At 48.2% G+C, this 57,671-nt stretch carries 57 protein-coding genes (2 of these 57 cut by a window edge); 41 read left to right on the top strand and 16 right to left on the bottom strand.

Annotated elements, in window-relative coordinates:
* The 8 genes from infB to dut all read left to right on the top strand — a co-directional run.
* Positions 1-2,993 carry the 3' portion of a translation initiation factor IF-2 gene (infB, locus tag OSQ85_RS04275; RefSeq protein ID WP_265821541.1) on the top strand. It extends 376 nt beyond the left edge of the window, so the window shows 2,993 of its 3,369 coding nt (coding positions 377-3,369); the start codon falls outside the window, past its left edge; the stop codon is at positions 2,991-2,993.
* A 229-nt stretch (positions 2,994-3,222) separates the two neighbouring features.
* Positions 3,223-3,516, top strand: a complete 294-nt coding sequence (locus OSQ85_RS04270) for a DUF503 domain-containing protein (protein WP_265821539.1) — start codon at positions 3,223-3,225, stop codon at positions 3,514-3,516.
* A gap of 32 nt (positions 3,517-3,548) precedes the next feature.
* Positions 3,549-3,905 carry a 30S ribosome-binding factor RbfA gene (rbfA, locus tag OSQ85_RS04265; protein WP_265821538.1) on the top strand — a complete coding sequence of 119 codons (357 nt, stop codon included), beginning with the start codon at positions 3,549-3,551 and terminating at the stop codon, positions 3,903-3,905.
* Positions 3,889-4,791, top strand: coding sequence for a tRNA pseudouridine(55) synthase TruB (gene truB / locus OSQ85_RS04260; protein ID WP_265821536.1), 903 nt, complete (start codon positions 3,889-3,891; stop codon positions 4,789-4,791). Before rbfA ends, truB begins: the two co-directional genes overlap by 17 nt.
* 131 nt (positions 4,792-4,922) lie before the next feature.
* Positions 4,923-5,192: a 30S ribosomal protein S15 gene (gene rpsO / locus OSQ85_RS04255; RefSeq protein WP_265821535.1), complete on the top strand. Its 270-nt coding sequence runs from the start codon at positions 4,923-4,925 to the stop codon at positions 5,190-5,192.
* Between the two features lie 3 nt (positions 5,193-5,195).
* Positions 5,196-7,295 carry a polyribonucleotide nucleotidyltransferase gene (pnp, locus tag OSQ85_RS04250; protein WP_265821534.1) on the top strand — a complete coding sequence of 700 codons (2,100 nt, stop codon included), beginning with the start codon at positions 5,196-5,198 and terminating at the stop codon, positions 7,293-7,295.
* 83 nt (positions 7,296-7,378) lie between these two features.
* Entirely contained in the window at positions 7,379-8,605 is a 1,227-nt protein-coding gene (locus OSQ85_RS04245) for a M16 family metallopeptidase (RefSeq protein ID WP_265821533.1), read from the top strand.
* A complete protein-coding gene (gene dut, locus OSQ85_RS04240; RefSeq protein WP_265821532.1) occupies positions 8,578-9,018 on the top strand; it encodes a dUTP diphosphatase in 441 nt (146 codons plus the stop codon). The genes OSQ85_RS04245 and dut overlap by 28 nt, the downstream gene beginning before the upstream one ends.
* Positions 9,019-9,022: 4 nt before the next feature.
* Here dut and OSQ85_RS04235 read toward each other — a convergent pair whose 3' ends face one another.
* Positions 9,023-9,964 carry a helix-turn-helix transcriptional regulator gene (locus tag OSQ85_RS04235; protein WP_265821531.1) on the bottom strand — a complete coding sequence of 314 codons (942 nt, stop codon included), beginning with the start codon at positions 9,962-9,964 and terminating at the stop codon, positions 9,023-9,025.
* 176 nt (positions 9,965-10,140) lie between these two features.
* Here OSQ85_RS04235 and OSQ85_RS04230 point away from each other — a divergent pair, with 176 nt between their 5' ends.
* The 26 genes from OSQ85_RS04230 to OSQ85_RS04105 all read left to right on the top strand — a co-directional run bounded on the left by OSQ85_RS04230 (position 10,141) and on the right by OSQ85_RS04105 (position 35,970).
* On the top strand, positions 10,141-10,926 hold the full coding sequence (locus OSQ85_RS04230) for a sulfite exporter TauE/SafE family protein (protein ID WP_265821530.1): 786 nt from the start codon (positions 10,141-10,143) through the stop codon (positions 10,924-10,926).
* A 16-nt stretch (positions 10,927-10,942) separates the two neighbouring features.
* Positions 10,943-11,170 (top strand): Txe/YoeB family addiction module toxin, encoded by a 228-nt coding sequence (locus OSQ85_RS04225; RefSeq protein WP_265821529.1) that lies wholly within the window; start codon positions 10,943-10,945, stop codon positions 11,168-11,170.
* Between the two features lie 108 nt (positions 11,171-11,278).
* Positions 11,279-13,828: an alpha-glucan family phosphorylase gene (gene glgP, locus OSQ85_RS04220; protein ID WP_265821528.1), complete on the top strand. Its 2,550-nt coding sequence runs from the start codon at positions 11,279-11,281 to the stop codon at positions 13,826-13,828.
* A complete protein-coding gene (locus tag OSQ85_RS04215) occupies positions 13,819-14,352 on the top strand; it encodes a PaaI family thioesterase (protein WP_265821527.1) in 534 nt (177 codons plus the stop codon). The genes glgP and OSQ85_RS04215 overlap by 10 nt, the downstream gene beginning before the upstream one ends.
* A gap of 2 nt (positions 14,353-14,354) precedes the next feature.
* Positions 14,355-14,888, top strand: a complete 534-nt coding sequence (locus OSQ85_RS04210; protein WP_265821526.1) for a macro domain-containing protein — start codon at positions 14,355-14,357, stop codon at positions 14,886-14,888.
* Between the two features lie 111 nt (positions 14,889-14,999).
* Positions 15,000-16,127: an MFS transporter gene (locus tag OSQ85_RS04205; RefSeq protein WP_265821525.1), complete on the top strand. Its 1,128-nt coding sequence runs from the start codon at positions 15,000-15,002 to the stop codon at positions 16,125-16,127.
* A gap of 220 nt (positions 16,128-16,347) precedes the next feature.
* Positions 16,348-17,169: a Bax inhibitor-1/YccA family protein gene (locus OSQ85_RS04200; RefSeq protein WP_265821524.1), complete on the top strand. Its 822-nt coding sequence runs from the start codon at positions 16,348-16,350 to the stop codon at positions 17,167-17,169.
* A 2-nt stretch (positions 17,170-17,171) separates the two neighbouring features.
* Complete coding sequence (locus tag OSQ85_RS04195) at positions 17,172-17,912, top strand: polyphenol oxidase family protein (RefSeq protein WP_265821523.1); 741 nt, start codon at positions 17,172-17,174, stop codon at positions 17,910-17,912.
* A gap of 1 nt (position 17,913) precedes the next feature.
* The gene (locus tag OSQ85_RS04190; protein ID WP_265821521.1) at positions 17,914-18,603 is read left to right on the top strand and encodes a YggS family pyridoxal phosphate-dependent enzyme; all 690 of its coding nucleotides are present in this window, start codon (positions 17,914-17,916) and stop codon (positions 18,601-18,603) included.
* 18 nt (positions 18,604-18,621) lie between these two features.
* Positions 18,622-19,437 carry a YggT family protein gene (locus OSQ85_RS04185; protein WP_265821520.1) on the top strand — a complete coding sequence of 272 codons (816 nt, stop codon included), beginning with the start codon at positions 18,622-18,624 and terminating at the stop codon, positions 19,435-19,437.
* A 98-nt stretch (positions 19,438-19,535) separates the two neighbouring features.
* Positions 19,536-20,510 carry a PIN/TRAM domain-containing protein gene (locus tag OSQ85_RS04180; protein ID WP_265821519.1) on the top strand — a complete coding sequence of 325 codons (975 nt, stop codon included), beginning with the start codon at positions 19,536-19,538 and terminating at the stop codon, positions 20,508-20,510.
* The gene (ispD, locus tag OSQ85_RS04175; RefSeq protein ID WP_265821518.1) at positions 20,507-21,187 is read left to right on the top strand and encodes a 2-C-methyl-D-erythritol 4-phosphate cytidylyltransferase; all 681 of its coding nucleotides are present in this window, start codon (positions 20,507-20,509) and stop codon (positions 21,185-21,187) included. The genes OSQ85_RS04180 and ispD overlap by 4 nt, the downstream gene beginning before the upstream one ends.
* Positions 21,184-22,785, top strand: a complete 1,602-nt coding sequence (locus OSQ85_RS04170; RefSeq protein ID WP_265821517.1) for a carcinine hydrolase/isopenicillin-N N-acyltransferase family protein — start codon at positions 21,184-21,186, stop codon at positions 22,783-22,785. The genes ispD and OSQ85_RS04170 overlap by 4 nt, the downstream gene beginning before the upstream one ends.
* Before the next feature lie 49 nt (positions 22,786-22,834).
* Positions 22,835-23,473, top strand: coding sequence for a site-2 protease family protein (locus tag OSQ85_RS04165; RefSeq protein ID WP_265821516.1), 639 nt, complete (start codon positions 22,835-22,837; stop codon positions 23,471-23,473).
* Between the two features lie 24 nt (positions 23,474-23,497).
* Positions 23,498-24,478 carry a tryptophan--tRNA ligase gene (gene trpS / locus OSQ85_RS04160; protein ID WP_265821515.1) on the top strand — a complete coding sequence of 327 codons (981 nt, stop codon included), beginning with the start codon at positions 23,498-23,500 and terminating at the stop codon, positions 24,476-24,478.
* Positions 24,475-25,194 (top strand): segregation and condensation protein A, encoded by a 720-nt coding sequence (locus OSQ85_RS04155; protein ID WP_265821514.1) that lies wholly within the window; start codon positions 24,475-24,477, stop codon positions 25,192-25,194. Before trpS ends, OSQ85_RS04155 begins: the two co-directional genes overlap by 4 nt.
* A complete protein-coding gene (gene scpB / locus OSQ85_RS04150) occupies positions 25,187-25,714 on the top strand; it encodes an SMC-Scp complex subunit ScpB (RefSeq protein ID WP_265821513.1) in 528 nt (175 codons plus the stop codon). The genes OSQ85_RS04155 and scpB overlap by 8 nt, the downstream gene beginning before the upstream one ends.
* Before the next feature lie 2 nt (positions 25,715-25,716).
* Entirely contained in the window at positions 25,717-26,412 is a 696-nt protein-coding gene (locus OSQ85_RS04145) for a pseudouridine synthase (RefSeq protein WP_265821512.1), read from the top strand.
* Positions 26,400-26,759 carry a 6-carboxytetrahydropterin synthase QueD gene (gene queD, locus OSQ85_RS04140; RefSeq protein ID WP_265821511.1) on the top strand — a complete coding sequence of 120 codons (360 nt, stop codon included), beginning with the start codon at positions 26,400-26,402 and terminating at the stop codon, positions 26,757-26,759. Before OSQ85_RS04145 ends, queD begins: the two co-directional genes overlap by 13 nt.
* Positions 26,734-27,450 carry a 7-carboxy-7-deazaguanine synthase QueE gene (locus tag OSQ85_RS04135; RefSeq protein ID WP_265821510.1) on the top strand — a complete coding sequence of 239 codons (717 nt, stop codon included), beginning with the start codon at positions 26,734-26,736 and terminating at the stop codon, positions 27,448-27,450. The genes queD and OSQ85_RS04135 overlap by 26 nt, the downstream gene beginning before the upstream one ends.
* The gene (locus tag OSQ85_RS04130; protein ID WP_265821509.1) at positions 27,447-29,258 is read left to right on the top strand and encodes a hypothetical protein; all 1,812 of its coding nucleotides are present in this window, start codon (positions 27,447-27,449) and stop codon (positions 29,256-29,258) included. The genes OSQ85_RS04135 and OSQ85_RS04130 overlap by 4 nt, the downstream gene beginning before the upstream one ends.
* A gap of 6 nt (positions 29,259-29,264) precedes the next feature.
* On the top strand, positions 29,265-31,445 hold the full coding sequence (locus OSQ85_RS04125; RefSeq protein WP_265821508.1) for a sensor histidine kinase: 2,181 nt from the start codon (positions 29,265-29,267) through the stop codon (positions 31,443-31,445).
* A gap of 1 nt (position 31,446) precedes the next feature.
* Positions 31,447-32,811, top strand: coding sequence for a sigma-54-dependent transcriptional regulator (locus OSQ85_RS04120; RefSeq protein WP_265821507.1), 1,365 nt, complete (start codon positions 31,447-31,449; stop codon positions 32,809-32,811).
* Complete coding sequence (locus OSQ85_RS04115; protein ID WP_265821506.1) at positions 32,812-34,032, top strand: ABC transporter permease; 1,221 nt, start codon at positions 32,812-32,814, stop codon at positions 34,030-34,032.
* Position 34,033: 1 nt separating this feature from the next.
* Entirely contained in the window at positions 34,034-35,248 is a 1,215-nt protein-coding gene (locus tag OSQ85_RS04110; protein WP_265821505.1) for an ABC transporter permease, read from the top strand.
* A 254-nt stretch (positions 35,249-35,502) separates the two neighbouring features.
* The gene (locus tag OSQ85_RS04105; RefSeq protein ID WP_265821504.1) at positions 35,503-35,970 is read left to right on the top strand and encodes a hypothetical protein; all 468 of its coding nucleotides are present in this window, start codon (positions 35,503-35,505) and stop codon (positions 35,968-35,970) included.
* Here OSQ85_RS04105 and OSQ85_RS04100 read toward each other — a convergent pair.
* Genes OSQ85_RS04100 through OSQ85_RS04080 form a run of 5 tightly spaced genes read right to left on the bottom strand, consistent with a single transcriptional unit; the run spans position 35,964 to position 41,671 of the window.
* Positions 35,964-36,713, bottom strand: coding sequence for an ABC transporter ATP-binding protein (locus tag OSQ85_RS04100; RefSeq protein ID WP_265821503.1), 750 nt, complete (start codon positions 36,711-36,713; stop codon positions 35,964-35,966). The genes OSQ85_RS04105 and OSQ85_RS04100 overlap by 7 nt on opposite strands.
* The gene (locus OSQ85_RS04095; protein WP_265821502.1) at positions 36,700-37,737 is read right to left on the bottom strand and encodes a FecCD family ABC transporter permease; all 1,038 of its coding nucleotides are present in this window, start codon (positions 37,735-37,737) and stop codon (positions 36,700-36,702) included. Before OSQ85_RS04095 ends, OSQ85_RS04100 begins: the two co-directional genes overlap by 14 nt.
* Positions 37,734-38,810, bottom strand: coding sequence for an ABC transporter substrate-binding protein (locus OSQ85_RS04090; protein WP_265821501.1), 1,077 nt, complete (start codon positions 38,808-38,810; stop codon positions 37,734-37,736). Before OSQ85_RS04090 ends, OSQ85_RS04095 begins: the two co-directional genes overlap by 4 nt.
* Complete coding sequence (locus tag OSQ85_RS04085) at positions 38,798-39,568, bottom strand: class I SAM-dependent methyltransferase (protein WP_265821500.1); 771 nt, start codon at positions 39,566-39,568, stop codon at positions 38,798-38,800. Before OSQ85_RS04085 ends, OSQ85_RS04090 begins: the two co-directional genes overlap by 13 nt.
* Before the next feature lie 24 nt (positions 39,569-39,592).
* Positions 39,593-41,671: a TonB-dependent receptor gene (locus tag OSQ85_RS04080; protein ID WP_265821498.1), complete on the bottom strand. Its 2,079-nt coding sequence runs from the start codon at positions 41,669-41,671 to the stop codon at positions 39,593-39,595.
* 710 nt (positions 41,672-42,381) lie between these two features.
* Here OSQ85_RS04080 and lexA point away from each other — a divergent pair.
* The 4 genes from lexA (at position 42,382) to OSQ85_RS04060 (ending at position 45,603) form a co-directional block, all read left to right on the top strand.
* Positions 42,382-42,993 (top strand): transcriptional repressor LexA, encoded by a 612-nt coding sequence (gene lexA / locus OSQ85_RS04075; protein ID WP_265821496.1) that lies wholly within the window; start codon positions 42,382-42,384, stop codon positions 42,991-42,993.
* Positions 42,974-43,222, top strand: coding sequence for a hypothetical protein (locus tag OSQ85_RS04070; protein WP_265821494.1), 249 nt, complete (start codon positions 42,974-42,976; stop codon positions 43,220-43,222). The genes lexA and OSQ85_RS04070 overlap by 20 nt, the downstream gene beginning before the upstream one ends.
* Entirely contained in the window at positions 43,219-44,433 is a 1,215-nt protein-coding gene (gene dinB, locus OSQ85_RS04065; RefSeq protein WP_265821492.1) for a DNA polymerase IV, read from the top strand. The genes OSQ85_RS04070 and dinB overlap by 4 nt, the downstream gene beginning before the upstream one ends.
* Before the next feature lie 189 nt (positions 44,434-44,622).
* Positions 44,623-45,603, top strand: a complete 981-nt coding sequence (locus OSQ85_RS04060; RefSeq protein ID WP_265821490.1) for a TerC family protein — start codon at positions 44,623-44,625, stop codon at positions 45,601-45,603.
* On the opposite strand, the gene OSQ85_RS04055 is transcribed toward OSQ85_RS04060, so the two are convergent.
* Genes OSQ85_RS04055 through phoU form a run of 3 tightly spaced genes read right to left on the bottom strand, consistent with a single transcriptional unit; the run spans position 45,600 to position 48,401 of the window.
* Positions 45,600-47,033, bottom strand: coding sequence for a sensor histidine kinase (locus OSQ85_RS04055; RefSeq protein WP_265821488.1), 1,434 nt, complete (start codon positions 47,031-47,033; stop codon positions 45,600-45,602). The two genes, OSQ85_RS04060 and OSQ85_RS04055, sit on opposite strands and share 4 nt — an antisense overlap.
* Positions 47,030-47,701 (bottom strand): response regulator transcription factor, encoded by a 672-nt coding sequence (locus OSQ85_RS04050; RefSeq protein WP_265821486.1) that lies wholly within the window; start codon positions 47,699-47,701, stop codon positions 47,030-47,032. The genes OSQ85_RS04055 and OSQ85_RS04050 overlap by 4 nt, the downstream gene beginning before the upstream one ends.
* A 40-nt stretch (positions 47,702-47,741) precedes the next feature.
* A complete protein-coding gene (gene phoU, locus OSQ85_RS04045) occupies positions 47,742-48,401 on the bottom strand; it encodes a phosphate signaling complex protein PhoU (RefSeq protein ID WP_265821484.1) in 660 nt (219 codons plus the stop codon).
* A gap of 321 nt (positions 48,402-48,722) precedes the next feature.
* Here phoU and OSQ85_RS04040 point away from each other — a divergent pair, with 321 nt between their 5' ends.
* Positions 48,723-49,151, top strand: a complete 429-nt coding sequence (locus OSQ85_RS04040) for a metal-dependent transcriptional regulator (RefSeq protein WP_265821482.1) — start codon at positions 48,723-48,725, stop codon at positions 49,149-49,151.
* Between the two features lie 30 nt (positions 49,152-49,181).
* Here the strand turns inward: OSQ85_RS04040 and OSQ85_RS04035 are convergent, their stop codons facing one another.
* On the bottom strand, positions 49,182-49,910 hold the full coding sequence (locus tag OSQ85_RS04035) for an RNA methyltransferase (protein ID WP_265821480.1): 729 nt from the start codon (positions 49,908-49,910) through the stop codon (positions 49,182-49,184).
* Positions 49,911-50,603: a lytic transglycosylase domain-containing protein gene (locus OSQ85_RS04030; RefSeq protein WP_265821479.1), complete on the bottom strand. Its 693-nt coding sequence runs from the start codon at positions 50,601-50,603 to the stop codon at positions 49,911-49,913. It lies immediately after the preceding gene.
* A gap of 204 nt (positions 50,604-50,807) precedes the next feature.
* Here OSQ85_RS04030 and sfsA point away from each other — a divergent pair, with 204 nt between their 5' ends.
* On the top strand, positions 50,808-51,488 hold the full coding sequence (sfsA, locus tag OSQ85_RS04025) for a DNA/RNA nuclease SfsA (protein WP_265821477.1): 681 nt from the start codon (positions 50,808-50,810) through the stop codon (positions 51,486-51,488).
* Here the strand turns inward: sfsA and OSQ85_RS04020 are convergent.
* The 5 genes from OSQ85_RS04020 to leuS all read right to left on the bottom strand — a co-directional run bounded on the left by OSQ85_RS04020 (position 51,485) and on the right by leuS (position 56,130).
* Positions 51,485-51,874, bottom strand: a complete 390-nt coding sequence (locus tag OSQ85_RS04020; protein WP_265821475.1) for a type II toxin-antitoxin system death-on-curing family toxin — start codon at positions 51,872-51,874, stop codon at positions 51,485-51,487. The two genes, sfsA and OSQ85_RS04020, sit on opposite strands and share 4 nt — an antisense overlap.
* Before the next feature lie 15 nt (positions 51,875-51,889).
* Positions 51,890-52,117 (bottom strand): AbrB/MazE/SpoVT family DNA-binding domain-containing protein, encoded by a 228-nt coding sequence (locus OSQ85_RS04015; RefSeq protein WP_265821473.1) that lies wholly within the window; start codon positions 52,115-52,117, stop codon positions 51,890-51,892.
* Positions 52,118-52,202: 85 nt separating this feature from the next.
* A complete protein-coding gene (holA, locus tag OSQ85_RS04010) occupies positions 52,203-53,090 on the bottom strand; it encodes a DNA polymerase III subunit delta (RefSeq protein ID WP_265821472.1) in 888 nt (295 codons plus the stop codon).
* Entirely contained in the window at positions 53,074-53,571 is a 498-nt protein-coding gene (locus tag OSQ85_RS04005; RefSeq protein ID WP_265821471.1) for a hypothetical protein, read from the bottom strand. Before OSQ85_RS04005 ends, holA begins: the two co-directional genes overlap by 17 nt.
* A complete protein-coding gene (gene leuS / locus OSQ85_RS04000; protein ID WP_265821469.1) occupies positions 53,572-56,130 on the bottom strand; it encodes a leucine--tRNA ligase in 2,559 nt (852 codons plus the stop codon).
* Between the two features lie 232 nt (positions 56,131-56,362).
* Here leuS and OSQ85_RS03995 point away from each other — a divergent pair, with 232 nt between their 5' ends.
* A protein-coding gene (locus OSQ85_RS03995) for a GAF and HD-GYP domain-containing protein (protein WP_265821467.1) crosses the window boundary here: on the top strand, positions 56,363-57,671 show its 5' portion. It continues 137 nt past the right edge of the window; 1,309 of the gene's 1,446 nt are visible here — the first part of the coding sequence; its start codon is at positions 56,363-56,365; its stop codon lies beyond the right edge, outside the window.

Raw genomic sequence — 57,671 nt, 5'->3', positions numbered from 1 at the left:
AGGAACAGACTGTTTCGGCTGCAAAAGCGGAAGCCCCGGTTAATTTTGAAAAAACTTCCGCTCCGACCGAAAAATCTCAGGACAACATATCTGCCGGCCCGGCTCAGGCTGCTAAACCTGCTACTGAAGGCCGTCAACAAGGTGAGAGAGAAAAAATGCTTCAGCAGGAAAAGGAATTGCCGTCGCGGGATGAAGAGAGAGAAAAACCCGCAGCAAAACCCGATTCAAATGACAGACCTCAGTACGGCGACAGAAGACCCCAGGGTGACAGACCTCAGGGTGAGCGTCAGTATAACAATGACAGGGGCGACAGGCCTCAGTACGGCGATAGAAGGCCTCAGGGCGACAGACCGCAGTACGGCGACCGCCGTCCTCAGGGTGACAGACCTCAGGGTGAGCGCCAGTACAACAATGACAGAGGCGACAGACCGCAGTACGGCGACAGAAGACCTCAGGGTGACAGACCTCAGTACGGCGACCGCCGTCCTCAGGGTGACAGACCGCAGGGCGAGCGCCAGTACAACAACGACAGGGGCGACAGACCTCAGTACGGTGACAGAAGGCCTCAGGGCGACAGACCTCAGTATAACAATGACAGAGGCGACAGACCGCAGTACGGCGACAGAAGACCCCAAGGTGACAGACCTCAGGGTGACAGACCCCAGTATGGCGACCGCCGTCCTCAGGGTGACAGACCGCAGTATGGCGACAGAAGACCTCAGGGCGACAGACCCCAGTACGGTGACCGCCGTCCGCAGGGCGACAGACCTCAGTACGGGGACAGAAGACCCATGGATAAAGACAGGGGCGACAGGCCGCAGTACGGTGACCGCCGTCCGCAGAGACCCTCTCAGAACACCGGGACAACCCCGAAAGATGAAATTAAGCTTGAGATAAAGAAAAAGATAAAAGATAAACCGGAGCCTCAGAAGACTGAGGTTAAGAAAAAGCCGGTTAAAAAGTCCGACAAACCGAAAAGCTTCCACAAAACAGTTGCGGAAGGGTTTGACGAGCTTACCATTGAGCATGAAATAATAGATACGAGTGTGGTTCAGGCTGCTCCCGTTGCGGTTAAGGAAGAGGAAGAAGAGGCCGAGACTGTAAAAAGAAAGCCTCAGGTTTCAAGACCCAGACCCGATAAACGCAGAAGACGTCAGGAACCGGAAGCCAAGGTTATCGTGCGTCCTTCAAGCGTGGAAATAGGCGAAAACATCATAGTTTCTGACCTTGCCAAACTTATGGCGGTGAAGGCGACAGAGCTTGTTAAAAAGCTTCTCAGCCTCGGCGTTATGGCTTCCGTGAATCAGGCGGTGGATGCCGATACAGCATCTCTTCTTGCTGCTGAATACGGCATAGATGTCAAAACCAAAGTGGTTACGGAGGAGGATCTTCTCCCCACTGTGGAAGACAAGCCTGAAGATCTGATTCCCCGTCCCCCCATCGTTACTGTTATGGGACACGTTGACCACGGTAAAACATCGCTTCTTGACGCAATCAGGAGAACATCCGTTGCGGAAAAAGAGGCGGGCGGGATTACGCAGCACATCGGTGCGTATGAAGTTGAGCTTGACCACGGCAAAATAGTTTTCCTCGATACACCCGGTCACGAGGCGTTCACCACTCTCCGTGCAAGAGGCGCGCAGGTTACGGATATAGTAATCCTTGTTGTTGCTGCGGATGACGGCGTTATGCCCCAGACCAAGGAAGCAATTGACCACTCCAAAGCGGCAGGCGTTAAGATTGTCGTTGCGGTAAACAAGATAGATAAAGAAAACGCTAACCCTGATATGGTAAAGCGTCAGCTTGCTGATCTCGGTATAATCTCCGAAGAATGGGGCGGCGATCACCAGTTTCAGGAAATATCAGCTAAAAAGAACCTGAACATAGATACCCTGCTTGAAAGAGTGCTGCTTGAGGCTGAAATGCTGGATCTCAGAGGCAATCCCAACAGACCGGCAGAAGGTATTATCATCGAGTCCAAGCTTGATAAGCAGAAAGGTCCGGTTGCGACTGTACTTATCAGAAACGGAAGCCTGAAAAAGAGCGACAACTTTGTATGCGGTACTGAGTACGGCAAAGTAAGGGCTATGTTCAACTATAAAGGAATGTCTGTTAAGGAAGCGGGTGTGTCTATACCTGTTGAGATAATGGGCTTTTCCGATGTTCCCCAGTCCGGCGACAGGTTCATTGTTACGCCTGATGAAAAGGTGGCAAAACAGCTTGCAGAACTCAGGGCTGATAACAAACGTGAAAAAGCGCTCATGGAGAAAACAAAAGTTTCTCTTACCGACCTTTTCGCAAAAATTAAGGAAGGCGAGCTGAAAGAGCTTAACATAGTTCTTAAGGCTGATGTTCAGGGTTCACTGGCGGCTCTTGAAAACTCGCTTAATAAGCTTACGAACACTGAAATCAAAGTTAATATCATCCACTCAGGAGTGGGCGGTATCAACGAAAACGATATTATCCTCACTGCCGCTTCAAACGGTATCATATTCGGCTTCAACGTAAGACCGGATGCGAAAGCCAGAGAAAAGGCGGAAAAGGAAGGCGTGGACATCAACCTTTACTCCGTAATCTACCAGATTGTGGATGACGTTAAACAGGCGCTTGAAGGTATGATCGATCCGAACCTCAGAGAGCAGATTATCGGTCAGGCGGAAGTCAGACAGGTATTCTCTGTTCCGAAAATAGGAAAAATCGCCGGTTCATACGTTACCGACGGTAAACTCCTCAGAACAGCCGGTGTCCGTGTTGTCAGAAACTCCATTGTTCTGTATCAGGGCAAAATATCTTCTCTCAAACGTTTTCAGGACGATGCGAAGGAAGTTGTTGCCGGATATGAATGCGGTATCGGCATAGAGAAATTCAACGATCTTAAGGAAGGCGACGTAATCGAAGCCTTCATAACTGTAGAAGAAAAGAGAACGCTGGACGATGTTAAGAAAAGTGATCTCGAAAAACAGAAGGCTCAGGAAGCTGCCAGCGCTGAATAACACTTACAGGATGTAAGTGCGCCGTGCGGAGCGAAGCCGCTTCTTAAGCGGGATTGCTTCACCCTTTCAGTGTTCGCAATGACAGTAAATTATGTCACTGCGAGGATCGAAGCGACGCGGCAGTCTCAGCTTTGTGTGCTTTTGTCAAGAAACGCACACTTGCAGGACGCGGGTTAGTTCTCTCTATTTCCCCCTTTGTAAAGGGGGATTAAGGGGGATTTAAATTGGTTTGCATAAGCTTATGGTCATAGCTTCTGTGGTTTTTGAGCTTGGGGTTGAACAGGCCTTTTCATTGAAAGATAAAAGGCGGGTGATCTTCGGGCTCAAGGCAAGGCTGAAAAATAAATTCAATATTGCGGTAAGCGAAACCGGTTCCCATGATATATGGAACAGGGCTGAAATAGCCGTTGTTACGGTTTCTGCCGAAAGACAGCATGCGGAAAGCATGCTCTCTGCAGTTATGGATTTTGTAGAATCATACGGAGAGGTTGAGGTTATTTCCATTAACGAGGAAATATTCTGAATGCCTTTTTCCGGTTTATAAAGGTTAGGAAATTGCACAGAATAGAAAGAGTATCGGAACTCCTGAAAGAGGAGATTTCAAGGATAATACAGTTTGACGTGAAAGACCCCAAGGTTAAGGATGTTGTAATCACCTCCATAGAGGTGACCAGAGATCTCTCACAGGCGAAGGTGTACTTCACCAGCTACAATAAGGAAAATCTCAAATACATCCACCGCGGGCTCATGAGCTCCGCCGGGTTCATAAGGCATCAGCTTCAGAAGGCTGTGCATCTTAAAAAAGCGCCTTCCAAAATCATATTCTTCATCGATGATTCCGCAAATTACGGAAGCCGTATTGATGAAGTTCTCCGTGAAATAATCAAAGAAGACGATGAACGGGATAGTTAATCTTTACAAAGAAAAAGGGATGACCTCCTTCAAAGCCGTGGACAGGGTGCGGAGGATTCTCGGCGTAAAGAAATGCGGACACCTTGGCACTCTCGATCCTCTGGCTGAGGGTGTGCTGCCTGTTTGCGTGGGGAATGCCACTAAGTTTGTGGACTACCTTATGGATGTGGATAAGGAATATATCGCCGAATTTACACTCGGTATGAGAACCGATTCCTTTGACACCGAAGGCACAGTGCTTGAGGAAAACAGCAGCATTCAGCCCGATATAACCGAAGTCGAAGCGGTTTTCAAATCATATACGGGAGAGCAGGAACTCATAGTTCCCGCTTACTCATCTAAGAAAATTAACGGCGAAAGAGCATACAAACTTGCCCGAAAAGGGGAGATCGAGGATGCCGGAAAGCGCATGATGCGCATATACTCCGTTGAGCTTGTTGAATACGCATATCCAAAAGGTGTGATAAAAGTTCAGTGCGGCAAGGGAACATATATCCGCAGCATAATACATGAGGCAGGGCTGAAAATCGGTTCATTCGCTGTGATGAGCGGGCTTATACGCTCTGCTAACGGCATGTTCCGTGTGGCATATTCCGTTACTCTCGGAGCACTGGAGGAGATGGCCGCAAAGGGCACTCTCACTGCCGCGGTTCACCCTGTTTCCTCTATGCTGAACTGGAAACACGCCATAGTCAAGGATGAGGCTGTGAAGCTTGTTTCCAACGGAGTATCAGTAAAAGAATGGAACTACGCCTGTCTGCCCTTTGAAGGGAGCAGTGACGGCGAAATGTTTTTTATATCGGAAAAGAACGGGCGTGTGCTTGCTATTGCTGAGAAAACGCGCAGCGGAGGCTGCCCGCTTAAGATAATAAAAGTGCTTGTGTAGGATAAAACGCGAAAAATAGGGTAAAATACAGCATCGGCATGTAAAAATATGCTGTAACCATCAATATTGCCTTGTTTTTTGGCAGCGGATTTGTTATAAATTCAGGCTTAGCTTGTGGAGGTATTTTAATAATGGTCATGACTAAAGAACAGAAAACAACATTGATCGACAAGTTCAAAACACACGAAAAAGACACAGGATCACCCGAAGTGCAGGTAGCTCTTCTCACTGAAAGAATCACTTACCTTACCGATCACTTCAAATCAAACCCCAAAGATCACCACTCCAGAAGAGGTCTTCTCCTTCTCGTTGGGCAGAGACGCCAGCTTCTTGACTATGTGAAAAAGAAAGATTTCAAAAGATACCGCACGATCATCGAGACTCTCGGAATCAGGAAATAACGCATGGATAAAAAACTCGATACCGTATCGGTAAGCTTGCGTGAAGATGCCGAACCCATAATATTTGAAACGGGCTGGAAAGCAAAGCAGGCCAACGGAAGTATCTGGATTCGTCAGGGCGGAACGGTTATACTTGTCACCGCTACCGGAAGAAAAGACGCCTCAGACGGCGTAGACTTCTTCCCCCTTACTGTAAACTACGTTGAAAAATTCTACGCAGTGGGCAAAGTGCCCGGCGGCTTCCTTAAGAGAGAGAACAAACCCTCCGATAAGGAAACCCTTATAGCAAGGCTTATAGACAGACCCCTTCGTCCTATGTTCCCCGATGGCTTCAGGAACGAAACTCAGGTTATTGCCACTGTTGTTTCATACGACGGCAAACATTCGCCTGATGTTCTTTCCATCAACGCGGCCAGTGCTGCGCTGCTCATTTCTGATATTCCCTTCAGCATACCTGTTGCGGGTGTAAGGGTAGGCAAACACAACGGACAGCTTATAATCAACCCCTCATACGAGATATTCAGCGAACTCACGATGAATATAGTTGTTGCAGGTTCGGATGATGCCATTAACATGGTGGAAGCCGGAATGGAAATGGTTACCGAGGAAGAGGTTGTCGAGGCGCTCCAGTTTGCCCATGATCAGATAAAAATTCTTTGCAGCATTCAGAAGGAATTTGCTGAAAAATGCGGAAAACAGAAATTCGAATATAAGGATTTCTCTGTACCCGCTGCGGTTCTGGAAGAGGCTGAGAAAGAGCTTAAAGAAAAAATCAACGCAGCCCTTGTTATCCCCGGCAAGCTTGAGAAATACGCCGCCCTTGACAAAGTCAGGGACGAGTACTTCGAAACTGTTGAGGAAAGACTCGGCGAAGAATACGCTGATAAAAAAGGCTTTTATAAAGAAGTATGGCACCATGTCGAGAAAAAAGTCTTCCGTGACTTCTCTCTGGACAGCGGAAAAAGGATCGACGGACGTACGGCGGAAGATGTACGCCCCATCGACATCGAAACTCACCTTCTCCCCATGCCCCACGGTTCCGCTCTCTTCACCAGAGGCGAAACTCAGGCGCTTGCTGTAGCCACTCTGGGTACAAAAACTGATACTCAGATGCTGGACAACATTGAAGGCGAATCGAAAAAACGCTTCATGCTTCACTACAACTTCCCCCCCTTCTGCGTGGGTGAGGTCGGTTTCCTCAGAGGTCCCGGAAGAAGAGAGATAGGCCACGGCGCTCTTGCAGAAAGAGCTCTTCTGTCCATCCTTCCCGCTGAGGCTGATTTCCCTTATTCACTCAGGATTGTTTCCGAAGTTCTTGAGTCCAACGGCTCGTCCTCAATGGCGACTGTATGCGGCGGATGCCTCAGCCTTATGGATGCGGGTGTTCCCGTTAAGGATGTGGTTGCAGGCGTTGCTATGGGTCTCATAAAGGAAGGGGACAGGTACATCATCCTCAGTGACATCATGGGAACCGAAGACCACCTCGGCGATATGGACTTTAAAGTAGCCGGAACAGAAAACGGCATAACCGCTCTTCAGATGGATATTAAGATTGAAGGTCTTTCAAGGAAGCTTCTTGAGGAAGCCCTTGCACAAGCTAAGAGATCAAGGCTGCATATCCTCGGTAAAATGAAAGAGGCTCTCCCCACTTACAGAGAAGAGCTCGCCGAGACAGCGCCCAGATACCAGACCCTCAGAATTAACCCTGAGAAGATCGGTCTGCTCATCGGACCCGGCGGAAAGAACATAAAAGCGATAGTTGAAGACACCGGCGCCCAGATCGACATTGACGATTCAGGACAGGTAAACGTATTTGCCGTGAGCAAAGAAGCCATAGAAGCAGCCATAGCCAGAATCAACGGTACGGTTCAGGAAGTGGAGCTTGATAAGGTTTATCAGGGCAAAGTTAAGAAGATAATGGACTACGGCGCTTTCGTGGAGATAATCCCCGGCGTTGAAGCCCTGCTTCACGTTTCCCAGTACAGCAATGAGCGTATCAACAGCATTGCGGATGTTCTTAAACTAGGCGAAATTGTTGAAGTGAAATACCTCGGCAAAGACCAGAACGGCAGACACAAAATCTCCAGAAAGGTGCTGCTGTAAGCTCTGTTCTTTACGAACTTTTTCAAATAATTACTAAAAATAATAAAAGGCACACTTTATGTGTGCCTTTTTTGTAGATTTCTATGAAACCCATACTTACTTATCACGGTGAAATACCTATTTTGACAGACAGTTCGGGATTTGCCAACGGGCTTGTCTCCCTGTCTGTGACCTTTAAAAACGGCAGCATGTCTGAAACACCCGCAGCCAACGGCGTTTCTCATTTTATTGAGCACCTCGTTTTCCGCGGCAGCCGCAAATACACGCTGGAAGAGATCAGCAAGGAATCTGAGCGTCTCGGCGGCTACATGAATGCCTATACCACCAAGGAGCAGACAACTTTCTATATCAACGGCTTCTCCGGCAACTTCGACAAGTTCATGGATATACTGCTGGATATAGCGTTTTTTCCTAACCTCTCCGAAGCGGATTTCAAACACGAACAGAAGGTTATCCTCACGGAAATAGCCTCGCTCAAGGACAGCCCGGAAGAATATCTGGATGAGGAAGCCGAGGGATATTTTTTTGAAGGCCACCCCATGGCTATGCCTATTTCAGGTACGGAAAAATCGGTAAAAGGCTTCGGGATCTCCGAACTCAGAAAATTTTACAAAGAGAAATACACCGCAGGAAACTGCATTATCTCCATCGCCGGAAGCGCAACGGCGGAGGATGTCATAAACGCTCTGGACAAGAGCGGCGCGAATATCAGCTCAAAGGCTTCTGCTCCTTTAACGGCAGCATGCAGAGGCAGAAAGTTTGACAAAACCCTCAGTCTCGGTGTGGAGCAGGTGTACGCAGAGTATATGATGCCGGGGTGCACTGCTGCGGATGATGAGCGGTTCGAGCTTTCCGCTCTCAACATGATTCTGGGCGGGCTGATGAGCTCACGCCTCTTTCAGGAGGTCAGGGAAAAACGCGGGCTTTGCTACAACATCGAAACGGATATGAGCCTGTATTCCCTGTGCGGGGCGCTCTCTGTCTTTTTCAGCTGCGATCGTGCCAACCTGAACGCAGTTGAGGAGATAACAAGGAAAGAGATAAGAAAAATGGCAAAGCACGGCATAACCGAAAGCGAATTTGAACTTGCGGTAAACCAGATGCTATACGGCTTCTGCTCAGGGCTTGAGACCTCTTCCGGCAGAATGTTTTCCAATCTCAGACAGTTTTTTTACCACGGAAAAACAGTTGACAGCGACAGTATAACACAGAGAATTAAGAGCATGACACTTAGCGGCGTTAACGCCATTGCGGAAAAATATTACTCAGCGGAGGAGTCCAGATGCCTGATATTACCGTCAGAATCATAAGCGAGCACGGAGAGGAATTTGTTCCCGCATACCAGACGGAAGGCGCAGCGGGCATGGATATAAGGGCAGGGGAATCAGGCGAGATTGAGGCGGGAGCCTTTAAGCTGGTCAAAACCGGACTCAGGATGGCAATCCCCGCCGGGTACGAGGCGCAGATCCGTCCCAGAAGCGGCCTTGCTCTGAAACAGGGTGTAACTGTGCTCAACTCACCCGGCACAATAGACAGCGACTACAGGGGCGAGGTGGGTATCATACTCATAAACCACTCAAGAAATACATTCAGATACGAAAAGGGCGACCGCATAGCCCAGGCTGTTTTCGCTAAAGTGACAAGAGTCAGCATTCAGTCGGCAGACACCCTTGATGACACTGAACGCTCCTCCGGAGGCTTCGGGCATTCGGGAGTGAGGTAAACCCTCAGATTTCGGCTACGATCGTGCCCATATTTGCCGCATCGTAGCCAGCTATGCCTTCAAACTCCTGCCGGAACTGAGAAGATTTTAAAATACGCATCATCTGTCTGACCCGCTCTGTTTCAAAATCTTCTTTTTTTATGACCAGTTCAAAGCTTTCCTTCTGCAACGGTATAAAGTCCACTGATTCCACCTGCCGGGCGACAAATTCACTCCCCACAGCTATATCGGCGTCTCCCCTGCCTACTGTGCTGGCAAGTCCCACATGTGCTGCGGTTTCGGTGTAGTATCCGTTAACTGAGGATGCCTTAATCCCAAGCAGGCGAAGATGCTCATCCAGCAAAACCCTTGAGCCGGCTCCTTTTTCTCTGTTGACTATTCTTATATCTCTGCGTCCCAGATCTTTCCAGCCTTTGATGCGCCTGGGGTTTCCTTTTGCGACAAAAAAACCCTGAGTTCTTACAGTGAGATGCACTATTACGGCAGGAACGCCCGGAAGAAGAGCACGGACGAAAGGTATATTGTATGTATTTGTGCTGCTGTCCCAAAGATGAGCGGCGGTTACGGCAGCATTGCCTCTGTAAAGCTCCACAAGCCCGTCATAACTGCTGAGATAGGAGCGGAGAACAGGCTGCTGTAACTGTTCTTTCTGCATGCTCTCCACAAGAGCGTCAAGAACCAGATCCTGCCCGCATATTACAAAACCCTTCTCATTCTGTCCTGCTGCGGAGCCGTGGTCAGCATGGCAGATTTCACATTGCTCCGGTATGCGGATTTTTTTTGAGCCTGAAATGTAGTCTTCCACATCTTTCATGGTAAAACGGACTTTTCTGCCGACTTTGTAGGAGTTGATTTCCCCTCTTTTGATAAGTTCATATACTGTATTTCTTGCAATATTAAGTATATTCGCAACATCCTGAACATCTAAAGCTGTCTGGTTTTTCATGAATGTTCCTTCCGTGATTTTATTTAAGTGACATTTTATAAGCATATTTTACGATATTGACTAATCAATTTATAGGTGATATTACGTGATAAAACAATATAAAACATGATGTAATTTTTATATTACATCACTTTTCATATTGATTGATAATTTATATTGACTTATCTGAGGCTGAAATGAAAAGAAACATTGCAAGTTTTATAAGCGGTTTGTCCATAGGTACACTTGGCGGACTGATAGGTTTGGGCGGGGCTGAGTTCAGGCTTCCCGTTCTTATATCATTTTTCAGGTTCTCCGCTCTTGATGCCGTTATACTGAACAAGGCGGCCAGTCTTGTTGTGGTTGCCTCTGCTCTTCCTTTCAGGGCGCAGTCTGTTCCGGTAAGCGTTTTCAGCGACCACTGGACAGTAATTCTCAACCTCCTGGCAGGCAGTGTTCTGGGCGCATGGATCGGAGCCAGCTTTGCTGTAAAACTGCATTCAAAGACCTTTTTCAGAATAATTTCCGCTATGCTTGTTATAATTGCATTCATACTGCTTTTCAGCCACAGCATGCGGGCTGAATCCGCTTCATTTTTCGCTCCCGGTCTTGTGCAGACTGTTCTGGGTGTTGCCGCAGGGTTCGTTATAGGTGTTTTTGCGTCTCTCTTGGGGGTGGCGGGCGGAGAACTGCTTATCCCCACGCTTATTCTTCTCTTCGGGCTTGATATAAAAACAGCGGGGAGCCTTTCCCTCGCGGTGAGCCTTCCCACAATGCTTGCGGGTTTCGCGAGGTATTCAAGGGATCAGAGCTTTGCCGTGATAAAGAGGAACAAAGTATTCATAATCTATATGGCGGCGGGTTCCGTAGCCGGAACCTTCATCGGCGGCAGACTGCTGGGCGTTATCCCCGAATACATACTTCTTCCCGCTCTTTCGGCGATACTTTTCATTTCCTCTTACAAGATATGGAAGCATAAGTGAGCCGGATATTGATAGGGTGTACGCAGAAAAACTAGCTGCTTCCGGTCTTAAAGAAAGGGTAAAAGAGCTTCTGGCTATTTTATCAAACGACCCATACCAAACTTCGCCTCCGTTCGAAAAACTGAAAGGAAATCTTGAGGGAGCTTTGTCCCGCAGAATTAACATACAGCACCGCCTTGTTTATCAGGTTTTGGAGAATGTGGAATCGGTTAAGATCATAAGACTCCGCACTCATTACGAGTAAACTGTTAAATCCGCACTCCCACCCCAAAAACCGCATGAAAAAAATCTTTTTTACAAGTATACTTGATTCACATATAAGTTTTTCTATATAATTTTCAGGGGGTAGAATATGAGGATTTCCGAATATAATGTAAGACCGGACCTGCCGAACGAGCTGAAAGCCCTTGAGGAGATTGCATATAACCTCTGGTGGTGCTGGAATGATGATGCGCTTGAACTTTTCAGGAGCATAAACCCCGCCTCATGGGAAAAGTCACGCCATAATCCCATTGCCGTTATCGGCAGCCTGACAAAGGAAAGCTACGAAAAACTGATGAAAGACCCTGTGTTTATGTCCCGCCTTGAGGCTGTGCATAAACAGTTTGAAGAATACATGACGCTTCCCCGCTGGTTTGAGCTTGAACATGCAAAAAAAGTCGAAGAAAAGATGCATGTTGCCTACTTTTCCGCGGAATACGGAATACACGAATCCGTTAAACTCTATTCCGGCGGTCTGGGTGTTCTCTCCGGAGACCACTGCAAATCCGCCAGTGATGTGGGCATACCTTTTTCCGCAATAGGCCTCCTTTACAGAAACGGCTATTTTCACCAGTATCTTAACTCCGACGGATGGCAGCAGGAATATTACCCCTACAACGAGTTTTACAACATGCCGATGCGCCGTGCCCTGAACCCCGAAGGTCAGGAGGTTTGCGTTGAGGTTATGGTGGAGAACCGCAATGTTAAGGTCAATGTCTGGCGCATGGCGGTGGGCAGGATAGAGCTTATCCTCCTTGATACTGACGTTGAAGGAAACTCCAGAGAGGACAGGCAGATAACAGGCCAGCTTTACGGAGGCGACTCAAACATGCGCCTCAAGCAGGAGATAATCCTCGGTATAGCGGGCTACAGGGCGATCCGCGCTATGGGCAGAAAGCCCACGGTTTATCACATAAACGAAGGCCACCCGTCTTTTGTGAACCTTGAACGCATAAGGAACTATGTTTCAGAAGGAATGGAGTTCCGCACCGCAGTCGAGGTTGTGCGCAAGAGCACCATTTTCACCACCCACACTCCGGTTCCCGCAGGGTTTGATATTTTCGGAACAGATCAGGTTAAGCGTTTTCTCGGCCCGCTTTTTGAAAACTGCGTCCTGAACATAAATCAGCTTATGGGCTTCGGCAGGGTAAACCCCTTTGACGAGAGCGAAGGTTTCGCCATGGCTGTATGCGGAATAAAGCTCAGCACATACAGAAACGGCGTGAGCCGCCTGCACGGAGAGGTTTCCAGAAAGATGTTCAAGAACATCTGGCCGAACGCCCTCGAAAACTCCATACCCGTGGGGCATGTGACAAACGGCGTTCATTTGCCCACATTCATATCAGAAGAATTTAAAACCATATACAACAGATATATAGGCGAGAACTGGTATTACAAGCCTTACGACTTCACAATCTGGAGCAAAGCGGAGAACATCCCCGATGCGGCTCTCTTCAAAGCAAAGCAGAGACAGAGGGAAAAGCTCATTGCATTTGCCAGAAAACACCTGAAAAGCCAGATTCTCCAGAGAGGAGGCACATCAGGCGAGCTTGTGAAGGCGGACGAGGTTCTCAACCCCGACTATCTCACAATAGGCTTTGCCAGAAGGTTTGCCACGTATAAAAGAGGCTACCTGCTCTTCATGGATGAGCAGAGGCTCCACCAGATACTGAACAACGCAGACCGCCCCGTGCAGATAATCATAGCGGGCAAGGCACACCCCAAGGATAACGGCGGCAAGGAGATTATCAAAAAGATTTTCCACATCTGCCGCAAGCCGATGTTCAGAGACAGAGTTGTTTTCATAGAGGATTATGACATTGAAGTGGCAAAATACCTCGCTCAGGGTGTGGATATATGGCTGAACACGCCGAAACGCCCCATGGAGGCCTCCGGCACAAGCGGAATGAAGATAGCAGCCAACGGAGGACTTAACCTCTCTATCCTTGACGGATGGTGGGACGAGGGCTACAACGGTGAAAACGGCTGGGCAATCGGCGCAGGCGAGGAATACGAGAAGGAAACCTATCAGGATCATGTAGAGAGCATGGAGCTCTATGACAAGCTTGAGAACGAGATAATACCGCTCTTCTACACCAGAGACAGAGCAGGTGTTCCCCGCGAATGGACAAGGATGATGAAACAGGCGATAAAAACATGCGCCGCTTTCTTCAACACCTCAAGAATGGTTATGGACTACACCAGCCAGTATTACGTACCTGTGCATGAGCTTAACTCCGCCTTCCGCGCCAACAAGCATGAGGAAGCGAAAGAGTATGTTCTCTGGAAGGACAGCATAATACAGAGCTGGGACAATGTGCAGTTTGTTGATACAAAAGTTGAGGCGGAAGACCTTAAGATGGAGTCCGGCGTGGTATTCAGCGCGGCTGTGCGAACGGATGCCATAAGGCCGGAAAACCTTTCCGTATGCGCTGTTGTGGAGTTTGACGGTGCTAGCGGCGAGTTCAAAGACCCTGAGTTTGTGGAGCTTGAGTTCACCGGGACAGATAACGGGGTTTACAGTTTCTCCAGCAAAACCAAGCTGAAAAAAGCGGGCAAGATGAAAGTTGCCTTTGCTGTTCTGCCGAGACATCAGTTTATAAAGGAGCGCTTCGAGCTGAACCAGATAAAATGGGCATAAAATACTATCTCCCTCACTCCAGCGGATGCTTTATCTGCGGTGAGGAAAACACTTTCGGCGTGGATGCACGCTTTTATGTGGAAGATAATCATGTAAAGGCGGATTTGTGCATCCCCGCCCGCTTCTGCGGCTTTAATGGCGTTGTGCACGGCGGGATTGTCTCCGCCCTGCTGGACGAGTGCATGGGCTGGAGCGCCAGTGTCTTCGGCACTATGGATACGCTCTGCTTCACCAGAAATCTAAATGTAAAATTCAGAAAGAACACCCCTTCAGAAACTCCTCTCACCCTTGTTACATCCTACTCAGGAAAAAACAGGATGTTTTATGAGGCGGAGGGGTGTATAAAGGACAGTGAGGGAACGGTATATGCGGAAGGTTCCGGACAGTTTATAGCTGTTCCGGCGGAGAAGATGGACGAAACTATAAACTACCTCCGGATGGACCCTTCACTTACGTATCATCCTGTTTTTATTAAGATATATGAAAACTGGAAATCAGAGCGCAAAACTCAGGCAGGGGGCTGACCATGCTGAAAATACTTGTCAACGGAGTCACTCTCGGACTCATAAAAGGCGATATAACCGAACTGGACACAGATGCGATAGTAAATGCCGCAAACACTAACCTCAAGCTGGGGAGCGGCGTTGCCGGAGCCATAAGGACAAAAGGGGGCGAAAGCATACAGAAGGAATGCGATGCCATCGGCTACTGCCCGCTGGGTTCCGCTGTGATTACCGGAGGCGGAGATCTCAGGGCAAAATATGTGGTGCATGCAGTGGGTCCCAGATACGGAATAGACCCCGCACCGGAGAAAAACCTTTACGGAGCGGTCTTTACCGGGCTTATGACTGCTGAGGCAAAAGGTCTTGCCTCCATTGCTCTCCCCGCTGTTTCAATGGGTATAAACGGCTTCCCGGAGGATGAGGCGGCAGAGATAATCATCAAAGCCATAACGGACTTTGCTGAGAATGCGCCGGAAAATCTGAAAAGGATTGTTATTTGTCTCTATTCCGATAAAGACCTCACCATATTTGAAAGGGCGGCAGCAAAGAAATTTTAATCATTTGTCGGAAAAACGCCTTTTTTCCTCTTCTATCCACGGAATAAATGTGCTATCTGATTTTTATTATTAGATGATTTTAAAGAGGGTGCGGTGACAAGAGACAATAAAATGTATTTCTTTCTGTTTCTTCTTACCGTTGCATCCATAGTCGGCCTCCAGACATGGCAGACACTTTTCAACAACTTTGCGGTGGAACAGGCGGGCATAAACGGCTACCAGATGGGGGTTATTCAGTCTGTCAGGGAGATTCCCGGCTTCCTTGCGCTTCTTGTTATCTATGTAATAAGGTTCATTCCGGAGCATAAAGTCGGCGCACTTTCCATTATTTTTCTGGGTGTCGGTGTCGGTCTCACCGGGTTTATGCCCACTTACTACGGGCTGATATTCACCACCCTTGTCATGTCCTTCGGTTTTCACTATTACGAAACAGTGAACCAGTCACTCACCCTGCAGTATTTCACCAAGCAGGAAACGCCCCTTGTGCTCAGCAGGTTCAGGAGCATTTCCGCCGCATGCAGTATAGTTGTCGGTCTTATTGTGATGGGCATGCTCAAGGTGTTCGATTATAAGACAATCTACCTTATCGTGGGCGTTTTTCTTACTGCGGGCGGTGTTTACTGCCTTTTCATAGACCCGACCAAGAAAAATATGCCTGTTCAGCGCAAGAACATGTTCCTGCGGAAAAAATACTGGCTGTATTATGTGCTTACATTCCTTGCCGGAGCAAGAAGACAGATTTTCGTGGCGTTTTCCGTGTTTCTCATGGTGGAGAAGTTCGGTTTCTCCGCTTTTGCCATTGCTGTGCTTTTTGTGGTGAACAACGCAGTGAATTATTTTCTTAACCCTATGATAGGCAAGGCAATAAACAAGTTCGGGGAAAGGGGTGTTCTCTCTCTGGAATATGTGAGCCTGATAGGCGTTTTCCTTGCTTATGCTTATGTGGACAATAAATGGATAATAGCGGCTATGTATATAATAGATCATATTTTCTATAACTTTTCAGTCGCCATAAGAACCTTCTTCCAGAAGATAGGCGATTCGGAGGACATAGCGCCCACAATGGCGGTGGGATTCACCATTAACCATATAGCGGCTGTTGTGATACCCCTTACCGGCGGGCTTTTATGGATGCTGAACTACCGCATTCCTTTTGTGGCGGGTGCTGTTCTGGCGTTTGTATCCCTTGTGTTTACGCAGCTTATCGACAGGGAAATGAAACTGAGCGGGCAGGATTGACACCACGCCGGACGGAATATAAAATTTCTTTGAATTTTTCATAGTTATTATTGTCTTGTAAAAACCAGATGCGTATTTTAGATTCGGACAGCATACGGCGGATTCTCTTGAAGAGTTTCTGCCATTGATATATTCTGGAATAACAGACGGAGATTTTGAATACTTATCTGACTCCACGGACGGCAAATTTTAAATTATTATATAAAGGAGCTTAGACAACATGAGAACATCAAACCCTATGCTTACGGACAAAGCATTTGAGAAAGCGGCCGCGGCCGCCAGAGGGGAAAGGGTGGCCGCATCCAGCGCCACATATTCCAGAGGGGAGAGCGGAGCCTCCCTTGGAACAGCCGCTGCCAGATTCGACGGCGAGATGACAATAAGAGGGACGGTTAACAAAACCTTCATCCTCACTGCCATCCTGCTTATAGCAGGCTATATTCCATGGAACATGGCTGTCAGCGGAAATGTGCAGTACCTTTATCCGCTTATGATCGGCGGTATTATAGGCGGGCTCATAGTGGCAATTGTCACAACATTCAAAAAAGAATACTCCGCAATAACCGCCCCCCTTTACGCTGCCCTTCAGGGGCTTGCTGTGGGCGGCATATCCATCATGTTTGAAATGCGCTACCCCGGCATAGTTCTTCAGGCGGTTATGCTTACTGTCGCTGTGCTTGTGGCTCTGCTTCTTGCTTATTCAAGCGGCTACATCAAAGCCACCGAGAACTTCAAGCTCGGTGTTGTGGCGGCTACGGGCGGAATAATGATTCTGTATCTGGCAAGCTTCATTCTCGGTTTTTTCGGCATACAGATGAGCTTTATGCACGATTCCAGCCCGCTCAGCATAGGCATAAGCATTGTGGTGGTTATTATCGCCGCGCTTAATCTTGTGCTCGATTTCGACTTTATAGAAAACGGTGCTGAAATGGGCGCTCCTAAATACATGGAATGGTATGCCGCGTTCGGCCTGATGGTAACGCTTATCTGGCTGTATATCGAAATACTTAGGCTCCTTGCTAAGCTTCAGGACAGGAAGTAATTTTGCTTGTAGCAAAAAACGGTGCGGAATACATCTGCGCTGTTGATGATAAAGATATTTTACAGATAACCTCCACAAACAGAGGCGGGTACTCAGAAGGGGAATACGCCTCGTTCAATGCCGCTCTGCATGTGGGGGATGACTGTTTTAAAGTGCTGAAAAACCTTGAAAAGCTTAAAACAGCGTGGGGGATAAACAGACTTGTGACCCTCACTCAGGTTCACGGTGACGTGATCCGGGAAGTAACTGCGGAAAATATTGCTGATGTTATGTTTTCCGAAGGTGACGGACTCTTCACCCGTGAGCGGGGCATAGCACTGGGCATACTCACTGCTGACTGCTGGAACGTGCACCTGATCGGCCGTGAGTGCCTCGCCAGCCTGCACTGCGGCTGGAAAAGCTTTGCCGCAGGCATAACGGTAAAGGCGCTTGATATGTTTGAAAAAGCCGGTGACAAGGTTATTAAGGCTGTGGTCGGTCCCGGAATAAGCACTGCGAACTTTGAGGTGGGAAGCGAGGTTGCTGATATTTTCAGGTCGGCAGGACACGGGGCGGGTGTGGAAAACATCTGCGGAAAGACCTGCTTCTCCATCGGCGGAAGCATTGAAAAAGTGCTGAAAAACGCAGGTGTGCCCGAAGTTGTCATGGTTAACGACTGCACATATGCCTCTGATTATCTCTTCTCATACAGAAGAGACAGCGGCAGAACAGGAAGGATGATCTCCGTCCTGATGAGGAAATAAATTGTTCAGCGAACGGAAAGAAAAAATAATGCGGGAAGCCGCCGAAGCTCTGAGAAGGGCAGGGCGGACAGACAGCGTGACTCTCCTTGCGGTGAGTAAAACTTTTCCCGCAGAAAGCATAATGGATGCATATGAACAGGGGCAGAGGCTCTTCGGTGAAAACAAGGTGCAGGAAGCGCTGGAAAAGCATGAAAAACTAAGAGATTTAGAGGATCTTGAACTGCATTTCATCGGACATTTGCAGACTAATAAGGTAAAATATCTTAAAGGCAATTTCAGCCTGATTCACTCTGTGGACAGGGTTTCGCTTCTTAATGAGATGGAGAAGCATTTCGCCCGTGAAAACAGGGTGCAGGATGTGCTGATTCAGGTTAACGTGGCAGATGATCCCGCCAAATCCGGCGTGGATGTCGCGGAACTGCCCGCACTGCTTAAAGCTGCCTCAAAATGCAGACACATAAGAGTAAAAGGCTTTACCATGATGCCCCCATTGGTTAACGAGGCAGAGGAGAACAGGGTTCACTTTGCCCGCACGAGGGAGCTTATGGAAGAGATGAAAGGAAAATTCGCATCGGAAAATATAGATCTGCAAATTCTCTCAATGGGAATGAGCGATGATTTCACTGTCGCGGTGGAGGAAGGCTCCACGCTGATCAGGATAGGAACAGCCCTTTTCGGCGGGCGCTCCTGAAAGGAGGAAGTTGTTTAAATGATTATTATAATTGGTTTTGCTATAAAATTTATAGTATGCGTGATTCTGCTCCATGCAGCCATGACCTCGCAGGAGCTCCACTTTAACCCGCTGGGCAAGCTGGTCGCTTCCGTGACCAACCCGGTATATATGAATATGCTTAAGATGACCAAAAAGCGCACAGACACACTTGCGCCTGTTTTTGTGGCGGCTCTGGCTGTTGCATACGGCATTGCCGTCTCTTTTCTGGGCGGAACCGGGCTCATCCGTGGATTTTTCTATGCTTTTGACGATGTTCTGCGCTTTATCCTGCTTTTTTATATTATAGCCGTCCTGGTGGGGAGTACAACAAACCGCTTCGGTTCAACCACTTATTCCACATTCTTCTACCGCATAGCTCTTCCTTGGGTGAAGCTGACGAGAACTTTTATAAACCTGCCCGGAAATGCTGTGATTTTGCCGGCACTGATTGTGCTGTTTGCTCTTTTTATTGCGGTGGACACTCTGTTTCACATCGGCTTTTATATGACCACAGCAGGAGCAGTGCACATAGTGCCCGCTGTTAAAGGAGCCGCCGCCGGAGGCATAAGGGTTCTTATGGATCTTCTGGGTCTTTTCACATGGCTCATCATAATCCGCGCGCTTATGTCATGGGTGAGCCCCGATCCGAGAAACCCTGTGGTTCAGTTTGTAATCGCCATGACAGAGCCTGTTATGGAGCCTTTCAGGAAGATAATTCCGCCTCTGGGCTTCATTGATATAAGCCCCATAATACTGCTTATAGTTATATATTTTGCACGGACAATGCTGGGAAGTCTTATAGGTTTGCTGTAGCTTGCTTTTTTTATAAATACGACCATATTGGAACTATAGTCTTTTTCCCCGCCGCTTAGACTGACGGCGGGGCTGTTTTTTCTACTCAGGGGGAAGCTATGTGGCTTTTCAGGTTTTTATACTCAGTAATGATTTTTCTTGTATTTGTCCTGATGCACGAGTCTCTCGGCATCGACATTTACTACGCCGTGACATATGCGGTTGTGCTCATTTTTTCCATTTACTTTATCGAGAGCCTTTTCTCGGACTTCAAGAGCTATAAGTTTCTCGCCGGAGCGGTGGGCGGAATTGTTTTCTCTCTCATCGCTTATCTTCTGGCGACGATTTTTGACTCTCTGGTTACAAACGAGGCGGTTAAGCTCGGCATCTATTTCTTCATGCTTTATCTTGGCATAATACTCGGAATGAAGGTTCACTGGGTGTTTGAGCTATTATTCTCCAAAATATTGAGCTCAAAACAGAAGACAGTGAAGTACGCTGCCCAGCAGAAGGTTCTGGACACATCCACGCTCATAGACGGCCGCATTGCGGACATTGTTGATACGGAGCTGATGGAGGGTGCGCTGGTTATTCCCACATTTGTGCTTAAGGAGCTCCAGAATATAGCAGATTCCCACGATCACCTTCGCAGGCAGAAGGGGCGCAGGGGGCTTAATGTTCTCAAGAAGCTTCAGGAACAGACTAAGATTCCCGTTGAGATAAACCAGATGGACTTTACAGATCTGGGCACTGTGGATGAAAAGCTTGTGGCATTGGCGAAGAAGCTTAAATCATACATCATCACCACTGATTTCAACCTGCTTAAAGTGGCGGAGATACAGAATATAAAGGCAATCAACCTTAACAACCTCGCCATGGCCATGCGCCAGAACATCCTCCCCGGCGAAGACCTCTCAATCACAATAGTGAAGGAGGGTAAGGAACATGGGCAGGGTGTGGGCTATCTGGATGACGGTACAATGGTTGTGCTTGAAAACGGCCGCAAAATGATGGGCGAGACAGTGAAGGTAAACGTTACAAGCCTTCTCCAGACAGAATCCGGACGTATAATATTCACCAAGGTGCGTTCTTGAGCGTAACCGCTGTCATACCCGCAGCGGGCGTGGGAAAGCGCTTCGGCGGAGATGTTAAAAAGCAGTTTGCCGAGTTTGACGGCCGTCCGGTACTGTATTATTCGCTGAAATGCCTCCGGGATGCCTTTGAGTTTGATGAATTTCTCATCGGCGCAGGTGAGGATGACTTCGGCACAGTGAAGGAGACTGCGGATGCTCTGGGCATAAAATACCGCATGATAAAAGGGGGGGATGAACGCTGGAAAACTGTGCTGAACTGCCTTCTGGAAGTGCGGAGCACTCACGTGCTGATACACGATGCGGTGCGTCCGTTTGTTCCGGCGGAGGTCACAAGGGAAACTATAAAAACTGCCGAAAAGTCAGGCGCATGCATATGCTGTGTTCCTGTGCGGGAAACTCTGAAAAGAATAACTCCGGACGGAATAGAAGGCACTGTGGACAGAAACAGATATGTCCTCAGCCACACCCCGCAGGTGTTTGAGCTTCGCAGGCTTCTTGCCGCCGTTATGGATGCATCAAGGCAGAAGCTGAACCTTACGGACGAGTCTATGGCAATGGAGATGGCGGGGCATATGGTTAAATATGTGCAGTCCACTCCGGAAAATATAAAGATCACCTATTCATCCGACATTGAACTGGTGAAGAGTCTGATGAGCAAATATCACGGTAATATATGAAAGTTATATACGCCAAAGGCACTCAGGAAGAGATAGCAACCGCTATTTACGGGCAGATTGCCCACAGGGAGACACTGGACTACTTCATGGACTTTCCCCGCAAGGTTCTCGGCGGCATAGTCGGGAACAACCTTCTGGGGAATATGGGGCTTTTCGCCCTGAAAAAGCTTACGGCTGTCATTTCATCCAAGTATAACAAAAATGACCTTGTCTTCTGGAAAACATATTCGGAGCTTCTGGGGCTTGACTATTCTGTTGTGTCCAAAAGTCTTTCCTACCCCGACATGCTTCTTTACCTCGTGGGCAAGTCCGGTTACTTCATCAGCGGTATGCCGCAGATATTCCTCGGCTGCTCAAGCCTTGCCGTGAAAAAGGGCGAGGGCATCATCCACGGCAGAAATCTGGACTTTTACGGCGGAAAATACTGGACGAGGGATCACGCCCTCATAGTTATCAAACCTAAGAATAAAATAGGTTCGATAACCCTCAGTGCGGACGGACTTCTGCTCCCCGGACTGACAAGCATAAATGAGGAGGGGCTTGCCGTCTCCCTGCATGTTCTTTTCACAAGGGAGGTTTCCCTCGGCGGAGAACCTGTTCTCGGCATAGTGTCAGACATTATGGCGACATGCAGAAGCATTGCGGATGTCCGTGAGCTTCTGGAGCGTAAGAAAACCGCCGGCGGATGGGGAATCCTCATCACTGACGGCAAGACTGGCGAATGCTCTGTTTTTGAGATGAACAGCAAGGGCATGAGCGAGTTTAAGGTCACTGAGAACAAGTTCAGCTACGCAAACATGGCTCATACGCCGGATAAACGGTCGGATGAGTTCGTACCCGCTTACATCTGGGTGCAGAACAACTTCTACCGCAAAAAGAGAATGGACGACATGCTCAATTCCATGTGGTTCGGCGTTGATCATATAAAAATGTTCAAAATCCTCGGCGATTTTTATGATGTGGGGATGAAAAGGGATCTTTACGCCGGATGCACGGTTGCAAACAGCAACACCATTTCCAGCGCAAGTTTCAGCTTTGCTGATGACAGAGTTGCAGTTGCGGACGGAACCACACCCTCCACGGCGGGTAACATTTACGATTACTCAATCTCAGACCTTTTTGCGGGTAAAACCGAGCCTCTGCGGGTGATAAAGCCGGATACACCGCACTCGGAAGTTATGGAAACATATACCCTCTCCGGCTGTGACCATTCCGAAACCCATAATTATGAAGAGCTTGTGAGCATTATGTCCGGTCTTAAAAATATGAAACAGGATGAATACGCCTTTCCGCTGTTCCTCTCTGTTTCATACGCCAAGCTGGGGGAATATGCCAAGGCGCTGGAATTTGCGGATGAAACCCTCGCTCAGAAGCTTGACCACTACAGGGAAGGGACTGTGCTGATGATGCGTGCCATGCTGATGGATATTTCCGGCAGGAGAGGGGAGGCTATGAAGGAGTATGAGCACATCCTCAAAGAGTACCGCTACCCGTGCCTTACCAGAAAATCGCTGAAATATTACTCCGCCCCCTGCGGACAGCGCGATATAGATAAGATAGAGCTTAACTGGTTTATGTCCTTTGTGCTGCTTCTGTGACGAGGTATCATAAATTGACTGAAACCCGTTTATCTGGTATGAATTTCTGATGGATTTCAATATTGCAGAATATATAAGATTTATGTCTCTGGCCATTGTGCCGTTCTTTTTTGCCATCACTGTGCATGAGCTTTCTCACGGTGCGGCTGCGTACATGCTGGGGGATGACACTGCAAAAAAACTCGGCCGCCTGACCCTTAACCCCTTTGCCCATATAGACATCATGGGGCTACTGTTCCTGCTGATTACACAGCTTTTCGGCTGGGCAAAGCCTGTTCCGGTAAACTTTTCCCGCATAAGGCACAATAAATACGGGATGGCGATTGTGGCCGCCGCCGGGCCTGTTTCAAACATAGCCGTGGCTCTGGCTTCGGCTCTTCTGCTTCAGGCTATACTCTTCATCCCCATACATGCAGACACTATGCTGGCAAGGGTTGCTATGCCTGTCGCCATAATGCTGAAACTCTCCGTGCAGATAAATGTGGCACTTGCCGTGTTTAACCTTATCCCTATTCTTCCCCTTGACGGCGGGCGGATACTCACCAACTTTCTTCCGTTTGAGAAGGCCTATAAATTCTCCCAGACGGAGCGCTACGGCTTTATCATCATTATCCTGCTGTTTCTCACGGGCATTTTTGACAGGACAGTTCTCCCCGTGATCCGCTATCTCACGGCATTTCTCCTTTAAGAATTTGATAAGAGGTAAAAATAGATGAAAAGAGTTTTAAGCGGAATGCGCCCCACGGGCAAACTCCATATAGGACATTACTTCGGCGCCCTCAAAAACTGGGTGAAGCTGCAGGACGAGCACGAATGCTTTTACTTCGTGGCGGACTGGCACGCTCTCACAACCAATTATGAAGACCCCGAAAACATTATAGAAAACAGACGCGACCTTGTGCTTGACTGGCTGGCCTCAGGCGTTGATCCTGAAAAGGCCACTCTGTTTGTTCAGTCCAAAAACCTCTACCATGCGGAGCTTTTCCTTCTGCTCTCCATGATTACACCTGTGAGCTGGCTGGAAAGATGCCCGACCTACAAGGAAATGAAACAGGAAGTTACTGATAAAGACCTGTCAAACCTTGGCTTTCTCGGTTATCCGGTGCTTATGAGCTCAGATATAATAATATACGGCGCAAACTATGTGCCTGTGGGCATAGACCAGCTTCCCCACCTTGAGATAGCCCGTGAGATAGTGCGCCGCTTCCAGTTCCTTTACAATGCTGAGGTGTTTGTGGAACCCGAAGGACTTCTGACGGAGATTCCCAAACTTCCGGGGCTTGACGGCCGCAAGATGAGCAAAAGCTACGGCAACGCCATCATGCTTTCCGAAGACCTTGATGAAGTGGAGCAGAAGCTCAAGCGCATGAAGACAGATACCCGCCGCCAGCGCAGAACCGATGTGGGTGATCCGGAAGTCTGTCCCGTTTTTGACTATCACAAGGTTTTCTCCACGGAAGAGGAGAGGGCGTACATCACAACCGAGTGCAAAAGAGCTGGCATAGGCTGTATGGACTGCAAAATGATCCTGATCAGGCACATGAGAGCCTTCCTTGAACCTATTCAGGAGCGCAGACGCAGGTTTGAGACAGAGATAAAGGATATGGACGGGTTCCTTGAAAGTTCGCAGAAAAGAGCGAACGAAGAGGCGGGAAAACTTATGGAAAAGGTGCGTGAAGCCATTAAAATATGAACAGCGAACTTCTTGATGTTTCACTGGAAAACTTTGAGGGACCGCTGGATCTCCTGATCCACCTCATATATAAGAACGAGCTTAATATTTACGACATTCCCATAGCGATCATTACCGAAAGCTTCATTTCAGCAGTGAAAAAGATGGAGCAGCTTGATATAGAAGTCGCCTCGGATTTCATAAACATGGCGTCATACCTTGTGTATCTCAAGTCCAGAATGCTCCTTCCCAGAGACACCTTCTTTGAGGAGGAACTTGACCCGGAAGAGGAAAAATACCTCTTCACGCAAAAGCTTGTGGAATACTCCTTTTACAAGGATATTTCGCTTTTTCTCAGGAAGAGTGAGGAGGAATCCTCCAAGTTTCTCATGCGCACCGACACAGTGTTCATCGCCAAGGAACAGGCAGACACGGAAGACCCGTTTCTGCTGGCGGATTCGTTCTTTGATCTCACCACCAAGGAAAGAAAGACAAAGATGGTGGTTGAGAAAAACATTGTGGATTTCAAAGAGGTTGTGGCAAGGCTGAAAAGCCTTGTGACAAGGAAAATCCGCATGTTCTGGAGCGATATAGTCCGCTCATGCGGGAGCAGGAAAGAGGTTGCCGTCTCACTTCTGGCGGTTCTTGATCTGCTTAAAAATAAGGTGGCAAATGCCTCCCAGAGTGAAAACTTCGGCGAAATTCTCATAGAGAAATCAGAGGAAGAGGATGGATAAAACAAGGGAAAAGAAGATTTTTTACGCCTCGCTTTTTCTCTCCGGCACTCCGCTGGAGAAAAAGTTCTTCCGCGCCTTTTTTGAGCCTATGAACCTCGAAAACAGGCTGCTGGAATACGCTGAGGAGTTCAACAGGCTGGACACCGGGCTTAAAATACGCATGGTATCAGGCGGATTTCAGCTTGTTACTGAGAGCTCGCTGGTTGAGGAGCTTCGCCCGCATTTCGGCGAAAAGTCCGATGCGCTGGGCAGGGCAAGCCTTGAAACAGCGGCAATAATAGCATACAAACAGCCTGTGACAAGGCTTGAAATAGATGAAATAAGGGGCGTGAACTCCTCCGGCACTGTGAAATACCTCCTCGACCGCAACCTGATCAAGGTTGCAGGCAGGAAGGATGTTCCGGGCAAGCCGCTTCTTTATGTCACCACCAAGCAGTTTCTGGAGTATTTCGGCATGAACGACCTTTCAGAGATGCCCACCTTCCGTGAGTGGCAGGAACTCAAGCAGAGCGGCGGATGAGTGTGAGGCTTAACAAATTTCTCTCGGCAAACTGCGGTGTTTCCAGACGTGAGGCGGACAGGCTTATCGAAAGCGGGCTTGTGCGCATTAACGGCGAAAGGGTGAGTGAACTCGGCGTTCAGGTTTCGGAAACGGACAGGGTTGAGCTGGACGGCAAACCGGTAACAGAGACGGAGCTTGAGTATTACAGATTTTTCAAACCCCGCGGAATGCTCACCGCCTACGGTGACGGAAGAGGCAAGGAAACTCTGGAAGCCATACCTTATCTGAAAGAAAAAAAGCTCGCCTACTCCGGCAGGCTTGACTATGACAGCGAAGGTCTTATTATTTTCACAAACGACGGTGATCTGATCCTCAGGCTCCAGAAGTCTGAATTTAAGGCGGAGAAGGAATATCTCGTCTGGGTGAACGGCGATTTGAGCGAAAGGGAGCTTGATGAAATCAGGGACGGTCTGCAAACGGATGAGATGCATTATCTCCCCTGCGGGGCGGAACGGATAAAGGCCGGGAATTTCCGCCTGATACTCACCGAAGGCAAAAAACGGCAGATCCGCGAGATTTTCCGGTTTTTCGGACTGCGTGTTTCAAGGCTGCTCAGGGTAAGAATAGGCAATATAACCATAAACGGACTCAGAACAGGGGAGCTTAAGCGGCTTTCCCTGAAAGAAATCACGGAGCTGAAAGAATGTACAGAGTAAGAGTTATAAAAAGTTTTGCATCAGCGCACAATCTGCGCGGATACGAAGGGGACTGCGAAAATCTCCACGGGCACAACTGGAAGGTGGAGGCATACCTCGCTTCCGATAAGCTGGATAAAATAGGCATGCTGGTGGATTTCAAGGTGCTTAAGAAACACCTTAATGAGATCCTCGACGGGCTTGATCACAAATATATCAACGAGCTGGAATACTTTAAGACTGTAAACCCCACCAGCGAGAACATGTGCAGATTCATCTACGATAAGCTTAAAGAGCATTTCGGCACTATGGTTGAAAGGGTTGTTGTGTGGGAGAGCGATAATGCCGCAGCGGAATACTGGGAATAAGGGAAGAATAAACGAAGTTTTTCACTCTGTTCAGGGTGAGGGGCTTTATGCGGGAGCGCGCCAGCTTTTTGTGCGTCTTGCCGGGTGCTCTGTGGGCTGTGACTACTGCGATACACAGTTTGGTGCGCCGGAAGCCTTTGAGGTGTATGGCAAAACCATCTGCAATCCAGTAACGCCGGAGGAGTTTTTCGTCTCCGTATGCGCCAGGATTGACCTTAGCCTCCTTCATTCCGTATCATTCACCGGGGGCGAACCCACGGAGCAGATTAAGTTTCTGAAAGAAACAGCGCTCCTTTTCAAACAGGCCGGATGCCGTCTTTTTCTGGAAACTTCCGGTTACAGGCACGCCGAACTGAAAGTGCTTAAGCCTGTCTTTGATATATTCAGCGTGGATATTAAACTCTGCCGTGCAGACTGGCGGGAAAATCTGGCAAAACTTCTGCCTGTGCTGAAATTTCTGGGTAAAGAAAAATATTACCTGAAAGCTGTTTTTGACGATAATAACACGGAGGACGAACTCACAGAGGCAGCCGCCGCTCTCCGCAAGGCGGGTGTTAAGGAAATTTTCGCCCAGTCGGTGGATAACAAGGCCGATTTTAATAGAATAGACACCGTTCAGGTGATATTCTCAAAAGAAGGGGTCGAAATGTTTTACCGTCCTCAAATACACAGGTTTCTTGGGATAAGATGATGCTTTTTTTCGGCAGGAAAGACAAAACCTTTCAGGACGCTATGTCCTTATACTCCAAAAAGAACTATAAGCAGACTGTTAAGGTCTGCGGGGAAATACTCGCTTCCCAGCCGGATAACTTTGAGGCGATGAACCTCATGGGGGATGCTTACTGCATGATGAACGACAAGGAGAAATGCCTTGAAGTTTACGATGCGCTCCTCAAAAAGTTCGAGGGGGGGAATTATCTTGATAAATCCATAGCCCTGATAAAAAAAATAATCCGCAACTATCCCGATAAAGAAAACTACCTTGAACGTCTGGCCGACTTTTACGGACAGAAAGGGCTTGTGCGCGAGCAGATAGATATATACGCCGGTCTTCTGGAAAGCAGGGCAAGGCGCGGCTTTGTGCAGGAGACTGACCGTCTTGTGCGCAGGCTGACTTCTGTTAAGTCTGCCAATTCTTCCGATATTGCTGCTCTCATCAGTGTCATGCGCCGTTTCGGCTCATCAAACGAAGTGAGGCTCACAGCGGAAAAAGGCCTCGGACTCAAAAAGATAGACCCTGCGGATCTCACTCTTTTCATAAACTGCGCAGTGGAAACAGGTGCGGACAGCCAGCTTTATATAAAACACCTGCCCGGCTACATAAGCTCAAACCCTGAGAAACTACCGTCCCTCACGGATGTGATAGCCGAGCATCTGGAAAAGAATTTTGACAAGGCATATTTTGCCGAAATTATAAATAGTGCGGAGCTCACTGCTCTTGTCCCTCTCCTTGTGCGCTTAAAACGCAAATACCCCAGACCTGAGATATATTCATACCTTCTTGAGAATGCAGCATCCGAAGGGCATGGGGACAGCTTTGAACAGATACTGGCCGAAATCGCCTCCGTTTCCGACGCTGTGCTGGATTACTCTTTCGCTAAAATGTGCTTTAAATTCATTGCAGAAATGCAGACTGTAAGCACCCTCGAAAGCATGCGCACTATTATTGAAAAAGCGCAGGCAATGGACATGAAGCATCAGGTGCTTGACCTGCTCCGTGAGGCATATGCCAGAATAGGAGACAGGGAAAACGCCCGGAGGGTGGAGGACGAGCTTTACGGCAGAAAATCAGGACTCATAGGCGGGGATAAGGAAGCTGATACGCTGAGTGTAGCCTCTTTTGATCATGCCGATGATCCGGAAGTGAACGACATCCTTGAATATTCCCTCATGGATTCCATACCTTCAAAGAAAAAGACCGCTGCCAAGCCTGAACCTGTGATTGAGATTCCGGCTGAGCCCGAAGCGGATGACTTTTCCATCGTTACCTCCGAGTTCGATCTGGATTCTTTTGCCAATGAACCTGCCGCTGCCGAGGAGTACGGGCTTGATCTGGATAAGTTTGCCTCCTCTGAGTCAGAAAGCAGCAGTGACGGACTGATCGAGCGATACGGCGAGGCCGCACCTGACGAAACGGAGGACACAGAGGAGGAGTCTCACCTTCCCCACGCCATGCTTCAGCTTGATGATGACTTTGACGAGACCGAAATTTTCGGTGATATAGAGATAAAACCGCAGCCCGGACAGCCTGTTCCTCATGCTGTTCAGGAACAGTACGAGCCGAAGACAGGGCTGGATGACCTTTTTGATGATCTTGAGATTGTTGTGGAAAAAGAGGAACCCGTCCGCGAAGAAGAGCATGAGGCAGGGGCACTGAGTCTTGATGATCTTAGGTTTGACTTTGAGGAGGGCGGGTCTGCCGCTTCCCTGCCGGAGAAAAAGAAGGAGCACGCTCCGTCCATAACATCCGGCGCACTCGATGAGCTGCTGGAAAAATAGGGCGGGATGTTCGGATTATCTGAGCGCAAAAAGAAACTGATGCTGCTTAAAGGCAAATTTACTCTCAAGCGGATAGGGCTTTATGCGTTTCTTCTTGCCGCTCTCGTGGCTGTTAACCTCGCCGCCGGCTCAAATATTGTTAACACCGGTTTTCCCTGGTATTCAAACGTTTCAATCTTTCTTCTTATAAACATTAATATCATCCTGCTCCTTGTGGTTTTCATCCTGATTTTCCGCAACCTCGGCAAGATGCTGGCGGAGCGGCGGAAGAACATTTTCGGTGCGAGGCTGCAAAGCAAGCTGGTGATGTTTTCCGTAATACTCACAGTTATTCCGGTTTTCATAGTTTTCGCATTTTCAAGCACTGTCATAAACAAAAGCATAGACAAATGGTTCGATGCCCAGATAGAGCAGGCGCTGAAAAGCTCCATAGACCTGATGCAGAAGTATCAGAACAGGCTTGAGCAGGACATAATTGAGCACAGCAACACCCTTGCTCAGGTCATTTCAAGCCGCGACTTCATGCAGGCGAGGCATAAAAAGGAGCTGGATGCCTACATAAAGGAATACTCCGCAAAAAACCAGATAGACGGCATAGCCATATACAACAACCAACAGGCAAAAATAAGCTCTGAGGAGAAGGGCGGCTTCTTCTTTTTCTCATTTGTAAACGGAGATGTGGTAAACGAAATCCTCAGTAAACAGAGGGTCGCCCGTTATGAGTTCTTCGGTTATGAGCAGATCTACTGGGTCGGGCATCCTGTTGTTTCCAAAAACAACGAGAACCTTGTTCTCGGAGCAGTTTTTATATACCGCAAGGTTCCTGCGAACGAGGCGGAAAAAGTCTCCAAAATTCTCGATTCCTATAACAACTACAGCCAGACGCAGTTCTTCGCTGAGCCTGTTAAAAATTCATACAAACTGCTGCTTGTGCTTATGACGCTCCTCGTGGTTTTTGCGGGTATATGGGGCAGCCTTATTTTCTCAAGGGGCATTACCCAGCCGCTGGAGAAACTCGCTGAGGCATCACTCAATGTTTCCAAGGGAAACCTTGACTTTAAGCTGGAATCCGTGGGGGATGATGAGGTGGGGGTGCTCACCGGAGCCTTTAACGACATGGTGAAGAGGCTTAAGGAGCATAACGAGGAGCTTAATCTGAAAAATGAGAAGCTTGCGGAAATGTTCATGCAGATAGCGAAGGACAATCAGTACATAGACACGGTTTTCAAGAACGTAAAGTCCGCAATCGTGCTTTATGACGAAACCCTGCATCCGCTGAAATATAACGACCCGGCAGAAGCGCTGAGGATAAACAACCCCGACTCTTTCGAGAATAACGTAATGAACGAGCTCCGGGAGTTCATGCTGAGTACAAAGGCTTCTAAGCATTTCCAGACCGAGCTTTCTGTGGGGGACGACCTGCGTACCTTCGCTGTGACTATCACCAAGCTTTTCGGTGCTGATGAGGATGTGGAGAATGTGGTTATGGTGCTTGATGACCTCACGGATATTATACAGAACCAGCGCATGAACATCTGGCGTGAGATAGCAACCAGAATCGCCCATGAGATCAAGAACCCCCTCACCCCCATTAAGCTTACTGCCGAGAGGGTGAAAAAGCGTCTCGGCAAAACCCTTGAGGGGCCGGAGGGCGAGCTTGTTAACAGCAGTATGGACACTATTATAACCGAGGTGAACGAGCTCCAGAACATGGTGAACGAGTTCAACTCCTTCTCCCGTCTGCCGGATCTCACCAAAGGGGTGTTCAACCTGCGGGATCTTCTGGATGAGGTGACCGATTTTTACTGTCAGTCTCACCCTGACATCGAATTTGTTTACGAAAGCCGCGACTGCCGCATAAACGCAGACCGGAACCAGCTTAAACGCGTTTTTTATAACCTGCTTAACAATGCCATACACGCCATAGACACTGGCGGCAGAATAATTCTTTCCGTCACTGATACTGACGGCATATGCCGGATCACAGTTGAGGACAACGGGGCGGGCATAGCGCCGGAGGACATAGGCAGGGTGTTTGTGCCTTATTTCAGCAAAAAGGCTGAGGGAACAGGGCTGGGGCTTGCCATAGTTAAGAAGATTGTTGACGAGCACAACGGAACCATTACAGTGGAGAGCAGACAGGGTGAACACACCAGATTCACCCTTGAACTGCCCAAAGGGGTATGACGTGAAGACGCTCATTATTGATGATGAAAAAAATATATGCACCACTATACAGGGAATCCTTGAGGATGAAGGCTATGAGGTGGATTACGCCCTGACCTTCTCCGAAGGCTATGAAAAACTCAAGAGCCAGATGTATGACTTCCTCTTTCTGGACATATGGCTGCCTGACAAGGACGGGATAGAGGGTTTGAAGGAAATAAAACGCTACTACCCCGAAATTGAGGTGGTTATGATAAGCGGTCACGGCAACATAGAAAACGCCGTGGAGGCCATACGCTTCGGTGCGTGGGACTTCCTTGAAAAGCCGCTTTCCCTTGAGCGAATAGTTCTTATAGTCAAGCACCTTGAGGACAAGCTCAGGCTCATACACGATCTGCGGGAATACAAGTTCAACACCCTTAAGCGCTATGACCTGATCGGCGCTTCCTCCCGCATGGCGGAACTTAAGAAAAAAATAGAGAAAATAGCACCCACAAACGCATGGGTGATGATTACAGGGGAAAACGGAACAGGCAAGGAGCACGTGGCCAGACTTGTGCATATGCTCAGCAAGCGGGACAAGAAAAACTTTGTGGAGATAAACTGCGCCGCCATACCCTCAGACCTTATTGAAAGTGAAATGTTCGGCCATGAAAAAGGCTCATACACAGGAGCCCACGCCACCACAAAGGGCAAGTTTGAGATGGCGGACGGCGGAACTGTTTTTCTGGATGAGATAGGGGATATGGAGCTTGCAGCGCAGGCCAAGCTGCTCCGTGTGCTTGAAACCAGCCAGTTTACCCGTGTCGGCGGGAATGAACTGATCAGTTCTGATTTCAGACTCATCTGCGCCACCAACAAAAACCTTGAGGAGGAGATAAAGGCGGGCAACTTCCGCGAGGATCTCTATTACCGCATAAATGTTGTTCCCTTCGTTGTTCCTCCGCTTCGTGAGCGCAGCGAGGATATACCCTCCCTTGTGAACTTTTTTGTGCGTGAAGCCTGTTCCATGAACGGAATGCCGCTCAGGAAGATAGATGACGAGCTTATGATCGCCTTCACCCGCTTTGCGTGGCCTGGCAATGTCCGCCAGCTTAAAAATATTGTGGAGCGGATGGTGGTTCTGGCGGATGAGGATACGCTTACCGTTGAGGATGCTCCTTCGTTTCTTCTCGGTGCGCCGGAGAAACCGGTTAAGTATGACATAGAATTCAGCTACACTTTGAAGCACGCCAAAGAAAATTTTGAGAAATATTACATCCAGAATGTTCTAAAGAATAATGCATGGAACATAAGCAAATCGGCTAAGACTCTGGACATCGAGAGAACGTATCTTCACAGGAAGATAAAGCAGTACGATTTGGACAAAGACAAAAACGGCGGCTGAGTGAAAAAACTTATAAACATTTTTTTTGAGGCTGTTCAGGGGGTTATCTCCTACAGGCTCAGAACATTTCTTTCCGTTTTCGCCATAGGGCTGGGGATTGCTGCGGTGACCCTCGTTGTCGCAGTGGTCAACGGAGCCTATAAATCAGTAACCGAGCTGATAAGCACCTTCGGGCCTGATACTGTCATGGTTTTCGGCGGCAGCAGAAACATGGCCGGACACGGCTTCCGCTCCATGACAATCACAGTGGACGATGTGCAGGCGGTAAAGGATGCCTTCCCCACAGCTTACAGCGTTCACCCCTTTCTGCCCAACCCCAGTACAAGAATATCCTACCGTGACAAGCACCACAGAGCCTTCGCCATAGGAACCCCCACGGCATACACTGCCATGGAATCATGGGAGCTTGCCTCAGGAAGGGATATTCTGCCTATAGATCAGGAATCCGCGGCGAACGTCTGCGTTCTGGGTGACACAGTAAAGCGGACTCTGTTCAGCGAATCCGATGATCCAATAGGTAAATATGTGAAGGTAAACAGTTTCTACTGTCAGGTGATAGGAGTTTTGAAGCCTGTCTCCCTTATGGGGATGCGGGGTGATATGAATGACAGGTTCATAATGCCCATGTCTGCTGTGATGAAGCGTATTTCCGGCCAGTATAAGCATATAATGATGCTGAGGGTGAGCTTTGAGGATATGGGCAACCTGAAGCAGAGAGCGGAGGAGCTTGAAAACTTCCTGCGTATGCGCCACAACATAGCAGACGATCAGGACAGCGACTTTATGATAATCAGTCCGGATATGATAATGAAGTTTTTCTTCGCTGTCAGCGGGGCGATAATGGTATTCATCGGAATAATGACCCTGCTCACTGTTTCCGTGGGCGGGTTTGTTATGGCGAACATGTTTCTTATCTCCGTGCAGGAGCGCACAAAGGAGATAGGCATAAGGCGTGCGTTCGGAGCCACAAAGTCCGACATTTTCAGGCAGTTTATCCTTGAGTTCGGCATAATAACAGTTCTGGGAGCCCTGCTTGGCTTTGTCCTCGGCGCGCTGGGGGCTAAGGCGGTCTCAGGCTTCGGCATATTTACCGCGCAGATCTCCCTCGGCGTATTTTTTGCGGCTCTGGCTGTTTCCGTGCTTATCGCGGCGGTGTTCGGCACTGCACCGGCGGGCAGGGCGGCCTCTGTTAACCCCATTGACGCCATAAGGAGCAGATGAATTGAGATACCTGCTTACCTTTAAGATAGTTATAGATGTTCTGCGCGCATATAAGGTGAGAACCGCTCTGGCTGTTACCGGGGTTCTGCTCGGCACATTCGCCGTTATTCTGGTTACAAGCCTCACGGCATCGCTGGAAAAAAAGGTGCGCGAGGAGATAGATAAATTCGGCGAAAACACGCTCACAGTTGTTGCGGGTAAGGTGCGCAGAAGAGCCTCCGCACAGGTTATATATCAGTCCACATCCCTTAAGCCGTCCGACCTGCGGGATATACGTGACGAAGTGAGCGGAGTGAAGACGGCGGAAGCATTCACCATGCGCACGGCTCTTGTAACCTACAGCGGCACAACCATAAGCACCAGCGCAACAGGTGTCACGCCGGACGGATTCAGGCTGAAAAACCTTGTAATAGAGAACGGCGGCATGTTCACCGATGCGGACAACAGAAACATGGCGCGGATCTGTGTCATAGGTTCCGAAGTGAAGACAAAGCTTTTCGGAAACACCGATCCGGTGGGCAAAACAATCCTGATATACCGTGTTCCGTTTATCGTCACCGGAGTTTTGGAGCCCATGGGAACAGATCTCACGGGGGCAAGCCTTGATGATGTGCTGGTGATGCCGCTGAACACTCACATGAAACGAATAACCAATGTGGACTATGTGGACGGCATAATGGTGCAGATGTTCAGATACGAGGACGAGGCGCAGGTAATCGCCGGAACTCAGAACGTATTGAGACGAAACCATAAAATCACAGAAGGGAAGGAGGATGATTTTGACATTATCTCACCTTCTGATATGATGGAGATGCGCACAGAGGTTCTTAACATTGTGAGCTTTCTCGGCAATATCACTGCCGCAGTCAGTTACCTCATAGGCGGACTGGGGATATTCTCCATAATGCTGCTTATCGTCGGTCAGCGCAGACAGGAGGTAGGCATACGCAGAGCAGTGGGAGCCCGCAGGCGGGACATAATGCGCCAGTTTCTTGGCGAGTCCGCATTCATAGGCCTCAGCGGCGGCTTTCTGGGCGGTGCTTTCGGTTTTCTTGTATGTTATGCGGTTTTCGCGACAGGGAAGCTGCCGTTTGCTTTCAGTTCGTCAGGGGGCGTTGCCGCATTTGTATCATCCCTGCTCATAGGCGTGGTAGCCGGAGCTTACCCTGCGTCACTGGCCGCTAAGGTTAAGCCTGTGGATGCGCTGAAAAGCTGAAAAATTCTCACGGAAGGAGAATTTATTATTATAACAATAAATCCCATGGATGGGATTTCGCCGTGCGTAGCGAAGGGCGGTTTATCCGCCCGCGAGCGTGTATAAAAAATTCCCATGGAAGGAGAATTTTTTATTATTATTATGGACAGCTTCTTCGCTCTGCTCAGAATGACGGTTTCGGAATATTTTTTCTGATACGTCATCCTGAACCCGAAGGGTGAAGGATCTCAGAAAAAATTTCAAGGCAGGTTTTTATGAAATCAGTACGTTATATGATAATGTCCCTCACGCTGTTTATCGTGGCGTTCGGAATGATCTACTATATAAGCAGGTTTATGGGCTCTGATTCAGATTTTGACTCATTCCAGCAGTCCGCAGGCAAGGGGAGCTTTGCCTCTGTTGAAAAAAGCAAGGACGGCGGCATAAGCACGGTTCTGTTCAGGGGGATGAAGCTGTTTACAAACGGCTCAGGGCTTGCTTACGTATGCACAGGGGATATAACGGCGAAAACAGCGGATGATGAATCAGCTAAAATGATAATGAAATACAGATACGATATTCTCAATTATGCTCCGCAGGCGCTCAGCCCTCTGAAGGATTTTTCCCCGGAATCACTTAAAACAGCCGCCGCTGAAACCGCAAGGCTCTATAAACAAAGAAGGCAGATTCCCGCTGATGTGGAATTTGCCTTTGCAAACTGGAACTGCGTCCCTGCTCAGTAGAGCACGAAGCTTTTTTCATCTATATTTCTGATCGCTATCGGGATTTTGTAGGCGCTCGTGAGGTGTTCCTCGCTTATTCCGCTTTTATCGCCGAAATAGAGCGTTGAGCCGTTTTCCAGAAGAAGTATCCTGTCCGCATAGCGCACCGCAAGGTTCAGATCATGCAGAACAATCAGCGTGGCAAGGTTTCTGCTTCTTGTGATATTTTCCGCTGTTTCCATTATCTCCACCTGATTTCTGACATCCAGATGGTTTATGGGCTCATCCAGCATAAGCACGTCTGCATTCTGCACCAGAGCCCTTGCTATCAGCGTTTTCTGAAATTCGCCGCCGCTTAGCTCCGTCACACATTTATCCTTCATGTGCCCGATACCCAGCTCGTTCATCACATCGTCCGTCATTCCGTGATCCTCAGGCTTGGGATTCCATGTCATATAGGGTTTTCTGCCTATGAGCACGGAATCGTAAACACTGCACGGAACAGCGTGGGTTGTCTGAGGGAGGTAGGCGATTTTCTGTGCGGTTTCCCTGCGCTTCATGCCGCCTACACAGCAGCCGCCTACACATACGCTTCCGGAGGCTGGCTTTAGCACACCCGCCATGATCTTCATCAGGGTTGTTTTCCCCGCTCCGTTGGGGCCTATTATTCCGCAGATTTCCCCTTTTTTCAGTTCAAAGGAGACATCATCAAGTATCTTCCTTCCGTTTTTAAGCGTGTAGCAGATATTTTCAGCCCTGACCATATTTGATTGACCTCTTCATAAGCAGAAACAGAAACATGGGAACCCCTGCAAAAGCCGTTATAACTCCGACCGGGAGCGAAAGTGGATAAAACATAACCTGCGCCAGCAGATCAGCACCGAGAAGGAACACACCGCCCAGAAGGGCAGCCGCCGGGATAAGAAAACCGTGCCCCGTGTGCCTGAACATCAGCCGCACCATGTGCGGGGCGATGAGCCCCACAAAGCCTATTACCCCGTAAAAGGCAGTTGCGAACGCCGCCATAAGTGATGTGATTATCAGCGAATATAAACGAATTTTCTTTACTTCCACACCGAGTCCTGCCGCGTGGAGCTCTCCCCACTGGATCGCGTTGTAGTCCCAGCTGAAACGGAATGAAAACAGTATGCCGAACGCCATTACAATGAGGACTGTCACGGCCTCGCTCCAGCCGCCTTTGCCCAGATCGCCGAATGTCCAGAACACAGTGGCGGCAAGCTGGCTGTCCGTGGAAAAGTATTGCAGAAGCATGGTACAGGCGCTGAAAAAGGCTGACATGGCAACACCTGCAAGAATGAGCCCCTGTGCGGACATGCCCTTCACAAATGAGAACATCAGTATGATAAACGATGCCAGCACAGACCCGGCAAAGGCTCCGGCGGCTATTATCCCCATATTCCCGAAGATGAGCCCGCTGCCTGTGTTTATCATAGCGCCTGCGCCGAGAACGATTATTGCGAAGGTAGCGCCGAACGCTGCCCCCTGTGACAGTCCGAGGGTAAAGGATGAGGCCAGCGGGTTGTTGAGTATGTTCTGGAGTATCACCCCGCTGACGGACAATGCTCCGCCCACCGCAAGAGCGGCGAGGATTTTAGGCATGCGCAGATGCCATATGAAATATTCCAGATCTTCATGCTCACCGCTCATAAAAAGTGCGGACAGGGTCTGCCCCCATGTGCTCTCTATCGCGCCGTGCTTAAGCCCGGAAAGGACAAATACGGCGAGAAGACATACAAGGACAGCCCAGAAATATATTCTGCCCCTCATAGGCCGGGCTCCTCAACACTGAACCCTTTACCGGAGAGAGTGATTCTTTTGAATCCGCCGGAATCCTCTCTGACAACACTGAAAAGCCTTCTGCCTGTGAACATCTCTATTATATCGTCTGCCTTTTTCTCAGGATCGAGGTCTGCATATTTTTCAGGGTATGCGGCCTTTGCTATGAAGAAGGAGTTGGCGAGCATCAGGTCTATATTTATGAAGTAAAATGTATTGGCGAGAATCATATAGGCGCTGCCGTCCGTGAAGGGCTTCATTCTGCTGAAATAGGCAGGTTCTTTTGCGGCATGCTGTGCTGTTACGGCAAAGCCAGCACTGTCCACAAAGATCAAATCGGTCTTCATCATGGCGGCAAACTCTTTATCTATAAACAGATGCCCCTTGCGGCCGATTTTATCTGCCGCATTTTCCACTCCGGCCAGCCGGAAAGGGAGGAAATGTGCCTCAGTGCTGTTTATTCCCTGTATGCCTTTGTATGAAACTGCGCCTATGTACGCACGCTTTTTCACCGCAGGAGGAGAGGAAAGCTCTTCCTGAAGGCTCTCCATGTATGTTATGAGTTCTTCCGCTCTTTTGTCTCTGCCGAGAATTTTGCCGGCTATACGGAGCGATTTGTATATGTCATCAAAGTTTACCCCTGAATAACCGTAACTCAGCACAACTACGGGGGTTCTTGTCTTCCGTTGGAGCAGTTCCGCTTCCGAGGCATCAGCCGTTATTGTGAATATCACATCAGGCTTGAGGGAAACTATAAGCTCTATGTTCGGCCGTCTGGCAGCGCCGCCTTCTGCAACTACAGGGAGAACTGCGGTAATCTCCCTGTTGGCGTATACATACGGGCGTTTCTCAAAGGTCATGCGGTCTATCTTTTCGATACCTATGGCCGTGTCCTGTGCTTTGAGGAACGATACATAGCTCATGCTGCTTCCCAGAGGGATCACCCTTTCAGCTTTCGCAGGTACGGTAATCTTCCGCCCCAGCATGTCCGTGACGGTAAGAGTTTCTGCCGCCATGCTTACAGATGCGGTGAGAAGCAGCAGGAAAAGAGCTATTTTTCCCATATCACAAGCTCCAGACGGACGCATGCCCTGTCATATGCCGTTCCGGAGGAGTCGGTATGTTCTGCTACAATTTCGGCAACAGCCTTTTCGCCGTCTGTGACATTATAGCCTGACAGAAACTCCATGCAGTGTTCCCTCATCTCTTTTGCGGGCATTCTTTTTTCCCATACTTCGTCTATTATGACGGATTTGTATTTTATGCCCGATTTTTCAAGCCATGCCTTAAGGATGGGAGTATCGTTAAACTCTTTGGGCTCAGCGCCGCATTTTGCATAAATTTTCAGCATGAGATCCGAATGCTTTTTGCCTGCAAAGCCAAGATAAACCACATATTTTTCAGCGAGTGAGTTAACCCTTGCGAAGTCCTGCTCTGTTCTCACTGCGGGGGTGGTGGAGCAGAAAACCATGCCGAACTTTTTAGCTCCGGAGTCAAATGCTTCCCAGTCGGTGTGCACGGTGGTTATATTTGTCACACCCTCTTTTGCGGCATCTTCGTTGAGTATTCTCAGCATTTCCCCGGATATGTCCGTGGCTGTCACCCCTGCGGATTTTTTTGCCAGCCTTATGGTGTATTTTCCGCTGCCGCAGCCCACGTCAAGAATACTTAACCCTGTCGTGTCAACTCCGTTTTCGTTCATCAGTTTAAGAACTTTTGCCTCGAAAGTGTCCTCCGAGTCCGTATATCTCGGATACCCGGCCGCTCTTTTATTCCACATTGTTTCTGCCTTTTTTGAGTCCGCATTTCTCTGAATGTCCATAGATCTCCGCCTTAATTTATTTTTTTAAAATGTCCATCTGGCGCTTGCTCCGGCATTAAATCCCATTGCGGGGTAGCCGGATGCTTCTTCGTACTCTTTGTCAAGAATGTTGTCCGCATATATCTCAAGCACGGTGTTTTTCAGCATTTCATAGGCAAGGCTGGCATCAACAAGGGCATAGGAGGGGAGGGTCTTTTTACCTGTTGTTTCATACTTGGGGCGTTCGCCTATGTAATTCATCCCCATGTCAAAAGTGAGCTTATCTGAGATTTTCCATACGAATCCGGCGTTTCCTTTGTATTCGGGTATGTAGTCAACCTCGTCTGATGATGAACTGAAATCACTGTCCGTGGGGTCGCCGCTTTTTTCCGATTTCTGATAGGAGATTCCGGCATTCACTGTGAGATTTCTGAGCACTTTGTATTCTCCGCTGAGGGATGTGCCGATGAATTCCGCATTGTCCACGTTATACTGTGCGTTTACCGTTGTCGCAGGGTCGGCTGTGGTGGGCAGTGTTCTTCTTATGGAGTAGTTGTCTATGTCGTAGTACCATGCGGAAAACTTGACGAACCCTTTGCCGCTGAAATCATGCTTGTAAACAAAGTCAACCGCATTGACCTCTTCGGGCTTTATGCCCCGTCCTGCCAGCTCATCCACACTGTCTCCGTTGGCGTAGTGAACAACATCCGGCATGGTAGGTGTTCTGTAGCTTTGGTAAACATATACCGCCGCCTTATCCTGCGGGGTTATGGCATAAGTCAGGCCTGCCTTGGGCGAAAGATTGCTGTCGTCAAAGTTGTGGGTAAAGTTCTCGGTTTTGTATTTGTCATACCTGACACCCAGATCAAGTGTGAGGGCGCTGTTTATACCCCACGAATCCGCAAGGAATACTCCGTCCGTTATTATTCTCTGCCTGCTGTCCGTTTTGCCGAGAGCACGGTACTGGTTGCCGTTATTCGGATTTATACTGACCTTTATGTCGGTTTCCCCGCCCTTGAGGTTTTTGCGTTCAGCACCGAAAAGGATTGTGTGGGTGCTTATTTTTGCTTCTGTTTTGGCTTTGAAGCCGTAGCTCCTGTCCATTTCAAGCTCACGCTCGTATATCACATCACCTTCTTTTACCAGACCGTTGTTGCTGTCTTTAGCGGCGAAGTTTTTATCTGTGCGGTCTTCGTAAACCTTGTATGCGCTGAGCTCAAAAAATGCGTTGTCAGTTATGTTCTGAGTGTATGCGGTATTGTATATGAACCTTTCCTTCTCCTGATAAGCGCCTTCGTTCGGGGTCATATCAGGCCCGCCGCCCCCTGCGAATGAGTCTGATGTTTCCACATCGGGAAAGTCAGAATCATAGCCGTCAGTGCCGGGAATATTTGCGATTATCATGCCTCTGCGGGATTTGGTGTAATCCACTCCTGCCGTCAGTTCCGCTTTCCACGGCAGTCTGAGAAAAAACTTAGGTGCTATGTGGGTTACTTTGTAGTCACTGTTTCTGAAGTATTCGTCAGCTTCCTGACGGCTCATGCCGAGGCTGACACCGAAATTGCCGAACATCTGTGAGTAGCTGCCGCGTATGTTGTAGAAGTCGTCAGCTTCGTCCCAGCCGCCCATTGTGGCATAAATGTCTGCCTTGGGTTTTGATGTGGGGTGCGCTGTGTACGCGTTTATTACCCCGCCTATCACATTGCCGTATTCGGCGGAGCTGCCGCCTTTTATCACTTCGATTCTGTCTATGTTATCAAGGGGGAGCATGTTGAAATCTATGTAACCGGCTCCTATGTTCCCTGTGGAGTTCATGTTTACCCCGTCTATGTTCACCTGTATTCTCTCGCTGCTCTGGCCTCTTATGGTCAGTGTATTTGTACCGTCACCCACCGAGCTTTTCCTGGTGAGGTTGATTTCGGGGTCTTTGGACAGGAAGTCTGCTATATTGTTGCTTCTCTTTTTTTCAGTCACTTTAGCTTCCGATGATTTTAAATCTTCCTGCGCAGCGCCGGACACTGTTACTTCTTCGAGATAAATTGTGTCCTGCATCATGGTTTCGGACATGGCGGGAGTGTTTATTAAAAATAAACATATGGCCGCCGCAAACGGTATTTTCCTCATATCTCTCTCCTTAGAACTGACAGATTATATTTTCTGATTTTCAGAAATATAAAATTTTCCCCTGTGATCCAATATGTTGCAATGGTGAACAAATACGCACTTGCTTATAGACACGTCTAACAAGTTTAAAATAGACTGTCAACAGTTTTAAGTGGGTTAAATTTGTTATGCACCTATGCGAAGAGTTATATGACTCTAAGTAAAGAGATAATGCTACATATTCTTTATTATGTGTTACCGGATAATGCAATTTCTTTTTGACTTTTTGCCCGTGAAGATCTATTCTTTATTTATTAGGCGAACATTTGTTTGCCCATGCTGCGGTTATGTGTTGCGTCACTGTGAGCGAAGGGCGGTTTATCGCCCGCGAGCGAGTATAAAAAATTCTCACGGAAGGAGAGTTTTTTATTATAAGAGATTCTTCGCTTTGCTCAGAATGACTTGAATAAATCCCACGGAAGGGATTTCGCCGTGCGAAGCGAAGCCGCTTTTTAAGCGGCGCGAGCGTGTACACCAAACTGACAGGATGTGCAGTTTGATGTTATGAATGAGAGATTGCTTCACCCTTTCAGGGGTTCGCAATGACGTAACAACTCCATGGATGGAGTTGCGCCGTGCGAGCGAAGCCGCTTTTTAAGCGGCGCGAGCGTGTGTTCAAAATTTCCAGGGATGGCAAATTTTGAATTAATTAAAGACAAGGAGGTTGTCATATGTCTGAACCCACAAAAAGGCAGAAACAGTTTCTGGATTTTATCGAAGAATTCACGGAGGCGAACGGATATTCGCCTTCCATCCGTGACATAGGCGAGGGGCTTAAGCTTTCCTCCACCGCAAGTGTGAAAAAGATGCTGGACAGGCTTGCGGAAAGCGGATTCATCCGCCGCGCATCATCCTCCGCGAGAGGGATAGAGCTGATGAGGAAGCGCTCCATTCCTGTAATAGGACGGATCAAGGCGGGCATGCCCGTTATGGCCGAGGAAAACCTTGAGGGCTACATCTCTCTGAAAGATCTTGTCAGGTCTGACTCCTTTTTCCTCCGTGTGGAAGGGGACAGCATGAAGAACAAGGGTATTCTGGACGGTGATTTTGCTCTTCTCCGCCCCAGTCCGGTTATTGACAACGGGAAGATAGGTGCATTCCGCCTGAACGGAGAAATAACCCTGAAAACCTTCCGCAGAAACAGGGAAGGGATGTTTCTTGTGCCTGAGAATGATGACTACCCCATTATCCCCGTGCACGACGGAGACGACTTTGAAGTTATCGGTATTCTGGACATGGTGCTCCGGTTCTTCAAAGGAAACTATGATATTAAATATTCATGAAAAAATCCGTGTCGGCGCTGTTTTTGACGGCGGATTTCCAAAGCCCGTATGGTTTGGTCTGCACGGTGAAAAGGTGCTGATTAAGGAAGTCTGCTATAAGTGGAAAGAACGTGAAGGCACTGATGTTATATATAAATTTACTGTGACAGACGGTTTCAATATCTTCGAGATAATGTTCAGCAGCATGGAAGTCTGCTGGTATCTGGTTGCTATGGATGAGGCATCATGATTCTCTGTATGGATATGGATGCTTTTTTCGCATCGGTTGAACAGGCATCCAACCCTGCTCTGCGGGGGAAGCCTATTGCCGTTGTGGGGGCGAAGGAGCGAACTGTTGTTGTTACTTCGTCTTACGAAGCCCGCAAATACGGTGTTAAAACAGGCATGAGCAAATACGAAGCGCTGAAAGTCTGTCCGTTTCTGACTATTGTGAATGCGCGCAACAGGAAATACACTTACGTATCAAAGGAAATAACCGCTTTTCTGCATAAAATAACCCCCCATGTGGAGCCTTATTCAATTGATGAGGCGTTTCTTGACATCAGCGGTACGGGAATAGCCCCGCAGGATGCGGCATATATGATAAAAAGCTTTGTTAAGAAAAACTTCGGCATAACCTGCTCAATCGGCGCGGGGCCGAACAAGTTCATAGCGAAGATGGCCAGCGGTGTCAAAAAGCCGGACGGCTATTACTGTGTGGAAAAAGACAATGTGATCAGCTTTCTGGACAGGTTCCGCCTGAAAAACTTCTGGGGAATAGGGCGCAGGCTGACCAAACGCTTTGCTGATATGGGGATTTTCACCCCGGCGGATCTCAGGGCACTGGGCAGGGAGCGTCTTGTGGAGATGTTCGGTGTCAACGGGGATTACCTGTACGGGCTTGCCTGCGGTGAGTATTCCCCCGGAGTGAAGACCGAAGAGGAACACATGAAATCCATCGGCCACAGCCTGACCCTGCCGGAGAATATTTCAACAAGGGAAGAGGCGGCCGGGTATCTGCTCCAGCTTTCGGACATGGTTTCATCAAGGGCGAGGCGGCTTCGCTATTCCGGCAAAACCATTACCGTAACCGTACGCTATCCGGATATGGGGACTTTCTCACAGGCGCATACCATCCCTTTTTTCACCTCCGCCACTCATCATATATACGCCGAGGCGCTGGAGGTGTTCGGTAAGCTCTGGAACGGCAATGATATAAGGCTTCTGGGTGTGTGCATCTCAAGCCTTGTGCCCGACTGCGTAACACTTTACAATATAGAGGACAGCGGCAAGAACTGGGAAGGGCTTTATTCGGCGATGGATGAGATAAACACCAAATACGGCGAGCGCACTCTCCAGTTCGGTTCAGTGCTGAACTGCCGCCGCAAGGGTTCCAGCGTAATCTCGCCCGCTTGGCGACCTTCCGGTGACAGGCATGTGAATATTATGGACGGGAACTGAAAGATTTCTGAAATTTGTTCGCAATGACTGTATTCGGTTTGGTTCCTCAATAAATTTTCTGCATCCCCTTGCAATCCGTAAAATTCATAATATAATAATCCCCGTACCGGGCCCCTCTGGCATTTTGTCCCCGAAATGCGATGTCGGTATGTTCCGTTCGGAACCTCAAATATGGGGCTGAGATGTTCTATGAATACCCTTCATGCATTCCTTTTTTCTGATTTTCTTCACAAACCTGTGTGGATGTGGCTTGTTTTTCTGGCTGTTGTTCTGTTCCTTCTTATTCTTGATCTGGGTGTTTTCAACCGGAAGGATCACGAGATAGGCGTTAAGGAAAGTCTTCTGATGTCTGTTTTTTATATAGGCATAGGTCTGCTTTTCAGCCTCTGGGTGGGTAAAATACTCGGCAGCGAGAAGGCATTTGAGTACCTCACAGGCTTTGTGGTGGAAAAGACCCTTGCTATGGACAATATATTTGTCATAGCTATGATTTTCTCTTACTTCTGCGTACCTAGAATCTATCAGCACAGGGTGCTTTTCTGGGGCATTCTGGGAGTAATCGTTCTCCGCGGTATAATGATAGGAGTGGGTGCGAAGCTTGTCAGCGAGTTTGAGTGGGTGCTGTATATTTTTGCCGCCTTCCTCATTTACTCCGGCGTGAAGATGCTGTTTAAGCAGGATGACGAAACCGATATAGGCGCGAATCCCGTGCTGAAATTTATACGGAAAAAGATCCGTGTAACGAGGGATTTTCACGGGCACAGCTTTCTTGTGTACCGTACAAACCCCAGAACCGGGCATAAGTTTTTATATGCCACTCCGCTGCTTCTGGCGCTTATTTTCATTGAGATAGCGGATGTTATTTTCGCAGTGGATTCTGTGCCCGCCGTGTTCAGCATAACAACAGACGCTTATGTGGTGTACACCAGTAATATATTTGCGATTCTGGGCTTAAGATCCCTTTATTTCGCACTTGCGGCTGTAATTTCCAAGTTCCATTACCTGAAGTATGCCCTTTCTGTTGTGCTTATATTCATAGGTTCCAAGATATTTGTTTCCGAGATGCTGCATCTGGTGAAGATTCCTCCGGCAGTGAGTCTCAGCGTGACTCTCGCCATACTTGCCGCAGGTGTTGGCGTTTCACTGGTTAAGGGGGATAAGAAAGCTTAGGCTTCCTCCTCTTCCGTTTCCGTAATTCTGACAGGTCTTTCAAACAGGGTGGCAACGAATGTGTTGCCGCCTTTTTTATTCTTTTCCAGCGTTATAGAGCCGTCGTAAAGCCCGGTGATGTGCTTCACTATGGAGAGGCCAAGCCCGGTTCCGGTCTGGTTACGGTTTTTTGATTTATTCACCGTGTAGAAGCGTTCGAAAATCCTTTCCCGGTCTTCATCCGGAATAACGGGGCCTTCGTCCGCCACCTGAATAACTGTTTCATCATCCTTTACGGAAATGCTTATCTCTATGACCTTGCTCAGGCTGTATTTATGGGCATTGTCCGTGAGGTTTGTGAGCAGGGTCATAAAGTGTTCCCTGAGCACGGGTATATCCGTGCAGTCTGCCCTGAATACTGTCTTCGTCTCGAACCCCTCGTAGCGTTCATTAAGCTCCGCCAGCACTGCTTCAAGCTGCAAAGGTTCATCCACGTTGAATCCGCCCGGTATATGCTCAAGCCTGTGGAGCTCCAGAATATCGTTTATTATGTTGTTAAGCCGCTTGGAATTGCTGTGGATTATGGTGAGGAACTTCTCAAGATTCTTTCTGTCCACGGAAGTATTGGCAAGGAGCGTCTCTGCGTAACCCATTATCATCGCCAGAGGGGTTTTGAGTTCATGGGTTATGTTGCCGATGAGTTCCGTCTTAAAGTCCTCATACTGGGTGCGTTCGGTTATGTTGTAGAGGACGATAAGGATCTCTTTGTCGAGATAGCGCACGTGAACATCAAACATCTTCTGGCGCAGTTCGAGGTGGTGTATGCCGTCCTCCTGCCACTCCAGAACCCTGCTGACAAAGTTGATTGTGTCCATGCTGTTCAGGGAATCGACTATGTTTCTGCCGTGGGTGAGCTCACTGCCCAGATGCTCCGCGGCTTTGCTGTTGAAATGCTTTATTCTGTGCGATGTGTCCAGAAGGATGATGCCTTCATTGAGTATGCTGAAAACATGCTGGAGCTTGTGGCGTTCGTTCTCAAGCTCGTCCTGTTTCCTTGTCATGGAGCTGTACATCCGGTGAAAGATGTCCGAAACTTTGGACATGGTTTTATCGCCGAATACAGGGAAGCTGATATTTTTATCCCCCGCTTCAATCCTGTCTGCAATATCTGCCAGCTTACGCATGGGGATGGTTATTCTTCCGGCAAGCAAAAAGGAGATAAGGCCGGATGTTGCGAAGGAAAGGAGAATCAGCCGGAAGTTATAGTTGATTGATTCTCTGTTCCGCTCCTCCGTTTCCGCTTCGGTAAGGTGTTCGGAAACAACGCTGCTTTGTCCGTTTGCTCCTCCGTGTGCATCTCCCGCCGGTCTGCCTGAGTAATGGAGTGTAAGCATCAGAACAAGGGTGACCGGAACGAATATGGTAAAGAAGATGCTGGTAAAGAGTCTCATGTATCGGCGCGGTAACCTATTTTAGGAACTGATTTTATAATCTTTCCTTTGTCGCCCAGTTTCTTTCTGAGTGAGGATATGTGGGTGTCAACCGTTCTGGAGTATACATCCGTATCATAACCCCAGACAGCGTTTAAGAGCTGGTTTCTGGTGAAAACCCTTTTAGGGTTGCGCAGGAAGGTCACAAGCAGTTCATACTCCTTGTTGGTGAGCACAACTTCTTCTCCGTCAGTTTTAACTGTGTAATTGACAGTGTCTATGGTAATGCCTGATTCGGAGATTATTTTGTTTTCCATTGCCGGTGTCCGGCGGAGGATTGCCTTTACCTTTGCCGCAAGTATGTTCATGCTGAAAGGCTTGGTGAGATAGTCGTCAGCACCGTTTTCAAGGCCTTTGATTATGTCGTTCTCTGTGTTTTTTGCGGATATTATGATTACGGGTATGTGTACGTATTTCTGATTGTGGCGCACTATGCTGAGGAAATCCATGCCTTTCAGTCCGGGAAGCATGAGGTCAAGCAGTATGACATCAGGGCTGAAGTTTTCGAGGTGAATAAGCCCGTCATTGGCATCGGCGGAGCATATTACTTCGTAGTTTTTCTGCTCCATGTTGAACTTGATGAGGTCGCTCATCTCCTCGTGGTCTTCAATTACCAGTATTTTGATCATATTGACTCCTTTTTATGCGCGGTCAGGCGCAATGCGGCCGTCAGTCCAGCTTCTGGTGGCGGACAACCTTTCCTTCCACCATAAAGTAGACAAGCTCGGCTATATTTGTTGCATGGTCGGCTATTCGTTCTATTGATCTTGTTATCTGCATCAGCGAGATTACCCCGGCTGTTTTTTTGATGTCTTCCGCTATGTAGGTGAGAAGCTCGCGGATAATCTGCGAATGCAGGCCGTCTATTATATCGTCCCTTTTTATTACGTGGTAGGCTGCTCCTGTGTCTTTGTTGAAGTAGGCGTTCACTGCATCGTTCAGCATAACTGCGGAAGCTTCGCCCATCTTCGGCAGGTCAATATATGGCTTTATCTGCGGAACTTCATTCAGCCTGAGAACTTCCTTTGAAATATCAACGCAGTAGTCCCCTATGCGTTCGAGATCGACTATAATCCGGGAAGCAGTCAGAACAAAACGCAGGTCAACCGCCTTCGGCTCATAGAGGGCAAGGATCTTGCGGCAGAGGGCGTCCACCTCAATATCAAGGTTGTCCACTTTGTCGTCCCAAGCGATAATTTCACGCGCCAGATCACTGTTGCGGTCCACAAGGCTTTTGACGGAGCCTTCTATCATTGTTTCGCACTCTTTTGCCATTTCTGCTATCAGAGCCTTAAGCCTGATATAATCAGTTTCATGCTGCTGTGACATATAACACCCCTTCATCAAACATAAATGTTATATTCATCCGCATATGCAGGTTTTGAAGTCTGTACATATTGCCTATGGTGAATACTTGTATTCATTATATCAAACACGCCGCTTTATTAATATGTGTGTTTGAACCTTATATTGAAAAACAATTTAACATATTTTAATTCTGTGACATTGATGTGAAATATTTGTCAAATAGATGTTAATTAATTTGTTTTCCCTTCCGGAAGGAACTTTTTTGAACCTATATACATAATTTGCCTTTCAATTCTTTTTAGACTGTATTAAACTTTGTTAGACAAAAACGCAGGAGTGTTTATGAGAGACAGAGAACTTTCCGGAAGCATGGAAGACTATCTTGAGACTATACTGTTGCTTCAAAAGGAAAATCCGGTTGCCAGAGCGAAAGAGATTTCGGAAAAGCTCGGCGTCAAGATGTCGTCAGTAACAAATGCACTCAAGCACCTTTCAGAAAAGGGCTTCATTAACTACGACCGCTACAGCTTTATCACACTCACCAAAGAAGGTGAAAAATATGCTGAAAATATCTTCCTCCGCCATGAGGTTCTGAAAAAGTTCCTCAAAACCGTTGTTGGGCTCAGTGAAGACCACGCGGAGGAGAACGCCTGCCGCATGGAGCACGTCATGGATATGGACGTTATCAGCAGGATCAACAAGCTTGTTGAATTTCTTGAGAGAGAGAATATTTCTCAGGAGTTTAAGAAGTATCTTGAAGGGGAAGACTAGTCAGAGCGGGCAGCCTTAAAAGGGCTGCCGTTATTTTTTCAGAGCCTTGAACTCTCTGAGGAGTTTACCCGTTACGGAGGTGAGAAGATTCATCTCCCTTTCCGACCATTCCTTTGAATCAAAAAGCATGCTTATTTCCTGAAGCCTTATCCGGTTGTTTTGTCCGTTAAGATAACCTGACACATCAAGAAGATCTGCAAACTTATCCCTGAAAACACGTTTCTGTTCCGCTGAGGCGAAGCTTTGTCCGGTGATTGTGATTTCCTCTTTCAGGAATGAGCCTCTCAGTTCCCACAGAACAACGAGAACCGCATGGGAAAGGTTCATGCTGGGGCATGATGCTTCCGTGGGCAGGGCGACCCTGTAGCGGCATGCTGAGAGCTGTTCATTGGAGAGTCCTCTGGCTTCGTTGCCGAAAAGCAGGCCGATGGTCTTTCCTGCGGCTATTTCGGTTTTCACGGTTTCAGCAAGTGAGGAGTAGGGAAGGGTGCTGCCCCATGGGTCTCTGGGGCTGAAGCCTATTATGATGTCTTCCTCCGCGGTGAGTTCTCCGAAGGATGCCTTTTTAACGGCATTGTCAAGAATGCGGGAAGCATGCACCGCATATCTTGACGCCGCCTGTTCCCTTCCGGAGAGAGAACCTGAAAATTTCAGCCTGTCAAACCCGGTGTTGGCCATTATACGGGCAATATAGCCCAGATTGGCCGCTCCTTCGGTTTCAGACAGAAGTACGGTAACTCTCTCTTTCGGGTCAGACATTCAGGCTTTGTTGCTGAGGCTCAGCATCAGACGGTAGTTTTTCATTACCTTGCTGTAATATACCTGCGGCAGTCCGCTTCCGCTCTGGAGCTTTTTGCGCAGGTTACCCGGTCCGAGGTTATAGGCGATTATGGCGTGTTTCTGGTTGTCGTATTTATCCATGAGGTATGAGAGGTAGCCTATGCCGAGTTTGATATTTGTGACGGGGTCAAAAAGCTCGTCAGCCCTTCTTATGTTCACATCCTCTTTCTGGTCGGATATGTAGCGGGCTGTGCCGGGCAGGAGCTGCATAAGCCCCATGGCGCCTTTGTCGGAGACTGAATTTCTGTTAAATGAGCTTTCCGTCTTGATGACCGCCAGCACGAGATAGGGGTCTATATCATGCTTGCGTGATTCGCTTACAATAAGGTAAGCAAGATCCATACTGGTCAGCCCCCCCTGTGAGCGGCCGAATGTTGACAAAATATCCCTGACATCCAGAACCTGGGTTGCGAATGTCATTTTTTCCCTTTCAGCGTTCAGTTTCTCTGATACGCTTACCATTTTACTCTGCTGTTCCTGTGCTTTTTCTTCCATACCGCCGAGATTGTAGTTTACGATGTTAAGGAAGAAGAAGTTAACGGCGAGCAGGAAGAATATAAACACTGACAGCATCAGCGCTATAGGTCTGGCCTGCATTTCGATAGCTTTCATTCTTTAAATGACGCTCCTTGCGTAAATTAGGTTCGTATTAACGGAAAAATCATTCTCTGAAAAATTCAGAGTACAGAACCTTAATTTTTATATCGTCATGCTTCTTGTTGCGAAAAAATAGTCCATGGAGTATGAACTGTAAAGTGAAAAAATTACACTTCACTCAAAAACACTGTCAGGATAAAGGAAAAAAATTCAATTTTTATGTTTGTATTCCCTCCGCTTTTCAAAGCAGAATTTGTAAAAAGATATAAAAGGTTTTTTACGGATGTCGTTAAGGACGGTATTTTAACCACGGTTCATAATCCTAACACGGGCTCCATGAAAAACCTTCTGACACCGGGAAACACTGTGCTGTGTTCTGTTTCGGATAACCCTGCCCGTAAGCTGCCATGCACTCTGGAGGCAATGTGCGTAAACGGGGAGTGGCTTGTGGTTAACACTATGGTTGTGAACCGTATAGCCGAGAGCGCCATAAATGACGGTGAGATAGAGGAACTTGGCCGTGTGAGCCTTTGCCGCAGGGAGTACCCGTATGATGAGGCGAGGCTCGATTTCTATGTGGAGTCAGACAGGGGCAGGTTTCTTATCGAGGTGAAAAACTGTACTCTGTACGATGACGAAACAGTGATGTTTCCCGATGCGGTGACAACGAGAGGCAAAAAGCATCTGGAAGTCCTGCAAAGGGCGGTGAAAGAAGGTTATAATGCGTGTATGCTTTACATGTGTCAGGTGAAGCGGAACTCCTTCCGCCCTGCACATGAGATAGACCCCGCATACGCCGCCGAGTTTGAGCGGGCAAAAGCCGCCGGAGTAAAAATTCTGGTTTATTACACTGATTTTGATCCTGAGAAGGGGACGGTCAGTCTGAGGAAGATGGTTTAAGCCTGCTGAACTCTGCTCTGCTTACGGATAAAGACAGCGGCTTCTGCTTTACTGAGCTTTCCTGAGGCAACAGCAATGACCATTTCAGCAACGTCATCTTCCGGTGCGTCAAGTTCGTAACCGTTGAGCAGAAGGAAAACCAAAGCGGCTGCTATCCCCACACGCTTGTTCCCATCGTTAAACGGGTGGTTTTTGGCAATATGAAACAGGTATGCGGCAGCCATTTCAAAAATATCAGTATGAAGATATTCACCGGCGTAAGAAGCGGGCGGCATGCCAAGAGCTGATTTCAGCAGTTCAATATCCCTTACTCCGAGCATTCCGCCGTAGCGGGCTATTTGATCTTTATGGATTTCAAGCACTTCTGCCAGACTAAGAAATCTCATCGGAATTATTTGCTCTTATTCGCTTAGTTTTTTGAGTGCTTTCGGATAGCGCTCATTAACTTTTTCGAGAGCATTTTTGAATGCGTCAGTTTTGTCTTTATCTTTAACAGGTGAAAGTATAAGTATCTGTCCGTCTGTGGTTATTTCAAAAGCTGTTTCTGAGTTTGCTCCAAGCAGTTCTAAAATAGGCTTTTCAATAACTAGTGCCAGACTGTTCCCGTGCTTTGTCAGGTTTTTTATCATGCCAAGCTCCGAAGGTTATACAGTGTTATAACAAAGATATTACCAGATACTGCATGTGTCAAGGAATGTTACAGAAGGAATATGCTTACATACATCCAATCAGCGTATACATCGCATCGGTGTCTCTTATCTGCCCGGTTTTGATTTTCCAGTCCAGTTCGGCGAAGCGGGCTGCGAGGGAGGCAAGCTCACCGGGCTTCCATTTGGAAGCATCGGATTTGATTTTATTGAGGATGAACATCCGCTCCTGAAGAGCGGAAGGAACTTTTTTCTGTAAATATATCTGTTTCATTCTGCGGGCAAGGAGGACAAATATTATCGTTACCGCCTCATCCCCTTTGAGCAGGTTGTCCAGTATGCGTATGCAGCCTTTGCGGTCTCTTCCGGCAAAGCTGTCTATGAAGGCGAATATGTTTTCCTGCTTTTCTGCCGTGATGAGTTTGAGTATATCGTCTGATGATGCGGGTTTTTTGTGGGCATAATAAAGTGAGAGCTTATCCGCCTCGCTCCTTACCTGTTTTATGTCTCCGGCGAAAATATCGTATATTTCGTCCGCGCAGCCGTAGTCGCAAGGGAGAGAGTGCTTCTCAAACGCCGCCTTTACCTCCATCACGCTGTCGCGGCGGGTTTTCTTCTTCTCTATTATTGTTCTGAATCCCTGAAATGCACCGAGTTTTTTTTCAGCATCAGCATCTGCGGTGAGGACAATGACCGCCTCCGGGCATCTGTGCGCCTGATTCATGAAGGCTTCAAGCTCTTTGATTTTGTCTGCGTTATGTACAACGGCGAGCTTTATGGGATTGAAAAGGGAAGGGGAGGACACAAAGCTGAAAAAGTCGGAAAGGTTCATTTCATCTCCGAACCAGACGGTGTCCTCCGGGTCGTCCAGAGATGCGCGCACTTTTTCCGTTTCCTCGTCAATAAACCCGGCAGAACCGAGTATTATCAGCTTGGAATCATGGTCTGAAGTCATGGTAAAAATCCGTTAAAGCCTGTCTGATAACATAGCTGACAGCATCTGTTCTGTTGCGCTTGTTTTTGCCCAGATCGCTTGTCAGGTCGTAAACCGTTCTCCCCTTGAAAGGTTTGTTGAAGATCTCTTTTCCTGTTCTGTCGTGTATAATAACTTCCAGTTCGCAGGCAACGGAAGAGGTTCCGGTCTGCCCGGTTTTGGTTACGATTCTGGACTCAAAGTTAAGCTGTTTCAGCCTGAGATCCGCTATGTATCTGCTTTTGCCGTTGTCGCCGAGTGCTCCTCTGCTGCTGAAAAAGTTGACGGCTACATTCTCAATCTCCCTCTCAAGATCAGGCTCAGAAGACATATTATAGACACTGGCTATTGAGAGGGTGTAGTTAGCCCGCTCGTCCAGACCCGCCATTTTATACCCGCAGCCGCTCACTGTCAAAAGAATGAGGATGAGGGCGGAGAGTCCGCCCCTGAAGCCTTTCAGCATTTATTTCACCACTATATTTATCAGTTTATTGGGGACGAAGATTTTTTTAACGATCTCCTTCCCGTCGGTGTATCCCTTCACCTTGTCATCATCAAAGGCGGCTGTGAATGCATCATCCTGCGCGCAGTCACGGGGGAGCGAAAGCTGTGAACGCACCTTGCCGTTTATCTGTACAACAACGGTGACTTCATCTGTCTTGGTGTATTCCTCAACATATGAAGGCCAGTCACTTCTGGAAAGGATTTCCTTCATTTTTGCCTCTTCCCACAGTTCCTCTGTTATATGAGGGGTGAAGGGGTTAAGAAGTTTTAAAAGAGATGAAAGAGCATCTTTGAAAACCTGCTTCTCTCCGTCCGCCTTGAGTCTGGTTTCCGCTTTATAGAGGAAGTTCACGAACTCCATGAGCGCTGCAACGGCAGTGTTGAGGTGGTATTTGTCTATATCCAGCGTAACTTTTTTAATTGTTGAGTGGGTATGATACAGCATCTCTTTTATGAATGCCTCATCCCCGCCTGTGCCGAAATCCTGCTGCATGAGCTCAAGGTTGTTTTTCACAAGCCTCCACACCCTGCCGAGGAAACGGAAGGAACCTTCCACACCCTGATCGCTCCATTCAAGCTCATTTTCAGGGGGAGCGGCGAAGATGATGAACAGCCTTGCCGTATCTGCACCGTACTGCTCTATCAGCTTGTTGGGGTCTACCACGTTCTTTTTGGATTTGCTCATTTTTTCAACGCGGCCTATGATTGCCGGTTTTCCGCATTTGCTGCATTTTCCGTCTTCCGCCTCTTCGGGGAAGAGCCAGCCGTGCTCCTCGCACTTATAGGTTTCCTTGCAGACCATACCCTGAGTGAGGAGCCTGTTGAAGGGTTCATCAAAGTTAATATAGCCGAGATCGCGCAGAACCTTGGTAAAGAATCTGGAGTAAAGCAGGTGGAGGATGGCGTGCTCTATACCGCCTATGTACTGATCAACGGGCATCCAGTAGTTCGCTTCGGTTTTATCAAACGGAGCGGTTTCGCATTTGGGTGAGCAGTAGCGGAGGAAATACCATGAGGATTCCACAAATGTGTCCATTGTGTCTGTTTCCCTTTCCGCCGCGCCGCCGCATTTCGGGCATGCTGTGTTGAGGAAGGCGGCTGATTTTCTCAGCGGACTGCCTCCTTTGCCTGAAAGCTCAACATCTTCCGGCAGCCTCACCGGAAGCTGATCTTCCGGCACGGGTACTGTTCCGCATTTGGGGCAGTTTATGAAGGGAATGGGCGCGCCCCAGTATCTCTGGCGGGAGATCTGCCAGTCACGCAGACGGAAATTGACTGTGCTTTTGGCTATTCCTCTTGCCGCAAGGTGCTCAACCACGGCTGTTTTTGCCTGTTCGTTGGGCATCTCTTCAAATTTGTCAGCACCGACAAGCTTTCCGGGGCCTGTGTATGCCTCTGTCATCTGCGCCGGATCAAGTGTCTGATCATCGGGCATTATCGTGACTACTATATCCAGATCATATTTTTTTGCGAATTCAAAGTCTCTCTGGTCGTGGGCGGGTACGGCCATTACTGCGCCTGTTCCGTAGTCCATGAGTACAAAGTTGGCAATGTAAACAGGCATTCTGCGGCCGTTCAGGGGGTTGAGAACATATTTTCCGGTGAAGAAGCCTTTCTTCTCCTTATCATCCGCCATGCGGTTGATTTTGTCCTCTTTAAGTATGTCCTCCACGAATGCGTGTCCGCCCTGTTCCTGCGCTGTTCCGGCAAGAAGCCTTTTCACAACAGGATGCTCCGGCGCAACGGACATGAAGGTAGCACCGAAGAGAGTATCCGCCCTTGTGGTGAATACGGTGATTTTTTCATCTGTATTTTCGATGGTGAAGTCAATCTCAGCGCCGTAGGACTTGCCTATCCAGTTCTGCTGCATGGTGAGAACCTTTTTAGGCCAGCCGTCCATGTTTTCGGTGCAGGCAAGGAGCTCTTCGGCGTAGTCGGTGATTTTAAAATACCAGCCGTCCAGTTCTTTTATGCTTACCTCGCCGTCACAGCGCCAGCATTTGCCGTCCTCTACCTGCTCGTTAGCAAGAACAGTCTGGCAGGATTCGCACCAGTTGAGGTGTGATGTCCTTTTATAAACAAGCCCCTTCTCGTACATTTTGATTACCATAAGCTGTTCCCACTTATAGTATTCGGGATCGCATGTGGCAATTTCCCTGTCCCAGTCGTAGGAGAGTCCGAGTTTTTTAAGCTGGGTTTTCATGTATTCTATGTTGCTTTTTGTCCATATGGCGGGGTGTGATTTGTTTTCGATCGCGGCGTTTTCAGCGGGCATGCCGAAGGCATCCCAGCCCATAGGGTGGATTACGTTGAGTCCTTTCATGAATTTGAAGCGGGATATGACATCGCCAATGGCGTAGTTGCGCACATGCCCCATGTGGATTTTTCCCGAAGGGTAAGGAAACATTTCAAGACAGTAAAACTTTTCTCTGGACGTATCTGCTTCAACTTTAAAAAGCTTGTCATCCTCCCATTTTTTCTGCCATTTATGCTCAATCTCTGCGGGATTATACTTCATTTTCCACTCCTATCGCCCTATAAAAAAAGACGGGACGGCAGCCCCGCCTGATCCGCAGAAAGTTAACACATATACGCCTCTGTCCGCAAGGATAAAAAGCGCTGTACATCTGTTCTTATCACTATTAAATCTGGCGGAATTTAAGATTTTTTATTATAACTTCTGTTTTGAATGCCGCTGATTATTGCTATAATTGCTAAGGCATATAATGATTCTTTTTACGGAGTCTGAATTGAAGATTACGGGCGAAAGTTTTCTTGAACTGGCATATACACTTGTGAGGATACGTGACCTTGATGTACTTCTGGAAACGATTCTCAAAAGGATAAGGGGAATGCTGGGAGCGGATGCGGGCAGCATCTTTATTTATGATGATGAAAAAGACGAACTGATTTTTAAATATACTCAGAACGATTCTGTTCAGCTTCCTTTTAAGGAGTTCTCCATCCCCGCGGATGAGACAAGCATAGCGGGTTATGTGGCCAAAACCGGCAGCACCCTCCGTCTTAAGGATGTTTATCATATGGATGATGAATACCCCTTCGGGTTTAATGTCAGCTTTGATAAAATGTCCGGCTACAGGACAAAGTCTGTCCTTGCTTTTCCCATAACTGACCTTAATGACCAGCTTACGGGTGTTTTGCAGATAATAAACAAGAAGCGCTATGAAGTTCCCCTCACCATAGAAAATGTCAACAGGATCGTTCTCCCTTTTAATGACAATGATGAAATGGTCGCTGAATCACTCACAGGGGTTATCAGCCTCGCCCTTGAAAACGGCGTGCTGTACGATAATCTGGAGAAAATGAACGAAAGTTTTATTACCGAGCTTTCAAAAGCAATGGAAAACAGGGAACCTTTCCGCATGGGGCATGTCAACAGGATTACAGCCATATGCGAAACTCTGGCAGCGGAGATGCACCGGGATCTGGATGATTTTCCTGATTTCTTCATGAACAGAATGAAGGAGAAGATTCTCCGGTATTCCTGCCGCCTGCATGACATAGGCAAGCTGTTTGTGCCGGAGAAAATACTTTCCAAGCAGGAGAAGCTTTACCCCGGTATGACCGGAAATATAGAAAACAGGTTCAGGCTTGCTAAGGCCTGCGCAAGGCTCAACGGGAGACCGGAGGAGCTTGTCTGCGAGCTTGACAGACTTCTCGGTGTGATAAAAAGTGCGAACATCTCCGATATTGATGATAAAATAGCGGAGGATCTGGATAAATGCGCGGGATACATGTTTGAGGATTCAGACGGGGAAGAGATAAAGCTGCTTACGGAAGAGGAGCACGGGCTTCTCAGCATACGTGAGGGGATATACACCGATGACGAGCTTAAGCGTCTGCGGTTCCACGCTTTGGGCAGCTATGAGTTTCTCCGGAACATTCCATGGACATCGGAGCTTCGGGATGTTCCGGTAATCGCCGCCAGTCACCATGAAAAATGTGACGGCAGCGGCTACCCTTTCGGAACCACAGGTGGGGATCTGCACATTTTTTCCAAAATAATGGCAGTTGCCGAAGGCTATGACCATTATACGG

Origin of the sequence: Geovibrio ferrireducens (genome assembly GCF_026226615.1) — a bacterium.
GTDB classification, from domain to species: Bacteria; Chrysiogenota; Deferribacteres; order Deferribacterales; family Geovibrionaceae; genus Geovibrio; species Geovibrio ferrireducens.
Note: the sequence above shows the minus strand (reverse complement) of the source record. Positions and strands in the feature narration are given on the sequence as shown.

Excerpts from the sequence above, each read along its gene's own strand:
- truB (WP_265821536.1), top strand. The coding sequence starts at position 3,889 with ATGAACGGGATAGTTAATCTTTACAAAGAAAAAGGGATGACCTCCTTC.
- rpsO (WP_265821535.1), top strand. The coding sequence starts at position 4,923 with ATGGTCATGACTAAAGAACAGAAAACAACATTGATCGACAAGTTCAAA.
- pnp (WP_265821534.1), top strand. The coding sequence starts at position 5,196 with ATGGATAAAAAACTCGATACCGTATCGGTAAGCTTGCGTGAAGATGCC.
- OSQ85_RS04245 (WP_265821533.1), top strand. The coding sequence starts at position 7,379 with ATGAAACCCATACTTACTTATCACGGTGAAATACCTATTTTGACAGAC.
- dut (WP_265821532.1), top strand. The coding sequence starts at position 8,578 with ATGCCTGATATTACCGTCAGAATCATAAGCGAGCACGGAGAGGAATTT.
- OSQ85_RS04235 (WP_265821531.1), bottom strand. The coding sequence starts at position 9,964 with ATGAAAAACCAGACAGCTTTAGATGTTCAGGATGTTGCGAATATACTT.
- OSQ85_RS04230 (WP_265821530.1), top strand. The coding sequence starts at position 10,141 with ATGAAAAGAAACATTGCAAGTTTTATAAGCGGTTTGTCCATAGGTACA.
- glgP (WP_265821528.1), top strand. The coding sequence starts at position 11,279 with ATGAGGATTTCCGAATATAATGTAAGACCGGACCTGCCGAACGAGCTG.
- OSQ85_RS04215 (WP_265821527.1), top strand. The coding sequence starts at position 13,819 with ATGGGCATAAAATACTATCTCCCTCACTCCAGCGGATGCTTTATCTGC.
- OSQ85_RS04210 (WP_265821526.1), top strand. The coding sequence starts at position 14,355 with ATGCTGAAAATACTTGTCAACGGAGTCACTCTCGGACTCATAAAAGGC.
- OSQ85_RS04205 (WP_265821525.1), top strand. The coding sequence starts at position 15,000 with ATGTATTTCTTTCTGTTTCTTCTTACCGTTGCATCCATAGTCGGCCTC.
- OSQ85_RS04200 (WP_265821524.1), top strand. The coding sequence starts at position 16,348 with ATGAGAACATCAAACCCTATGCTTACGGACAAAGCATTTGAGAAAGCG.
- OSQ85_RS04185 (WP_265821520.1), top strand. The coding sequence starts at position 18,622 with ATGATTATTATAATTGGTTTTGCTATAAAATTTATAGTATGCGTGATT.
- OSQ85_RS04180 (WP_265821519.1), top strand. The coding sequence starts at position 19,536 with ATGTGGCTTTTCAGGTTTTTATACTCAGTAATGATTTTTCTTGTATTT.
- OSQ85_RS04170 (WP_265821517.1), top strand. The coding sequence starts at position 21,184 with ATGAAAGTTATATACGCCAAAGGCACTCAGGAAGAGATAGCAACCGCT.
- OSQ85_RS04165 (WP_265821516.1), top strand. The coding sequence starts at position 22,835 with ATGGATTTCAATATTGCAGAATATATAAGATTTATGTCTCTGGCCATT.
- trpS (WP_265821515.1), top strand. The coding sequence starts at position 23,498 with ATGAAAAGAGTTTTAAGCGGAATGCGCCCCACGGGCAAACTCCATATA.
- OSQ85_RS04155 (WP_265821514.1), top strand. The coding sequence starts at position 24,475 with ATGAACAGCGAACTTCTTGATGTTTCACTGGAAAACTTTGAGGGACCG.
- scpB (WP_265821513.1), top strand. The coding sequence starts at position 25,187 with ATGGATAAAACAAGGGAAAAGAAGATTTTTTACGCCTCGCTTTTTCTC.
- queD (WP_265821511.1), top strand. The coding sequence starts at position 26,400 with ATGTACAGAGTAAGAGTTATAAAAAGTTTTGCATCAGCGCACAATCTG.
- OSQ85_RS04135 (WP_265821510.1), top strand. The coding sequence starts at position 26,734 with ATGCCGCAGCGGAATACTGGGAATAAGGGAAGAATAAACGAAGTTTTT.
- OSQ85_RS04130 (WP_265821509.1), top strand. The coding sequence starts at position 27,447 with ATGATGCTTTTTTTCGGCAGGAAAGACAAAACCTTTCAGGACGCTATG.
- OSQ85_RS04125 (WP_265821508.1), top strand. The coding sequence starts at position 29,265 with ATGTTCGGATTATCTGAGCGCAAAAAGAAACTGATGCTGCTTAAAGGC.
- OSQ85_RS04105 (WP_265821504.1), top strand. The coding sequence starts at position 35,503 with ATGAAATCAGTACGTTATATGATAATGTCCCTCACGCTGTTTATCGTG.
- OSQ85_RS04100 (WP_265821503.1), bottom strand. The coding sequence starts at position 36,713 with ATGGTCAGGGCTGAAAATATCTGCTACACGCTTAAAAACGGAAGGAAG.
- OSQ85_RS04095 (WP_265821502.1), bottom strand. The coding sequence starts at position 37,737 with ATGAGGGGCAGAATATATTTCTGGGCTGTCCTTGTATGTCTTCTCGCC.
- OSQ85_RS04090 (WP_265821501.1), bottom strand. The coding sequence starts at position 38,810 with ATGGGAAAAATAGCTCTTTTCCTGCTGCTTCTCACCGCATCTGTAAGC.
- OSQ85_RS04085 (WP_265821500.1), bottom strand. The coding sequence starts at position 39,568 with ATGGACATTCAGAGAAATGCGGACTCAAAAAAGGCAGAAACAATGTGG.
- OSQ85_RS04080 (WP_265821498.1), bottom strand. The coding sequence starts at position 41,671 with ATGAGGAAAATACCGTTTGCGGCGGCCATATGTTTATTTTTAATAAAC.
- lexA (WP_265821496.1), top strand. The coding sequence starts at position 42,382 with ATGTCTGAACCCACAAAAAGGCAGAAACAGTTTCTGGATTTTATCGAA.
- OSQ85_RS04070 (WP_265821494.1), top strand. The coding sequence starts at position 42,974 with ATGATATTAAATATTCATGAAAAAATCCGTGTCGGCGCTGTTTTTGAC.
- dinB (WP_265821492.1), top strand. The coding sequence starts at position 43,219 with ATGATTCTCTGTATGGATATGGATGCTTTTTTCGCATCGGTTGAACAG.
- OSQ85_RS04060 (WP_265821490.1), top strand. The coding sequence starts at position 44,623 with ATGAATACCCTTCATGCATTCCTTTTTTCTGATTTTCTTCACAAACCT.
- OSQ85_RS04055 (WP_265821488.1), bottom strand. The coding sequence starts at position 47,033 with ATGAGACTCTTTACCAGCATCTTCTTTACCATATTCGTTCCGGTCACC.
- OSQ85_RS04050 (WP_265821486.1), bottom strand. The coding sequence starts at position 47,701 with ATGATCAAAATACTGGTAATTGAAGACCACGAGGAGATGAGCGACCTC.
- phoU (WP_265821484.1), bottom strand. The coding sequence starts at position 48,401 with ATGTCACAGCAGCATGAAACTGATTATATCAGGCTTAAGGCTCTGATA.
- OSQ85_RS04040 (WP_265821482.1), top strand. The coding sequence starts at position 48,723 with ATGAGAGACAGAGAACTTTCCGGAAGCATGGAAGACTATCTTGAGACT.
- OSQ85_RS04035 (WP_265821480.1), bottom strand. The coding sequence starts at position 49,910 with ATGTCTGACCCGAAAGAGAGAGTTACCGTACTTCTGTCTGAAACCGAA.
- OSQ85_RS04030 (WP_265821479.1), bottom strand. The coding sequence starts at position 50,603 with ATGAAAGCTATCGAAATGCAGGCCAGACCTATAGCGCTGATGCTGTCA.
- sfsA (WP_265821477.1), top strand. The coding sequence starts at position 50,808 with ATGTTTGTATTCCCTCCGCTTTTCAAAGCAGAATTTGTAAAAAGATAT.
- OSQ85_RS04020 (WP_265821475.1), bottom strand. The coding sequence starts at position 51,874 with ATGAGATTTCTTAGTCTGGCAGAAGTGCTTGAAATCCATAAAGATCAA.
- OSQ85_RS04015 (WP_265821473.1), bottom strand. The coding sequence starts at position 52,117 with ATGATAAAAAACCTGACAAAGCACGGGAACAGTCTGGCACTAGTTATT.
- holA (WP_265821472.1), bottom strand. The coding sequence starts at position 53,090 with ATGACTTCAGACCATGATTCCAAGCTGATAATACTCGGTTCTGCCGGG.
- OSQ85_RS04005 (WP_265821471.1), bottom strand. The coding sequence starts at position 53,571 with ATGCTGAAAGGCTTCAGGGGCGGACTCTCCGCCCTCATCCTCATTCTT.
- leuS (WP_265821469.1), bottom strand. The coding sequence starts at position 56,130 with ATGAAGTATAATCCCGCAGAGATTGAGCATAAATGGCAGAAAAAATGG.